This window comes from Pseudomonas sp. Xaverov 259 (assembly GCF_019352915.1).
GTDB lineage: Bacteria > Pseudomonadota > Gammaproteobacteria > Pseudomonadales > Pseudomonadaceae > Aquipseudomonas.
Map to the genome: position 1 here is coordinate 599,510 of NZ_JAAAFV010000031.1, position 54,522 is coordinate 654,031.

At 60.4% G+C, this 54,522-nt stretch carries 60 protein-coding genes and 1 tRNA gene (1 of these 61 running past the window's edge); 25 read left to right on the forward strand and 36 right to left on the reverse strand.

The window, feature by feature from the left end; translation table 11 throughout:
- Positions 1-28 precede the first annotated feature (28 nt).
- Genes K0H48_RS13150 through K0H48_RS13170 form a run of 5 tightly spaced genes read right to left on the reverse strand, consistent with a single transcriptional unit; the run spans position 29 to position 6,470 of the window.
- Complete coding sequence (locus K0H48_RS13150) at positions 29-1,285, reverse strand: FAD-binding oxidoreductase (protein WP_219267796.1); 1,257 nt, start codon at positions 1,283-1,285, stop codon at positions 29-31.
- 3 nt (positions 1,286-1,288) lie between these two features.
- Entirely contained in the window at positions 1,289-2,860 is a 1,572-nt protein-coding gene (locus K0H48_RS13155; RefSeq protein ID WP_219267797.1) for an aldehyde dehydrogenase (NADP(+)), read from the reverse strand.
- A 60-nt stretch (positions 2,861-2,920) separates the two neighbouring features.
- Positions 2,921-3,868: a dihydrodipicolinate synthase family protein gene (locus tag K0H48_RS13160; protein ID WP_219267798.1), complete on the reverse strand. Its 948-nt coding sequence runs from the start codon at positions 3,866-3,868 to the stop codon at positions 2,921-2,923.
- A 38-nt stretch (positions 3,869-3,906) separates the two neighbouring features.
- Positions 3,907-4,833, reverse strand: a complete 927-nt coding sequence (locus tag K0H48_RS13165) for a 4-hydroxyproline epimerase (protein ID WP_219267799.1) — start codon at positions 4,831-4,833, stop codon at positions 3,907-3,909.
- 11 nt (positions 4,834-4,844) lie between these two features.
- Positions 4,845-6,470 carry an APC family permease gene (locus K0H48_RS13170; RefSeq protein ID WP_219267800.1) on the reverse strand — a complete coding sequence of 542 codons (1,626 nt, stop codon included), beginning with the start codon at positions 6,468-6,470 and terminating at the stop codon, positions 4,845-4,847.
- Between the two features lie 310 nt (positions 6,471-6,780).
- Between K0H48_RS13170 and K0H48_RS13175 the strand changes: the two genes are divergently transcribed.
- From K0H48_RS13175 to K0H48_RS13185, 3 genes are all read left to right on the forward strand, one after another.
- Entirely contained in the window at positions 6,781-7,539 is a 759-nt protein-coding gene (locus K0H48_RS13175; protein WP_219267801.1) for an AraC family transcriptional regulator, read from the forward strand.
- Between the two features lie 72 nt (positions 7,540-7,611).
- Positions 7,612-9,678 carry a maltose alpha-D-glucosyltransferase gene (gene treS / locus K0H48_RS13180; RefSeq protein ID WP_219267802.1) on the forward strand — a complete coding sequence of 689 codons (2,067 nt, stop codon included), beginning with the start codon at positions 7,612-7,614 and terminating at the stop codon, positions 9,676-9,678.
- Positions 9,679-9,863: 185 nt separating this feature from the next.
- Complete coding sequence (locus tag K0H48_RS13185) at positions 9,864-10,256, forward strand: tautomerase family protein (protein WP_219267803.1); 393 nt, start codon at positions 9,864-9,866, stop codon at positions 10,254-10,256.
- 49 nt (positions 10,257-10,305) lie between these two features.
- Here K0H48_RS13185 and K0H48_RS13190 read toward each other — a convergent pair whose 3' ends face one another.
- From K0H48_RS13190 to K0H48_RS13205, 4 genes are all read right to left on the reverse strand, one after another.
- Positions 10,306-10,911, reverse strand: a complete 606-nt coding sequence (locus K0H48_RS13190; protein ID WP_219267804.1) for a cysteine hydrolase family protein — start codon at positions 10,909-10,911, stop codon at positions 10,306-10,308.
- A 190-nt stretch (positions 10,912-11,101) separates the two neighbouring features.
- A complete protein-coding gene (locus tag K0H48_RS13195) occupies positions 11,102-11,824 on the reverse strand; it encodes a 2OG-Fe(II) oxygenase (RefSeq protein ID WP_257626934.1) in 723 nt (240 codons plus the stop codon).
- Positions 11,803-12,069 carry an Ada metal-binding domain-containing protein gene (locus K0H48_RS13200; RefSeq protein WP_219267805.1) on the reverse strand — a complete coding sequence of 89 codons (267 nt, stop codon included), beginning with the start codon at positions 12,067-12,069 and terminating at the stop codon, positions 11,803-11,805. The genes K0H48_RS13195 and K0H48_RS13200 overlap by 22 nt, the downstream gene beginning before the upstream one ends.
- Positions 12,059-12,676, reverse strand: a complete 618-nt coding sequence (locus K0H48_RS13205; RefSeq protein WP_219267806.1) for a 2OG-Fe(II) oxygenase — start codon at positions 12,674-12,676, stop codon at positions 12,059-12,061. The genes K0H48_RS13200 and K0H48_RS13205 overlap by 11 nt, the downstream gene beginning before the upstream one ends.
- A gap of 212 nt (positions 12,677-12,888) precedes the next feature.
- Between K0H48_RS13205 and K0H48_RS13210 the strand changes: the two genes are divergently transcribed.
- Entirely contained in the window at positions 12,889-14,607 is a 1,719-nt protein-coding gene (locus K0H48_RS13210; protein WP_219267807.1) for a hydrogenase maturation protein, read from the forward strand.
- Positions 14,608-14,689: 82 nt separating this feature from the next.
- Positions 14,690-15,235: a GNAT family N-acetyltransferase gene (locus K0H48_RS13215; RefSeq protein WP_219267808.1), complete on the forward strand. Its 546-nt coding sequence runs from the start codon at positions 14,690-14,692 to the stop codon at positions 15,233-15,235.
- Positions 15,236-15,255: 20 nt separating this feature from the next.
- On the opposite strand, the gene K0H48_RS13220 is transcribed toward K0H48_RS13215, so the two are convergent.
- Positions 15,256-15,666 carry a VOC family protein gene (locus K0H48_RS13220; RefSeq protein WP_219267809.1) on the reverse strand — a complete coding sequence of 137 codons (411 nt, stop codon included), beginning with the start codon at positions 15,664-15,666 and terminating at the stop codon, positions 15,256-15,258.
- Positions 15,667-15,928: 262 nt separating this feature from the next.
- Between K0H48_RS13220 and K0H48_RS13225 the strand changes: the two genes are divergently transcribed.
- The 4 genes from K0H48_RS13225 to K0H48_RS13240 all read left to right on the forward strand — a co-directional run bounded on the left by K0H48_RS13225 (position 15,929) and on the right by K0H48_RS13240 (position 20,993).
- Positions 15,929-16,015 (forward strand) — tRNA-Leu (locus tag K0H48_RS13225).
- A gap of 376 nt (positions 16,016-16,391) precedes the next feature.
- Positions 16,392-19,223 carry a xanthine dehydrogenase family protein molybdopterin-binding subunit gene (locus K0H48_RS13230; protein ID WP_219267810.1) on the forward strand — a complete coding sequence of 944 codons (2,832 nt, stop codon included), beginning with the start codon at positions 16,392-16,394 and terminating at the stop codon, positions 19,221-19,223.
- Positions 19,216-19,755: a (2Fe-2S)-binding protein gene (locus K0H48_RS13235; protein WP_138817807.1), complete on the forward strand. Its 540-nt coding sequence runs from the start codon at positions 19,216-19,218 to the stop codon at positions 19,753-19,755. The genes K0H48_RS13230 and K0H48_RS13235 overlap by 8 nt, the downstream gene beginning before the upstream one ends.
- A gap of 2 nt (positions 19,756-19,757) precedes the next feature.
- Positions 19,758-20,993, forward strand: a complete 1,236-nt coding sequence (locus K0H48_RS13240) for a cytochrome c (protein ID WP_219267811.1) — start codon at positions 19,758-19,760, stop codon at positions 20,991-20,993.
- A gap of 65 nt (positions 20,994-21,058) precedes the next feature.
- Here K0H48_RS13240 and K0H48_RS13245 read toward each other — a convergent pair whose 3' ends face one another.
- Entirely contained in the window at positions 21,059-21,340 is a 282-nt protein-coding gene (locus tag K0H48_RS13245) for a hypothetical protein (RefSeq protein WP_017138846.1), read from the reverse strand.
- A gap of 184 nt (positions 21,341-21,524) precedes the next feature.
- Between K0H48_RS13245 and K0H48_RS13250 the strand changes: the two genes are divergently transcribed.
- Positions 21,525-21,998 carry a GFA family protein gene (locus K0H48_RS13250; protein ID WP_219267812.1) on the forward strand — a complete coding sequence of 158 codons (474 nt, stop codon included), beginning with the start codon at positions 21,525-21,527 and terminating at the stop codon, positions 21,996-21,998.
- On the opposite strand, the gene K0H48_RS13255 is transcribed toward K0H48_RS13250, so the two are convergent.
- Positions 21,970-22,497, reverse strand: coding sequence for a DinB family protein (locus K0H48_RS13255; protein ID WP_219267813.1), 528 nt, complete (start codon positions 22,495-22,497; stop codon positions 21,970-21,972). The two genes, K0H48_RS13250 and K0H48_RS13255, sit on opposite strands and share 29 nt — an antisense overlap.
- Positions 22,498-22,619: 122 nt before the next feature.
- Here K0H48_RS13255 and K0H48_RS13260 point away from each other — a divergent pair, with 122 nt between their 5' ends.
- Complete coding sequence (locus K0H48_RS13260; protein ID WP_219267814.1) at positions 22,620-23,321, forward strand: tellurite resistance TerB family protein; 702 nt, start codon at positions 22,620-22,622, stop codon at positions 23,319-23,321.
- Here K0H48_RS13260 and K0H48_RS13265 read toward each other — a convergent pair.
- From K0H48_RS13265 to K0H48_RS13305, 9 genes are all read right to left on the reverse strand, one after another.
- The gene (locus tag K0H48_RS13265; RefSeq protein WP_219267815.1) at positions 23,318-24,139 is read right to left on the reverse strand and encodes a hypothetical protein; all 822 of its coding nucleotides are present in this window, start codon (positions 24,137-24,139) and stop codon (positions 23,318-23,320) included. The genes K0H48_RS13260 and K0H48_RS13265 overlap by 4 nt on opposite strands.
- An 18-nt stretch (positions 24,140-24,157) precedes the next feature.
- Positions 24,158-24,505, reverse strand: coding sequence for a DUF2493 domain-containing protein (locus K0H48_RS13270; protein WP_058420367.1), 348 nt, complete (start codon positions 24,503-24,505; stop codon positions 24,158-24,160).
- A 65-nt stretch (positions 24,506-24,570) separates the two neighbouring features.
- Entirely contained in the window at positions 24,571-27,285 is a 2,715-nt protein-coding gene (gene mgtA / locus K0H48_RS13275; RefSeq protein ID WP_219267816.1) for a magnesium-translocating P-type ATPase, read from the reverse strand.
- Positions 27,286-27,520: 235 nt separating this feature from the next.
- Positions 27,521-27,829, reverse strand: coding sequence for a hypothetical protein (locus K0H48_RS13280; RefSeq protein WP_219267817.1), 309 nt, complete (start codon positions 27,827-27,829; stop codon positions 27,521-27,523).
- A 317-nt stretch (positions 27,830-28,146) separates the two neighbouring features.
- Positions 28,147-28,758, reverse strand: a complete 612-nt coding sequence (locus K0H48_RS13285) for a LysE family transporter (RefSeq protein ID WP_138817818.1) — start codon at positions 28,756-28,758, stop codon at positions 28,147-28,149.
- Positions 28,759-28,806: 48 nt separating this feature from the next.
- On the reverse strand, positions 28,807-29,493 hold the full coding sequence (arsH, locus tag K0H48_RS13290; protein WP_219267818.1) for an arsenical resistance protein ArsH: 687 nt from the start codon (positions 29,491-29,493) through the stop codon (positions 28,807-28,809).
- Between the two features lie 12 nt (positions 29,494-29,505).
- The gene (locus tag K0H48_RS13295; protein ID WP_219267819.1) at positions 29,506-29,976 is read right to left on the reverse strand and encodes an arsenate reductase ArsC; all 471 of its coding nucleotides are present in this window, start codon (positions 29,974-29,976) and stop codon (positions 29,506-29,508) included.
- A 13-nt stretch (positions 29,977-29,989) separates the two neighbouring features.
- A complete protein-coding gene (locus K0H48_RS13300; RefSeq protein ID WP_219267820.1) occupies positions 29,990-31,273 on the reverse strand; it encodes an arsenic transporter in 1,284 nt (427 codons plus the stop codon).
- Between the two features lie 19 nt (positions 31,274-31,292).
- Positions 31,293-31,649, reverse strand: a complete 357-nt coding sequence (locus tag K0H48_RS13305) for a metalloregulator ArsR/SmtB family transcription factor (RefSeq protein ID WP_219267821.1) — start codon at positions 31,647-31,649, stop codon at positions 31,293-31,295.
- 178 nt (positions 31,650-31,827) lie between these two features.
- Between K0H48_RS13305 and K0H48_RS13310 the strand changes: the two genes are divergently transcribed.
- The 4 genes from K0H48_RS13310 to K0H48_RS13325 all read left to right on the forward strand — a co-directional run bounded on the left by K0H48_RS13310 (position 31,828) and on the right by K0H48_RS13325 (position 33,786).
- Positions 31,828-32,043 (forward strand): hypothetical protein, encoded by a 216-nt coding sequence (locus K0H48_RS13310; RefSeq protein ID WP_017138831.1) that lies wholly within the window; start codon positions 31,828-31,830, stop codon positions 32,041-32,043.
- 75 nt (positions 32,044-32,118) lie between these two features.
- Complete coding sequence (locus K0H48_RS13315) at positions 32,119-32,814, forward strand: AzlC family ABC transporter permease (protein ID WP_219267822.1); 696 nt, start codon at positions 32,119-32,121, stop codon at positions 32,812-32,814.
- Positions 32,811-33,122: an AzlD domain-containing protein gene (locus tag K0H48_RS13320; protein ID WP_138817823.1), complete on the forward strand. Its 312-nt coding sequence runs from the start codon at positions 32,811-32,813 to the stop codon at positions 33,120-33,122. The genes K0H48_RS13315 and K0H48_RS13320 overlap by 4 nt, the downstream gene beginning before the upstream one ends.
- Before the next feature lie 310 nt (positions 33,123-33,432).
- Entirely contained in the window at positions 33,433-33,786 is a 354-nt protein-coding gene (locus K0H48_RS13325) for a lipoprotein (RefSeq protein WP_219267823.1), read from the forward strand.
- A 145-nt stretch (positions 33,787-33,931) separates the two neighbouring features.
- Here K0H48_RS13325 and K0H48_RS13330 read toward each other — a convergent pair whose 3' ends face one another.
- The 8 genes from K0H48_RS13330 to K0H48_RS13365 all read right to left on the reverse strand — a co-directional run bounded on the left by K0H48_RS13330 (position 33,932) and on the right by K0H48_RS13365 (position 42,311).
- Positions 33,932-34,636, reverse strand: coding sequence for a YoaK family protein (locus tag K0H48_RS13330; protein WP_219267824.1), 705 nt, complete (start codon positions 34,634-34,636; stop codon positions 33,932-33,934).
- Between the two features lie 83 nt (positions 34,637-34,719).
- On the reverse strand, positions 34,720-36,354 hold the full coding sequence (locus tag K0H48_RS13335; RefSeq protein ID WP_219267825.1) for an ABC-F family ATP-binding cassette domain-containing protein: 1,635 nt from the start codon (positions 36,352-36,354) through the stop codon (positions 34,720-34,722).
- A 124-nt stretch (positions 36,355-36,478) separates the two neighbouring features.
- A complete protein-coding gene (locus K0H48_RS13340) occupies positions 36,479-37,528 on the reverse strand; it encodes a DNA topoisomerase IB (RefSeq protein WP_219267826.1) in 1,050 nt (349 codons plus the stop codon).
- A 74-nt stretch (positions 37,529-37,602) separates the two neighbouring features.
- The gene (gene modC / locus K0H48_RS13345; RefSeq protein ID WP_219267827.1) at positions 37,603-38,682 is read right to left on the reverse strand and encodes a molybdenum ABC transporter ATP-binding protein; all 1,080 of its coding nucleotides are present in this window, start codon (positions 38,680-38,682) and stop codon (positions 37,603-37,605) included.
- A gap of 5 nt (positions 38,683-38,687) precedes the next feature.
- The gene (modB, locus tag K0H48_RS13350; protein ID WP_176727930.1) at positions 38,688-39,374 is read right to left on the reverse strand and encodes a molybdate ABC transporter permease subunit; all 687 of its coding nucleotides are present in this window, start codon (positions 39,372-39,374) and stop codon (positions 38,688-38,690) included.
- A complete protein-coding gene (modA, locus tag K0H48_RS13355) occupies positions 39,371-40,144 on the reverse strand; it encodes a molybdate ABC transporter substrate-binding protein (protein WP_219267828.1) in 774 nt (257 codons plus the stop codon). Before modA ends, modB begins: the two co-directional genes overlap by 4 nt.
- A gap of 114 nt (positions 40,145-40,258) precedes the next feature.
- On the reverse strand, positions 40,259-41,323 hold the full coding sequence (locus tag K0H48_RS13360; RefSeq protein ID WP_219267829.1) for a nitronate monooxygenase family protein: 1,065 nt from the start codon (positions 41,321-41,323) through the stop codon (positions 40,259-40,261).
- 109 nt (positions 41,324-41,432) lie between these two features.
- A complete protein-coding gene (locus K0H48_RS13365; RefSeq protein WP_219267830.1) occupies positions 41,433-42,311 on the reverse strand; it encodes an alpha/beta fold hydrolase in 879 nt (292 codons plus the stop codon).
- 179 nt (positions 42,312-42,490) lie between these two features.
- Here K0H48_RS13365 and K0H48_RS13370 point away from each other — a divergent pair, with 179 nt between their 5' ends.
- Positions 42,491-43,078 (forward strand): ABATE domain-containing protein, encoded by a 588-nt coding sequence (locus tag K0H48_RS13370; protein WP_219267965.1) that lies wholly within the window; start codon positions 42,491-42,493, stop codon positions 43,076-43,078.
- 54 nt (positions 43,079-43,132) lie between these two features.
- Here the strand turns inward: K0H48_RS13370 and ada are convergent, their stop codons facing one another.
- The 4 genes from ada to K0H48_RS13390 form a co-directional block, all read right to left on the reverse strand.
- Positions 43,133-44,185, reverse strand: coding sequence for a bifunctional DNA-binding transcriptional regulator/O6-methylguanine-DNA methyltransferase Ada (gene ada, locus K0H48_RS13375; RefSeq protein WP_219267831.1), 1,053 nt, complete (start codon positions 44,183-44,185; stop codon positions 43,133-43,135).
- Between the two features lie 75 nt (positions 44,186-44,260).
- Entirely contained in the window at positions 44,261-44,926 is a 666-nt protein-coding gene (gene alkB, locus K0H48_RS13380) for a DNA oxidative demethylase AlkB (protein WP_219267832.1), read from the reverse strand.
- Positions 44,927-44,929: 3 nt separating this feature from the next.
- Positions 44,930-45,094 (reverse strand): hypothetical protein, encoded by a 165-nt coding sequence (locus K0H48_RS13385; protein WP_219267833.1) that lies wholly within the window; start codon positions 45,092-45,094, stop codon positions 44,930-44,932.
- A 26-nt stretch (positions 45,095-45,120) separates the two neighbouring features.
- Positions 45,121-45,423 carry a DUF1883 domain-containing protein gene (locus tag K0H48_RS13390; protein WP_003173824.1) on the reverse strand — a complete coding sequence of 101 codons (303 nt, stop codon included), beginning with the start codon at positions 45,421-45,423 and terminating at the stop codon, positions 45,121-45,123.
- A gap of 213 nt (positions 45,424-45,636) precedes the next feature.
- Here K0H48_RS13390 and K0H48_RS13395 point away from each other — a divergent pair, with 213 nt between their 5' ends.
- The 4 genes from K0H48_RS13395 to K0H48_RS13410 all read left to right on the forward strand — a co-directional run bounded on the left by K0H48_RS13395 (position 45,637) and on the right by K0H48_RS13410 (position 48,046).
- A complete protein-coding gene (locus tag K0H48_RS13395) occupies positions 45,637-45,987 on the forward strand; it encodes a hypothetical protein (protein ID WP_200433939.1) in 351 nt (116 codons plus the stop codon).
- Between the two features lie 171 nt (positions 45,988-46,158).
- Positions 46,159-46,806 carry a c-type cytochrome gene (locus tag K0H48_RS13400; protein WP_219267834.1) on the forward strand — a complete coding sequence of 216 codons (648 nt, stop codon included), beginning with the start codon at positions 46,159-46,161 and terminating at the stop codon, positions 46,804-46,806.
- A complete protein-coding gene (locus tag K0H48_RS13405) occupies positions 46,803-47,726 on the forward strand; it encodes a c-type cytochrome (protein ID WP_219267835.1) in 924 nt (307 codons plus the stop codon). Before K0H48_RS13400 ends, K0H48_RS13405 begins: the two co-directional genes overlap by 4 nt.
- 89 nt (positions 47,727-47,815) lie before the next feature.
- Complete coding sequence (locus tag K0H48_RS13410; protein WP_138817751.1) at positions 47,816-48,046, forward strand: hypothetical protein; 231 nt, start codon at positions 47,816-47,818, stop codon at positions 48,044-48,046.
- A 9-nt stretch (positions 48,047-48,055) separates the two neighbouring features.
- On the opposite strand, the gene K0H48_RS13415 is transcribed toward K0H48_RS13410, so the two are convergent.
- Positions 48,056-48,340 (reverse strand): hypothetical protein, encoded by a 285-nt coding sequence (locus K0H48_RS13415; protein ID WP_017135492.1) that lies wholly within the window; start codon positions 48,338-48,340, stop codon positions 48,056-48,058.
- 145 nt (positions 48,341-48,485) lie between these two features.
- A complete protein-coding gene (locus tag K0H48_RS13420; RefSeq protein ID WP_138817750.1) occupies positions 48,486-48,674 on the reverse strand; it encodes an aromatic amino acid lyase in 189 nt (62 codons plus the stop codon).
- Between the two features lie 308 nt (positions 48,675-48,982).
- Between K0H48_RS13420 and galU the strand changes: the two genes are divergently transcribed.
- Both galU and gorA read left to right on the forward strand, forming a co-directional pair.
- On the forward strand, positions 48,983-49,822 hold the full coding sequence (galU, locus tag K0H48_RS13425) for a UTP--glucose-1-phosphate uridylyltransferase GalU (RefSeq protein ID WP_003212579.1): 840 nt from the start codon (positions 48,983-48,985) through the stop codon (positions 49,820-49,822).
- A gap of 97 nt (positions 49,823-49,919) precedes the next feature.
- The gene (gene gorA / locus K0H48_RS13430; protein WP_219267836.1) at positions 49,920-51,278 is read left to right on the forward strand and encodes a glutathione-disulfide reductase; all 1,359 of its coding nucleotides are present in this window, start codon (positions 49,920-49,922) and stop codon (positions 51,276-51,278) included.
- Here gorA and K0H48_RS13435 read toward each other — a convergent pair whose 3' ends face one another.
- Entirely contained in the window at positions 51,279-52,286 is a 1,008-nt protein-coding gene (locus K0H48_RS13435) for a DNA-binding protein (RefSeq protein WP_219267837.1), read from the reverse strand.
- 170 nt (positions 52,287-52,456) lie between these two features.
- Here K0H48_RS13435 and K0H48_RS13440 point away from each other — a divergent pair, with 170 nt between their 5' ends.
- The 3 genes from K0H48_RS13440 to ahpF form a co-directional block, all read left to right on the forward strand.
- Positions 52,457-53,389: a site-specific integrase gene (locus tag K0H48_RS13440; RefSeq protein ID WP_219267838.1), complete on the forward strand. Its 933-nt coding sequence runs from the start codon at positions 52,457-52,459 to the stop codon at positions 53,387-53,389.
- A gap of 133 nt (positions 53,390-53,522) precedes the next feature.
- Positions 53,523-54,086: an alkyl hydroperoxide reductase subunit C gene (gene ahpC, locus K0H48_RS13445; RefSeq protein WP_003173835.1), complete on the forward strand. Its 564-nt coding sequence runs from the start codon at positions 53,523-53,525 to the stop codon at positions 54,084-54,086.
- 127 nt (positions 54,087-54,213) lie between these two features.
- Positions 54,214-54,522 carry the start of an alkyl hydroperoxide reductase subunit F gene (gene ahpF / locus K0H48_RS13450; protein ID WP_219267839.1) on the forward strand. The gene runs 1,257 nt beyond the window's last position, so the window shows 309 of its 1,566 coding nt (coding positions 1-309); it begins with the start codon at positions 54,214-54,216; its stop codon lies off the right edge, out of view.

Sequence of the window (54,522 nt, forward strand, 5' to 3'; positions counted from 1 at the left end):
CCTGCTCGCCACAAAAACTCCCAAGACCTTAAAAGCGTGCCAAGCGGTAAGGGGCCAGGTTCGGCAGCGCCGTGCATTTATCAGACGCGGCCAGTTGCGCAATCATCTCCGCCGTTACCGCCGCCTGCGTCAACCCCAAATGCTGATGCCCAAACGCAAGCAATACCTTGCCATTCGCCACCCGATCAATGATCGGCAGCGAGTCCGGCAACGACGGGCGAAAGCCCATCCATGGGGTTGCGTCTTGGGCACTCAAGTCCTGGCGAAACAAGCCCTGGCTCAAGCGGTGCAACTGCCAGGCGCGTTGCATATTGGCAGGGCGCTCCAAGCCTGCGAACTCAACCGTGCCGGCCAGGCGCAAGCCATCGTGCATGGGAGTCATGATGAATTTTCGCTCGAACGAGGTCACCGCAAAGGGCAGGCGATCGTGTTCGTGGGGCAGCATCAGGTGATAGCCGCGCTCGGTGTCGAGCGGAACCTGCTTGCCGGTGAGTGCAGCGGTGAGTTTGGCCGAATGGGCGCCGCAAGCGATCACTACCTGGCGGGCGGTGAGAGTGCCTTGGTCGGTCCGCAGCGATACGCCGTCCGATTCCAGGCGCCCATCGAGCACCCGTTGCTGCAGAAACTGCACACCGCAATCTTTGGCCGCGTTCACCAGTGCGCAAACAGCGTTGTACGGATCAATAAAATGCCCGGTGCCTGGGAAGAACAGGCCACCTTGGATCGCATCGCTCAGTTGCGGTGCGGCCTTGCGTATCGCCTCGCCCGACCAGAAATCCACCGGTACATTCTGCTGCTGCATGCGTTGGCGCAACGCGTCGATGGCTTCCCCAGACGCAGCACGCTCAAATACCAGCAACGAACCCTCGGCGTGCAACAACTGCGGCTGCTCAATGGACTGCAGCAGGCGCTGCCAAGCGCCCAGGCTGGCCTCATTCAGTGCGCGAATGCCCGCCACCGTGCGCCGGTAGCTTGCCGGGCGCAGGTTGAGCAACAGGCGTACGAACCAGGGCAGGGCGCGTGGCAGGTACTTCCAGTCCAGGCGCAACGGGCCCATGGGATCCATCAGCATGGCGGGCAGGCGCTTGAGGATCGACACGTCGGCAATCGGGAACACTTGCTCGGTGGCCAGATGCCCGGCGTTGCCATAGGAGGCGCCCATGCCCGGCGCCTGTGGGTCGATGACCACCACGCGCTGGCCCTGCCGGGCCAATTGCAGGGCACAGGCGACGCCAATGATGCCGGCGCCGATCACGGCGATATCAGCACGGTTGCTGTCGCTCATGGTTCAGGCCTCTCTCTGGCCGTCGAGCAAGCGCCGCAACAGCAGCGGGTTGGCGTGTTGCAGTGCAGTGGGCAGCAAGCTGTCCGGGAAGTCCTGGTAACACACCGGGCGCAGAAAGCGCAGGATCGCCGCGGTGCCGACCGAGGTGCTGCGCGAGTCGGAAGTGGCCGGGAACGGGCCGCCGTGGACCATGGCGTCGCACACTTCCACACCGGTCGGCCAGCCGTTGACCAACAGGCGCCCGGCCTTGCGTTCCAATACCGGCAGCAGGGCTTTGGCGTGTGTCAGATCCGCGTCGTCCATGTGCAGCGTGGCGGTCAGTTGGCCTTCCAGATGCTCGGAAACCTGGCGGACTTCTTCGTCGTTGGCACACGCCACGATCAAGGAGGCGGCGCCGAAGACTTCCGCTTGCAGATGCTCATTGCGCAAAAACGCTCTGGCCTGGGTCACAAACAGCTGCGCCTGGCCTTGATTCGGGCCTTCGGCTGCCAAGCCTTTGGCCGCCACTTGTGCGTGCTGGCCCAAGGTGCCGATGCCGCTTTGATACGCCTGGAAGATGCCTGGCGTGAGCATGGTCTGGGCAGCGCATGCCGGGAGCAACTCACTCACCGTGGCGACAAAGCGCTCGAGTGCCGGGCCTGCAACCGCAATTACCAGGCCAGGGTTGGTGCAAAACTGCCCGGCGCCTTGGGTCAGTGAGGCGACAAAACCCTGGGCCAATGCCTCTGCACGTGCTTGCAACGCCGCAGCAAACAGGTACACCGGGTTGATCGAACTCATTTCCGCATACACCGGAATCGGCTCCGGTCGCGCTCGCGCCGCCTGGGTCAGGGCGATACCGCCGCTGCGTGAGCCGGTAAACCCCACGGCTTTGATACGCGGGTCGCTGACCAAGGCAATGCCGACTTCGCGACCCGAGCCATACAACAGCGAAAACACACCGTCGGGCAAACCACAGTCTTTAACCGCCTTTGCCAACGCACGGCCGACCAGTTCACTGGTGCCGGGATGCGCGCCGTGAGCCTTGACCACCACCGGACAACCGGCAGCGAGTGCTGAAGCGGTGTCGCCGCCCGCTACCGAAAATGCCAAGGGAAAATTGCTCGCACCAAATACGGCCACCGGCCCCAAAGCAATATGTCGCTGGCGCAAGTCTGCACGCGGCATTGGCTCACGCGCCGGTTGCGCGGTGTCAACGCGCACATCCAGCCATTCACCCGCGCGCACCGTGCGGGCGAATGTGCGCAATTGCGCGCAAGTGCGGCCGCGTTCGCCCTGGATACGCGGGCGTGGCAGGCCGGTTTCGGCCACGGCGCGTTCGATCAACTCATCGCCGAGGGCTTCAATGTTGTCGGCGATGGTTTCAAGAAACGTTGCGCGCGCTGCCTGCGAGGTTTCGCGATAGGTGTCAAACGCCGCCCAGGCCAAGGCACAGGCCTGTTCGACATGCTCGCCATCGCCGCCTGGGTAGGCGGGCGCCAAGGGCTGGCCGGTGGCGGGATTAATGGCCTGGATCGCTTCGCGATGGCCGCAGACTGCGTGCTGACCGATCAGCATCTTGCCCGTCAGAGTCATGGGGAGTCCTTGAAAAAAGAGGGTTGGCCGCTGTGAGATCCACAGCGGCGCGCATAGTCGTCAGGCGACGTTCTGTTCAGCCGACCAGTTGGCGTACCACTGGCGGAACAACGCGTACTGGTTTTCGGCGTAACGCTGTTGGGCGGTGCTGAGCACGTCGGTTTCGTTGAAGTGCAGGGCGTAGCCCTGGTCGCCGTTGAGCACCATCAAGTGCTTGTAATACAGCACCAGGTCGCAGCCCTCATCGAAAGACGACAGCACGCCCAGCGCGGCCTCCAGCTCACGCGCGAGGCGCCGGGCCTTGGCGTCGCCTGTGGCGGCTTTTTTGCTCAGGGCCACCAGTTGCAGCACTTCGCGCGGCAACGCGTTGCCGATACCGGTGATGGCACCGGTGGCGTTGCAGTTGACGAAGCCGTGTACCACTTGGGTGTCGACGCCGACCATCAAGGTCACGGCATCGTCCTGGGAGGTGATGTTTTCTGCTGCGTAGCGCAGGTCGGCGCCGCCGCCGAATTCCTTGAAGCCGATCAGGTTGGGGTGTTCGCGGCGCAGTTCAAAGAACAGCTCGGCGCGGGTGGCAAAGCCGTAATACGGGCTGTTGTAGATCACTGCCGGCAGGTTCGGCGCAGCCTTGAGGATCGCCGAGAAGTGCGCCTTTTGCGCGGTGGCCGAGGCGCCACGGGACAGCACGCGCGGGATCACCATCAAGCCATGGGCGCCGACCTTGGCCGCGTGGGCGGCGTGGGCCACCGCTTCACGGCTGTTGACCGCGCCGGTGCCGACGATGGTCGGCACGCCAGCGGCGACCAGGCGGGCCACGCCTTCCTGGCGTTCGGCTTCGGTCAGCAGCGGCCAGTCGCCCATGGAACCGCAATACACCACGGCGCTCATGCCGATATCAATCAGTTCACGGCCCTTGGCGACCAGGGCGTCGAAGTCCGGTGTGCGTTCAGGCGTGCACGGGGTCATCAGTGCGGGGATGCAACCGGTGAAGATGTTGTCGCTCATTGTTCTAACTCCAGCGTTCAGTTAAATAAGGCCCGGGCTCAGATGCCCCAGGCAAAAGGGTCCTGCTCGTCGATCAGCAAGGTGCTGTCGGCGGTCATGTAGGCGCGGCCGGTGATGAAGGGGCGAATGCGCTCGCCATCCCATTCATAACGGCCTTCGAATTGGCTGCCGGTGATGCTGGCTTGTACCCAGATGGCGCCGGGCGCGAGTTTGTCGTCAGCCGCCAGGCACGCGAGTTTGGCGCTGGTGCCGGTGCCGCACGGCGAGCGGTCGTAGGCTTTGCCGGGGCACATCACGAAGTTGCGGCTGTCGGCGTGGGCGTCGTCGGCGAACAGTTCGATATGGTCGATCAGTGCGCCCTCTGCACCGTGGATGCCCTGGGCTTCGAGGGCCTTGAGCATCGCCCAGGTGTAGTCGGTGAGGGTGTCGACGTTGTCCATCGCCAGCCGGTGGCCGTGCTGCGACACCAGGAAAAACCAGTTGCCGCCCCAGGCAATATCGCCATGCACCACGCCATAGCCTGGCACATCCACCGGCACCTGCTGGCGATGCCGGTAGGCGGGCACGTTGCGCAAGGTCACGGCGCCGTCGTCGTGCAAGGTGGCGGCTACCGGGCCGACCGGCGTGTCGATGGTGTGTACGCCGGGCGTTATGCGGCCCAGGTGGTGCAAGGAGGCAACCAGGCCGATGGTGCCGTGGCCGCACATGCCCAGATAGCCGGCATTGTTGAAGAAGATCACCCCGCAGGTGGCGCCGGGCGTGGCCGGCGCGCAGTACAGCGCACCGACCAGCACGTCATTGCCACGCGGCTCCAGCAGGCAGGCGCGGCGCCATTGATCGTGTTCGCTGCGCAAGGTGTGCAGCTGGTCGGCAATGGTTGCGCCGGCCAGCGCAGGGAAGCCGTCCATTATCAGACGCGTGGGTTCGCCGCCGGTGTGGGAGTCGATAACATGCAGGCGCTTCATAACAGGCTCCATCAGTGAGTGGCTGGCGACAGTGGCGCGCTGTAATGCGCGTCGCTGACCGCTTCGCTTTCGTCGTCTTCGTGTTCCAGGCGCACAAGGTGCGCGGGCACGCCGGTGGCGGCGCCCCAGTAGTAGATGCCCAGGGCGCAGAGGGCGACGACTAGCGTGTCAAACGGGTGGCTGATCACGCCGATGCCGCCGAAACTGCCGAGCTTGGACAGCAGGATGGTCACCGCGTAAAAGCCGATCAGCCAGGCCGACGAGCGCACTTGCTGCTTGATATTCAGGTGCGCGGTCGGCACCCAGCGTGCGCACAGCAGGTACACCACAAACATCAGGATTTGCAGGCCCAGCAGCCACGACACGGTGCTCCAGCCCGACCAGTACACAATCAGCGCGGCGATGATGAACGACAGCGGGCCGAGCACCCCCATGCCCTTGACCCGGAACGGCCGCACCATGTCCGGTGCATTGCGGCGCAGCGCGGCGACGGTCACCGGGGCCACGGCGTAGCTCAAGATCAGCGCCGCCGACACCACATTGATCAAAGCTTCCCAGGACGGAAACGGCAGGGTCCAGAACACCGACAAACCAAAGGTCAGCCACAGCGCCGGGCGCGGGATACCGGACTTCTCATCAATGCGCGTAAAGACCTTGAAAAACGTGCCGGTCTGCGCCCAGCCGTACACCACTCGCGGCGTGGCATTCATGTAGATATTGCCGCAGCCGCTGGGTGAGATCACGGCGTCGGCTACCACCAGATAGGCCAGCCAGCCCACGCCCAGCGCCAGGGCGATATCGCGATACGGCAGCGCCAGCTGCTTGCTGATACCCGCCCAGCCATCGGCCAGCATCTCGGTCGGCACGCCACCGAGGAAGGCGGTTTGCAGCAGCACATAAATGGCGGTCGACAGCAGCACCGAGAGGATCAAGGCAATCGGGATCGTGCGTTGCGGGTTCTTCACTTCACTGGCCACCGAAATGATCGGCGTGAGGCCCAGGTAGGCAAAAATCACGCCGCCGGCCGACACCGCCATCTCGATGCCCGACATGCCAAACGGGGCAAAGCCTTGGGTCTGGAAATTCGCCGGTTTGAAGAAAGTGAACAGCACACCAATCACCAGCAGCGGCACGATAAACTTGAACACGCTCACCAGGTTATTGGCGATGGCGAAGGTCTTCACGCTGCGGTAGTTGAGCACAAAGAACAGGCACAGCAACGCAAATTGCACCAGCCAGCCCAGGGTGGTCGGGTCGCTGGAACCGACCTTGGTCAGTTCGGGAAACCAGGCCGCGGCGTATTGGCGCGAGGCGACCACTTCGATTGCCACCAGGCTTGAGAACGCGATCAGCGTGATAAAGCCCATCAGGTAGCCCAGCAGCGGTCCATGGGAATACACCGGGTAACGCACCACGCCACCGGCGCGGGGCAGGGCGGCGCCGAGCTCGCAATACACGATGCCCAGCAGCAGCACGGCGAAACCGCCGATCAGCCAGGAAATAATCCCCGCTGGGCCGGCGATGGCGGACACATGGCTGGCTGCAAATAACCAGCCTGAACCGAAGATGGCGCCTAACCCGATAAAGGTCAGGTCCATCAGTGAAAGTTGTTTCTTGAACTTGCCTTGAGCAGACATGGCGGCGCCTTCTTGTGAGTTATTGGATAGGCATGCAGTGGCGATATCCTGAACCGATCAAGGGCGCGGCGATTGATGTTTTGCGTTGATGTGAATGACGAATTCGGCACAGTTTGAATCCGCCGATCTACGCTTTTATGTGGGAGCTGGCTTGCCTGCGATGCGGTTGACTAGGTACATCAGGCACACTGAGTGGATACCATCGCAGGCAAGCCAGCTCCCACATTTTTGACCAGGTGTGGCTTTCAAACCTTGTGTGGATACTAAGGCTGGCATAGGGCAATCTGCCTAAAAAAAACGGAGTCAGGCCATGTTGCCGAGTGCTTTCTCGAACCTTCTTCAGGCCAATCGCCCCACCAGCATCGAGCAGCTACTGGCCGGGGTCGCGCAGTTGTTGCCCTTGCTCGACGTAATCCCCAACGCCGCGATTTTCATCAAGGACATCGACGCCCGCTACGTCCTCGCCAACCACACCCTGGTACAACGCTGCGGCCTCAAACAGCTGCAGCCGCTGCTGGGCAAGACCAGCGCCGAAGTGTTCCCCGCGCAATTGGGGCCGGGCTATACCGAGCAAGACCGGCGCGTACTGCAGCAGGGTTTTGTGCTCGAAGACCAGCTTGAGCTGCACCTGTATGGCAGCCGCGAACCAGGCTGGTGCCTGACGCACAAATGGCCGCTGTACAACGACAAGGGCGCGATCATCGGCCTGGCCGGCATTTCGGTCGACCTGCAATCGGCCAGCGAAAAGCACCCGGCCTACCAGCGCCTGGCCGCCGTGGATGAACACATACGCCTGCATTTCAACCGGCGCGTCACCCTCGGTGAGCTGACCCGCATTGCCGGGATTTCCGTGGCGCAACTGGAGCGTTACTGCAAACGCGTGTTCCATCTCACGCCTCGGCAGATGATCCAGAAGGTGCGCCTGGAGCATGCGCACCGGCTGTTGCACACCGACCTGCCCATCACCGAGGTGGCGCTGCAATGCGGCTACACCGACCACAGCGCGTTTACCCGCCAGTTCAAGGCCTTGACCGGGTTTACACCCAGGCAGTACCGGCAATTGGAGTAAATGCAACGAATCACGCCGCGCACTGCTCCTATGCTTACGAATAACCTTTTCACGGCAATAGGAAACAGGCTTATGACGGCGGCGGACAACGATCATGTGAACTGGCTGGTGCAACAATCCATGCTCAATGCGGCGCGTCAGCGGGCCAGGCTCTATAGCGGGCAAGGGCGCTTGTGGCAGCAGCCGTATGCGCAGACCCGGCCGCGTGATGCCTCAGCGTTGTCGTCCGTGTGGTTCACCGCCTACCCGGCATCGATCGTGACCCGTGAAAACGGCACGGTGCTCGAAGCCCTGGGCGACGAAAGCCTGTGGCAGGCGTTGTCGAAGATCGGCATCCAGGGCATTCACAACGGCCCGTTGAAAAAGTCCGGCGGGCTAGACGGTACGCGGCATACGCCGACCATCGATGGCAATTTCGACCGCATCAGCTTCGAGATTGACCCACAGCTAGGCACCGAGGCGCAGTTGCAGGCCCTGACGCGCATGGCCGCCGCGCACAATGCGGTGATCATCGATGACGTGATCCCATCCCACACCGGCAAGGGCGCAGACTTCCGCCTGGCCGAGATGGCGTATGAGGACTATCCGGGGCTTTACCACATGGTCGAGATCCGCGAGGAAGACTGGCCCTTGCTGCCCGATGTGGCCGAAGGGCGTGATGCGCAGAACCTCAGCCCCGCGCAGGTGGATGCGCTGCGCGACAAGCATTACATCGTCGGCCAGTTGCAGCGGGTGATCTTCTTCGAACCCGGCGTCAAGGAAACCGACTGGAGCGCTACCCCAGTGGTCGTTGGCGTGGACGCCAAGCCGCGCCGCTGGGTGTACCTGCATTATTTCAAGGAAGGCCAGCCGTCGCTGAACTGGCTCGACCCCTCGTTTGCCGCGCAGCAGATGATCATCGGCGACGCCCTGCATGCCATTGATGTGATGGGCGCCAAGATCCTGCGCCTGGACGCCAATGGCTTTCTCGGCGTGGAACGCAAGCTGGACGGCACCGCCTGGTCGGAAAGCCATCCGCTGTCGATCACCGGCAACCAATTGCTGGGCGGGGCGATTCGCAAGGCGGGCGGCTTCAGTTTTCAGGAGCTGAACCTCACCGTCGACGATATCGCCGCCATGTCCCACGGCGGTGCCGACCTGTCCTACGACTTCATCACACGTCCGGCGTATCAGCATGCATTGCTGATGGGCGATACCGAGTTTTTGCGCCTGATGCTGCGCGAGATGCACAGCCAGGGCATTGACCCCGGTTCCTTGATTCACGCGCTGCAAAACCACGATGAACTGACCCTGGAGCTGGTGCACTTCTGGACCTTGCACGCCCATGACAGCTACCTCTACCAAGGCCAGACGTTCCCCGGCAACAGCCTGCGCGAGCATATCCGCGAGCAGATGTATGAGCGCCTGGCCGGCGAGCATGCGCCGTATAACCTCAAGTTCGTCACCAACGGGGTTTCCTGCACCACCGCCAGCATTATCACGGCGGCTTTGGGCATCCGTGACCTGGAGGCGATCACGCCGGCCGATATCGAGCAGATTCGCCGTATCCATGTACTGCTGGTGATGTACAACGCCATGCAGCCTGGGGTGTTTGCCTTGTCGGGTTGGGACCTGGTCGGCGCGTTGCCATTGGCGGCCGATGCGGTTGCCCACTTGATGGGCGATGGCGACACCCGCTGGATTCATCGCGGCGCCTACGACCTGGTGGATCTGAACCCGGATGCCGAACTGTCCGCCGGCCAGATGCCGCGGGCGCAGACCTTGTACGGTAGCCTTAACAGCCAGTTGCAAGACCCGGAATCGTTCGCGTCCCAGTTGCAGAAAATTCTCGCCGTGCGCAACGCCTACGGAATCGCCGCCAGCCGCCAGATCCTGGTGCCGGATGTGGAGCATCCGGGCCTGCTGATCATGGTTCACGAGTTGCCGGCCGGCAAGGGCACGCAAATCACCGCGCTCAACTTTGGCAGTACGGCGATTACCGAAACCCTGCACCTGCCCGACATTGCGCCGGGGCCGGTGGTGGACATTATCAATGAGCGGGTCGAGGGCGATCTTACTGCTGAGGGTGAGTTCACCATCACGTTGGACGCGTATGAAGGGTTGGCGCTGCGGGTGGTCAGCCTGTCGCCGATGCTTTAGGGCCGCGAGGCGCTGATCGCCGCGTCGATCAGCGCTGATTATGAATTTGCCGAGATAACGAATAACATGCAATTTACGCATTATTAAATAAAAAAATATGCGCTTGATGTATTTTGTCGTTCGGGCTAGCGTAGCGCCAATGGCCACTTTCAAGCTCCGGCCACTGACCTGCCGAGGAATTTCCCATGCCTTTAGTTCGAATCGACCTGGCCGCCGACACCTCCACTGAAACCGCCGCGGCGATTGGCGATGTGGTTTACGCCGCCATGACCAGCGTGGCCAACGTGCCTGATCACGACAAGTTCCAGATCATCAATCGTCACGCCAAGGATGAGTTGGTGTATCCGGCAGCGGGTTATCTTGGGATTACCTACACGCCGAACATCGTGTTTATCCAGGTGACCTGGAGTGCCGGGCGTAGCATCGCGGTGAAAAAGGCTTTTTATAAATTTATCGCTGAGGGCATCCACGCCAAAACCGGGCTGCGCAAAGAAGATGTGTGGATCAGCCTGGTGGATGTAAAGCGCGAAGATTGGTCGTTTGGCAACGGTGAGATGCAGTACGTGCCTGACGAGTGAGGCAGGCCTGTAAGAAGGCGGCGACTCAGTGATGAGTCGCCGCCGTTTTTTATTGGGCGTTCAACGCGTGTAGAAACTGCGTGTGTTTCAGCGTTTGCGAGAACATCGGCAGGGTGAAATTCTCGGCGGCCTGTTGTTGCTCATCACTGAAGGTGGCGGTGCAGTCGGTCAACGTCACCACGTCGTAGCCTTTCTCATAGCCCGAACGAACCGTGCCCTCGACACAGCAATTGGTCAGGAAACCTGCGACCACCAGGTTCTGGATGCCGTTGTTGCGCAGCACCAGGTCCAGCCCGGTGGTGGCAAACGCATCAAGGCCGCGTTTGCCCTCAATGAGGATGTCATCCGGCTCACGGCTCAGCGCTTCGGTGATTTCGGCACCCCAACTGCCGGCGCGGAAGGCGCTGCCGTCTGCCACACCCTTGAGAATACCGTAGGAGCGGTGTGTCAGTTCGGGGTAGCCATCGGCGAACTGGATCGGCATATGGATGATCTTCACACCGAGTTTTCGTGCTTGCTCAATGGTGGTTGCAGTGTTCGCCAGCATGTCGGTGCTGTGCATGACGCCTTTGACTGCGTCGTGAAATACCCCGCCCGGGGTGGTGAAATCGTTCTGGAATTCAATCAAGACCAATGCGGTTTTCGTCGGGTTCATGTCGATGCTCCGTCAGGTGGTTTTTCACTGCAGCAGTTATAGGCGCCAAATCCAAGGGCTGCACTCATCGTGTGGGAGCGGGCTTGCTCGCGAATGCGGTGGATCAGTCAGTATTCAGGTGTCTGACACACCGTATTCGCGAGCAAGCCCGCTCCCACATAAAAGCAGAATTCCGACTCGATGACCGTACTCATTTAGCATCGTGAAAAATGATCCCCAGCGTGTGGCGCTCTCCACGATGCAGGCGGCTCACCCCATGGCGCACGCTGAGTTTGCAAAAGCCTCGTGCGGAGCGAGCCGGGCGGCTGTTGACGGCAAATATCAGCGCTTGGCCTTGTTCAATGGGGACCACCTCAGCCCGTGCGGGCTTGCTGGAACCGGTTTGCGTGAGGACGAATTCACCCCCTTCGAAGTCCAGGCCCGGTTGGTCCAGCAGGAACACCACCTGAAACGGAAACACCTGCTCACCATACAAATCCTGATGCAGGCAGGTGTAGTCATCTTGCCGATAGCGCAGCATCAGCGGCGTGGGCCGGCATTGGCCGGCCTGGTGACATCGCGCTTTGAACTCCTCATGAGTGTCGGGGAATCGCTGATTGATCTTCAACGCCGCATGCCAGCGGTTAGCGACCGGTGCGAGATGCTCGTACAGGCGCGAGCGCAGGTTGTCGACGAGTGCCGGCAGCGGGTAGCGAAAGTATTGGTATTCACCGCGCCCGAAAGCGTAGCGCTGCATGACGATGCGGCTGCGGAAATGGCTTTCATCGGCATAGAGCGCTGCGAGTTGCTGACAGGTTTGTCGAGTCAACAGTCTTGGCAGCAGCGCGAAGCCGTCGTTCATCAGGGCCGCTTCTATCGTTGGCCAATCGAGATGTTCCAGGTGCGTGTTCATCAAGGCTGCTGACGTTTCCATTGGCGATACTCGGCCGGCATGCACACGGCGCAAGGGCGATAGCCCGCTGCGATGGCGCTGGCTTGATTGAGGAAAAACACCCGGTGCTGCACATAGCCACTACGGGCGATGGCGTGCAGCGCCGCGCGGCAATCCAGCAGGCCGTAGCGTTTGCCGCGTCGATGGCCACCCAGCGTGCCCGGTTGGGTGCTTGAGTAGGGTTGACCATCGTTGCCCAACAGCCGCCACAGGCGTTCAGCAGTCATGGGTCGTCCCAGTATCTAAGTGAAAACTGAGCAAAAAACTGCGTCGTTCGCCGCTTCGGACCCTGCTGATCGCGTGTTTCATATTCACCCGGTAGTAACCCTTGCTGCCCTGGAACGGACGGTGCGCCGTGGTGATGACCGCCAGATCGCCGCGCTGCAACGGCACCACCATCGGCCGCGATTGCATTCTGGGGCGTTGCTCGATGAGGATAAATTCACCGCCGGTGAAATCCTCGCCGGGCGCAGACAGCACGCCGGCCAGTTGAAACGGAAATATGTACTCGCCCTCGGCATCTTGCCCCAGCGCCAGGTATTCATTTTTGCGCAGGCATTTCAGCTGGGGCAGTGCTTGCTGCTGCCCGACGGCCCGGCACTGAGCGTGAAAGTCGGTGAGCTTGGGAGGGTAGCGGTAGGGCAGTTGCAGGATGTTGTTCCACTGGTTGGAAACCTGGGCCAATGGAGGGTAAAACCCGTTCATGAGGTTGCCGAACAAGCCTGGCGCCTCAAGCTCGAAGAGGCCGGGAAGCACGATAAAACCTTCGCGGTCGAGTTCCAGGCCGATGGTTTGCCAATCCAGGCGTGCCAGGGCGGTGGCAAGTGGGGTCATGAAAGCCTCGGTCACAGTGCATTTGCGCCAGTGTAGGCAGGAGCCCAGTCGCTGAAACTCCGGTTCTTGCGCTGCAATTCACCCTTGGCTGGCCGAAGATTGATCTTGATCATGTGTCCCGCCTGGCAAGCCTTTTAACCTTGTGCTTCCATCAAAGGCCAGGGACGGCTCAATGCGAGCCTGTGGCCGTGCACCTCAAGGAAGAGTCTGCCATGCGATCATTGAAGATCATCTTGTTGTCCTCAGCATTCAACGGCTTGACCCAGCGAGCCTGGCTGGACTTGCGCCAGTCGGGGTTTGATCCCAGCGTGGTGCTTTTCACCGATGAAGCCACGGTGTGCCGGCAAATCGAGGAATCCGACGCCGACCTGGTGATCTGCACCTTCCTCAAGGACCGCGTGCCGCAGCAGCTATGGAGCAACCTCGACCGCCCGGTGGTGATTATTCATCCGGGTATTGTCGGTGACCGTGGCGCCAGCGCGCTGGATTGGGCCATCACCCAGCAGGCCCGCCGATGGGGCGTCACCGCGTTGCAGGCGGTGGAGGAGATGGACGCGGGGCCGGTGTGGTCGACCTGTGAATTCGACATGCCCGCCGAGGTGCGCAAGTCCGAGTTGTATAACGGACTGGTGAGTGATGCGGCGATCATCTGTATCCGCGACGTGGTGGAAAAATTCACCCGTGGTGTGCTCCCCACGCCCCTGGATTACACGCAGCCCAACGTTATCGGGCGCTTGCAGCCGAACATGAAGCAGGTTGACCGTGCTTTCAGCTGGCACGATTGCGCACGCTTCATCAAGCGCAGCATCGACGCCGCCGACGGCCAGCCGGGGGTGTTGGCCAGCATCCACGGCGAGCAGTATTACCTGTACGACGCGCACCTGGATGCACGCCGGGGCATGCCAGGCGAGATCCTTGCGGTTCAGGATGATGCGGTATTGGTCGCGGCCGGTGATCAAAGCGTGTGGGTCGGCTCGCTTAAATGCAAGGCCCCGCCAGGCGAGGAGGCCTTCAAGTTGCCGGCCCGTCACGTGTTGGCCGGGCATCTGGCGAGTGTGCCCGTGCTGGACAGCTCAATTGCCCAGCAAGCCTTCAATGAACAGGCGTATCAACCGATTCGCTACCGTGAGTGCGGCCCTGTCGGCGAATTGACCTTTGAGTTCTATAACGGCGCCATGAGCACCGAACAGTGCCAGCGGCTGGTCGCTGCACTGCGCTGGGCCAAGGCGCGCAACACTCAGGTGCTGCTGATCAAGGGCGGGTGCGGCAGCTTTTCCAATGGCGTACACCTCAACGTCATCCAGGCCGCAGCCGTGCCGGGGCTGGAGGCTTGGGCGAATATCCAGGCGATCGATGATGTGTGCCAGGAACTGCTGACCGCCCGGCAGCTTGTGGTCAGCGGCCTGACCGGCAGTGCGGGCGCTGGCGGCGTAATGCTGGCGTTGGCGGCCGATATCGTCTTCGCCCGCGCTGGCGTAGTGCTCAACCCGCATTACAAGAGCATGGGCCTGTATGGTTCCGAATACTGGACCTACAGCCTGCCGCGTGCGGTGGGCAGCGAAATTGCCCATAAGCTCACGCAAGAGTGCCTGCCGATCAGCGCCATTCAGGCACACCAGTGGAGCATGGTTCAGGACATTGGCCCACGTTGCCCGAATGAGTTCAGTGCCTGGTTGCTGCAAGCGGCGAAAAGCGCACTGAGCGATCAGAAATACGCCGCGCAACGCGCGCGCAAAGCCAATATCGACCTTGAGAAAATGTATCGCTGCCGTCAAAACGAGTTGGCACAGATGGAACTGGACATGGTGCACAACCGCCAGCAGTTTGCCGAGAAGTGCCGCAACTTTGTGTTCAAGCGCAAAACCTGCCAGACGCCGCAACGGTTGATTGCGCCGTGGGCGTTGGCGCGTAAGGGCGAACTGGTCGACTGAGCGGTACTGCGCTGCCCATGTACTTGCGAGTGCCGTGTGCCATGCGCGATGATCTGGCACCCTCAGCGCTTGGAGCACAGTGATGCAATCGCTACCCATCCCGCCCTCTATCAAGGGCACCTTACTTGAGCTGCTCCCGCTGGAAGCCGGGCATTTCGAGGCCCTGTATAACGTCGCCTGCGACCCGTTGATCTGGGCCCAGCACCCCAGCCCCACGCGCTACCAGGAGCCGGTGTTTCGCGAGTGGTTCGAACAGGCGCTGGCATCCCCCAGCGTACTGGTGGTGATCGACCGTGAAAGCAACAGGGTGGTGGGCAGCTCTCGCTACTATGACTTCAATGAGCAGCAGCGAGAGGTGGCCATCGGCTACACGTTTTTAGCTCGTGAAAAATGGGGCGGCGGCGCCAATGGCGAGCTTAAATGCCTGATGCTCACACACGCCTTTCAGTGGGTTGATACCGTATGGTTCCACGTCGGTGCTCACAACATTCGCTCGCAACGGGCAATGAAAAAAATCGGCGGGCAGCTTTCGCATACCTCAATAAAAACGTTTGCTGGGCGTTCGCAAGAGAATCGTTTTTATAAAATTGAGCGCGCTGCATTTGAGCGGTCCGGAACAGGCAACTGAAAATAACACCTGACGCCAGCCTAAGTGGCAGGGCCCTTCAGCTCGATCCGATTATCATCCGGGTCATTGAAATAGATCGACCAGCCTGTCCCGTCTGCGCCATAGCGCTTCTGCGCCTTTTCCGCGAACACACCCGCATCAGCCAAGTGGCTGAGAATGGCCGACTCGTCAAATGGCTCAACCCTCAAACAGACGTGATCGACGTTATGCCTCTGCTTGCCCGCCGGCTCCCCACCTTCACGACCGATCGACCCGTTCACATCGACCAGGTCAATCAGGGACGTCCCGGCACTCAGGTGGATCATGCCGAGGTCGTCACGGCGCTTTTTGACCTCACATCCCAGTACCGAAGTGTAAAACGCCAGGCTGCGGGTGATGTCCTTCACGCGTAAAACAACATGATCTATATGTTGGATTGAAAAGGTGCGCATGGTGAACATTCCTATCTGATCATTGGTTTTGGTATCGCCAAAGTCTTGAACTTAGCTGATCCTGGAAAAAAGGGCTGCATTGAGCCCATGGCATCGGCCCAGTGCGGTCAGCCAACCGCCGTGGTGCAAGGCTGGGTTTGCTGCGTAGATCACTGATCTGACAAGCTTTTTCAGCTTGGAATAAGCACGATAAAGGTACGCTTCGACCTTGCATCCAGGCGCCAGGGTCTATATATTCCCAACCCTGCAACACCGCGCTACCGCCCGAATGGCGAAACTGGTAGACGCATGGGACTTAAAATCCCCCGCTCGTAAGGGCGTCCCGGTTCGATTCCGGGTTCGGGCACCATAGATATCAAGGGCTTGCATGATTTTTCATGCGAGCCCTTTTTCGTTTGTGCTCCCCAAAATTAGAAAACTCCACCGCTCGTTTTGTCGGCAAGACCAGTTTGCCGATCCTTTTGCGTGTGTAGCCATCCTGACATTCCCCTGATCCTTCGCGACCTTTGCTTTTACTCAGAGCAAAGCGGCAACGCGTTGATTCTTTGCTCGGTTTTTGTAACAGATTGTTTGCGGCAAGCGCAGAAACCTATAAAGTTAACCTTTCGGTCAGCTTTGCACTGTCAATTCAAGCCTTTTGCTTCCAGCGAAAGCGCTCCTGCAAGGATCGAGATCCCCAGTACATAACTAAAAGGGCGGACCCATAACCGCCCAGAGGATGATCCATGTCCAACCGTGATATCTCCCGGCGCTCGTTCCTTCAGGGCGGGCTGGTGGCGGGTGTGAGCGTGACGCTTACACCGCTCAGCACCCAGGCGCTGGCTGCCTTGATGGAAAACAGCGTGACCGTGCCGTCCGAGCAATGGCTCGGTAACAACGGCAAGGCACGCTCGCGTAACGACGCCTTGTCCAAAGTCTGCGGGAGCAAGGTGTTTGCCCGCGACATCCGCGCCAAGGACATGCCAGGCTGGCCGCAGCAGCAGGGCCACGCCATGTTGCTGAAAACCACCAAGGCCGATCGCATCTACGCCGGCTACGATTTGTCGTGGCTCGGCGCCGACTTGCAACCTGACCGCATCGTCACCGCCGCCGACCTCGACAAGGACGGTATCGTCTTCCCGGAAGAACACGCGCCGGATCCGCTGCTGCCGGAAGGCAAGGTGCCGATGTTCATCGGGCACCCTGTGGCGATCCTGATCTGGAACGACTTCGAGCGTTTCCGCCAGGCCAAGGCCAAACTCAAATTCAATGACAAAGCCATCCGTTACGGCGCCCAGGTGCCGTACTACGAACGTGATCCGTACGGCAGCTTCCGCTACGTACGTGTCGGCGGTGCGACCTCGGCGGACGAGGATGAATTCGCCAGCCTCAAGGATTCGATCCTGTTCCCGATGCTGAAAAACCGTCGCCCGGTATGGAATTCCCAGCCGGACCTGCACGGCAACCTGACCGAGCGCGGGCTGTTTTACGCCGACCGGATGCAGCAGCAAATCGACGCGCCGCCCGATAACTGGCTGGTGTTCGACGAGCGCTACAAAACCCCGTCAATCGAACCGGCGGCGATGGAGCCGGACAACGGCAATGGCTGGTACGACCCGGCCACCAAGACTTTGCACTTTGTGGTCGCGACCCAGTGCCCGCTGGAAGCCGCCACCGAAACCGCAAAAATGATCGCGCCATCGCGCTTCGGCCTGGCGAACCTGAACATGCACCCGGGTTACACCGTCGGTTACGGCTCCAAGGACCACAACATTTTTGTCTACTACGCAGCCCTCGCTGCGTTGTACGGCGCCGGTGTCCCGGTGCGCCTGGCCAACGACCGCTATGAGCAGTTCCAGAGCGGCATCAAGCGTCACCCGTTCGACATCCGCTACCAATTGGCGGTGGATAAAAACGATCACAGTTTCCAGATTTTTCGCGCCGAGATGAACGTCGATGGCGGCGGGCGGATCAACTACAGCCCTTCGGTGGCAGCGGTTGGCGCTACGGCAGCGCAGTCTATCTACTATGTGCCGCAGAACGATTTGCAGGTCACGGCCTACCATTCCCGCGCAGTCGAAGCGGGTTCGATGCGCGGTTACGGCACCCTGCAAAGCATGGCCTCGACCGAGATGATGGTCGACGAAATCGCCGGGCGTCTGGGCATCGATGCCATCGACCTGCGCAAGAAAAACGCCCTGCTCTCGGGCATGAAAAACACCCAGGGCGCGGTGCCGGCCGGGGCGTTGCGCTTACACGAGATTCTCGACAAAGCGGCTGCCCACGACATTTGGAGAAACCGCGACCAGTTCAAAAAGACCCGCGAAGCCGCTGACCCGGATAACTGGTATGGCGTGGGTTTTGCCATCTGCCAAAAAGACTTCGGCACCGGTTCCGAGGCGCCGATGGCCAGCATCGAGTTCACCGCCGAAGGCCACGTGACGTTGCGCCATATCGGCATTGAAATCGGCACCGGCATGTCCACCTCACAAGCCCTGGTGGTGGCGGATTTCATCGGCATCCCGGCCACGCAAGTGAAGACCGGCGAAACCGAATGGGAAGAGTTGCAACTGATCACGGGCGGCAACCCGTACACCATGAGCCAGGCCGAACAGGATGGTTTGCTGCGCAACCCGCGTTGGGTCGGCAAACTGGCGTCGGCCTCCTCGGCGACCAACTCGGCGTACTACTTCAGCCACGCCACCCGTGAAGCCTCACGGGTGCTGTTCAACCACGGCTTGTGGCCGGCGGCGTTGCAGATCTGGGGTCAAGGCCCTTACGGCGGCCAGGCCAACCCGTACGTGGTGCGCCGCGAAGACGCGCATTGGGTCGACGGCAAACTCACCGCCAACGGCATGCAGCCGCTGAGTTTTGCGCAATTGGCCAAACACGCCCACGAAAAAGGCCTGGTGACCGGCGCCACCGTGCACGGCTTCAACCGCTGGAGCTGGGCCGAGGCCGACTACAGCATCGACGGCGTGCGTGAACGCCTGCCGCTCGACGCTCTGGCTGTGAAGTACGGCGACGGCGCGCCGAAGGCGAAACTGGCCCAGATGACCAGCAACGGTTTCCACCTGCTGGATCGCCAGAACGTCCACTACCCGGACACCCAGTTGAACAACGCGGCGGTGACTTACTACAGCCCGGTCGCGACGCTGGTGGAATTGAAAGTGAACAAGGGCTCCGCCGAGGTGCAAGTGCTCAACCATCACTCGTGGGTCGAGTGTGGTCGGGTGCTGGTGGAAGAACTGGTCAAGGGCCAGCTCGAAGGCGGGATCGCCATGGGTATTGGCCATGCGTTGATGGAAGAGATGCCGCTGTACGAAGGCGGGCCGGGGGAGGGTGACTGGAATTTCAACCGTTACCGTTTGCCGATGGCTCGGCACGTCGCGGTGTGGAACCAAACGGCCGAAATTCTGCCGCCGCTGTCGCCGAGCGACCCATCCAAGGGCATCGCCGAAGTGGTGATGATCCCGATCGTCGGCGCCATCGGTAACGCCGTGGCCCACGCCATCGGCAAACGTGTCCGCGACCTGCCTATTACACCTGCGCGCATCAAGGAGGCCCTCAATGGCTAACCGTCCGTTTCAACTGACCCTCAACGGTCAATCCGTCGGCCCGGTGGACATCCCTGATGACCTGCCGATGATCGACTACCTGCACGAATACAAAAACCTCACCGGCTCGCGGCTCGGCTGCGGCCAGGGCATTTGCCACGCCTGCGTGGTGATCGTCGACAACCCGGACGGCACCAGCGAAGAAGTGCGCACCTGCATCACGGGGGCACACTATTTCGAAGGCAAAAAAGTCCGCACCATCGAAGGCCACGCGACTCGCGATGAGCAGGGCAAAGTCACTGAACTGAACCCGATCCAGCAGCGCTTCGTCGATGAATTCGCCTTCCAGTGCAGCTACTGCGCGCCCGGTTTCGTGAATGCCGCGACCGTGCTGGTGGAGAAGCTGCAGCGTCAGCCCATCGTCAAAAGCCAGCTGGAAAAAGTCATTGAAGACAGCCTCGGCCACCACATCTGCCGCTGCACCGGCTACGTGCGTTACTACAACGCGACCCGCAACGTGCTGACCGATCTCGGCCTGGTCAAGGAGGGTTGAGCATGAAGCTACTACTTTCCCGCCTTGCGCTGGCGGTTGGCCTGGCCGCGCCGGTGTTGCTGGCGCACGCGGACGATCAAGTCAAACGCGGCGAATATCTTGCCCGCGCCGCTGACTGCATGGCCTGCCACACCGCACCGGGTGGCGCGCCGTTTGCGGGCGGTTTGCCGATCGTCTCGCCGTTCGGCACCATCTATGGCACCAACATCACCCCGAGCAAAGAGCACGGCATTGGTCTGTACAACGATGACGAATTCTTCGCCGCGCTCACCGAAGGCAAACGCCGGGATGGCGCGAATCTGTACCCGGCGATGCCGTACACCTCGTACCACCTGATGCCCCGTGCAGATTCGGATGCGATCCATGCGTACCTGAAAACCGTCGAGCCCATCGAGCGTGCGGCGCCGGTTACCCGCCTGAGCTTTCCGTTCAACGTGCGCCTGGGCCTGACGGGCTGGAACATGCTCTACGGCAAGGATGTGAAACTTGCGCCGACCGAGGGCAAAAGCGCAGCCTTCCAGCGTGGCCAATACATGGTCGAAGTGCTCGGCCACTGCGGTGAATGCCACACGCCACGGGGCTTGCCCGGCGCGATGCAGCAGGATAAACGCCTGACCGGCGGCGTGCTCAACGGCTATTTGGCACCCAGCCTGTTGGCCACTGACCTGGCCGCTCGCGGCTGGAATCATCAGGACCTGAGCACGTTTCTCAAGCACGGCATGAGTGCCCAGGGCACGATGTTCAACGAGATGTTCCCGGTGTTCCACAACAGCACCCAGGGCCTTACCGATCCGGACCTGGCGGCCATGGCGACCTTCCTGTTGGGCGATCAACCGCCGGTGGCCAAAGTGCTGAGCGAGACGTCGCTGGACGCCATGAGCCCAAGTGCCCAACGCGGCCGTCAGGATTACCTGAACGTCTGCGCCGGTTGCCACGCACCGAACGGCGAGGGCAAGCCGCACATCGCGGTGGCCATGCGCGGCAACACCACGTTGCGCCTGGAAGATCCGCGCAACCTGCTACGGGTGATCGAGGACGGCATCGGCGAGCAGCAATTTACCGGGTTTGAACGCATGCAACCGATGCCGGGTTTTGCCGACAAGCTCAATCACCAACAGCTGACCGACCTGCTCAACTATCTGCGCCAGGGTTGGGGCGGTCAGTCGGGTGAGCTGGCGGTCAGCGACGTGCAGAAGCTGCAGGCCGATGCACCGCCAGCCGAGCACAAGGCGCACTGATATGCAGCATCTGCTGCAGGATGCCGATGGGGGCCGTGTGAATCTGTTTTCAAAGCCTGAATAGCTCAGACAAATGGCTGCCCGCTGAAACCCCGTGGCAGGCGCTGCAACCCTGGCAGGTCGGTGAGGCGTTGTGTCCAGGCACTGCGCCAGTCAACGGCGGTATGGGTTTTGGCCTTGCGCGCAGAGCGGCGGGCGGCATTGCGCTGGGTGCGGCGCGCTTCTTTGTAGGCGTCGGTATTGCGGCAGGTGCGGCATTTGACTCGGTTCAGCTCGGTGCTGGACGTGAGGTTGGTGCCGTGATGGCCGCAAGCCAGATGGCCGGCGACCTTGAAGTGAGTGACCATGCAAGCGTCTCCTTCTTATGGGGGTACGCGCGGCCATAAGGCAGCGGCGGCGCGTGGGCAGGGCGGGGGCAATCAACCCCGAGCCCTCAGGGTTGTGACCTCGCCGGCGGCGCGGCGTTCGGTTTTATTCCACGAGCGGTTCACGCTACCCTGTGGAGCCAACAATCATAAAAAGGAGTGAGTGATGAGCGTCGAAACCTTGCCGCTGGAAGGCAGTTGCCGTTGTAACCGGGTGCGTTTCAGTGTGAATTTGCCGCCGGTAATCACCATGGCATGCCATTGCAGCGGCTGCCAGAAGATGACTGCCAGTGCGTTTTCCCTTAGCGCATTGATTCCCGCCGCTGGCTTTACCGTGATTCAGGGTTGCCCGGTGATGGGGGGCTTGCACGGCGTGGACCGCCATTATTGCTGCCCGCACTGCATGAGCTGGTTGTTTACACGCCCCCATGGCATCGATGAGTTCGTCAATGTGCGTGCGACCTTGCTGGATAACGCCTGCGACTACGTGCCCTTCATGGAAACCTGGACCAGCGAAAAACTGCCGTGGGCCGCCACGCCGGCGGTCGAAAGCTTTGCGCAGTTGCCTGAGCCGCAGGACTTCCCGCGCTTGATGCAAGCCTACGCTGCGTTCAATCAATCAGTGCCAGCAGATCGGTAGTGCCGACGTCCACGCCCGCCTGGGTCAGCAACGTGGTTGCCTGGCCCCGGTGGTGGGTCTGGTGGTTGAAAAAATGCACCAACAGCGCAAAGAACGGCTTGTGGTTCGCCACGCCGCGCATGTTGTGGTACTGCAGGCGCTGGTCCAGGTCGGGCTCGCGCAGGCTGGCGGCCCAGTCGATGATCAATTGGTCGAGCCAGGTGCGGCGGGCCGATAGCTCGCGCAAGTTGGCGAAGGTCAGTTGCTTCAAGTCAGAGGGCATGGCAATTGAAGCCAATGGCGCCAGTGCGGCAAAGCCCGCGGGATGCTCGGCAAACCGTTTGAGCCACACCGTATCACCCAGCGTCAGGTGGTTCAGTGTGCCAAGGATCGAGCCGAAGAACGCCTGCCGATCCGCCGTCAGTTCGGCATCGGTAAGCTGGCTGGCGGCGGCATACACCTTGCGGTTCATCCACTGGTTGTAGTCAGCCAGCAACAAAATATGTTCAAGACGGTTCACGTGGTTTCTCCTTCAACGTGGTGAGGCCATCATAAGGCGTGCCCGCCCGGCGGTCTTGGTGTTCCTGCGGCGGCAAGCTATGGTTGATAAACGCCAATACTATGCTGCGGGAGAGTGACACCATGAATACCGGCAATTTACTTGAACAGCTGCTGCGTGCCAGCCAGCAAGGCGGCGGGGCCTCGGGCGGTGGCCTGGGTGGTTTGCTGGGCGGCTTGTTGAACAGCTCCGGCAGCAGCAACGGCGGCGCTTCGGCAGGTGGTGGGCTGGGTGGTTTATTAGGTGGCCTGGGCGGACTTTTGGGCGGTGCGCCGGCCAGTGGCACCCAGCAAACACGCTCCGACGGGATGAACTATGCGGCATTGGCCTCCCTGGGGATGGCCGCGTTCCAGGCATATCAGGCGTGGCAACGCCAGCAGGCCAGCGCACCGCAGCAAGCCATTCAGACGGTTGACCAGCTTGAGGGTGAGAAAGCTGAAGCCCATAGCCATGCGCTGTTACGTGCTTTGATTGCGGCAGCCAAAGCCGATGGCAGGATTGATGATAACGAGGAGCAAATGATCTCAACCGAGATGGGCCGCCATACCGATGAGCCGCAGTTGAAGCAGTGGCTCAACGACGAAGTCGCAAAGCCCCTGAATGCCGCCGATTTTGCCGAATATGCCGCTGATCCAGGGTTGGCATCCGAGATCTACCTGGCCAGCGTGATGCTGGTCGACGATCAGCAGGACGCAGAGCGCGGCTACCTGGACGAACTGGCGGCGCAGTTGCAACTCGAACCAGAGTTGCAACTGCATCTGGAGCAGCAAGCTAAAAAAGTTTAAAACCGCACGGTTGCGCCGGTGGTCAGCCATTGGTTGTGATCACCGGCGAGGCTCTGCCCAACCACCACATCCACATCCACCAGCTTGCCCACATGGAAGCGCGGCCCGGCTTGCCACGCCTGGTCACCGCCTTCCTGGCCGTAGCGCTCACCGATCAGCGTGAGCGCGTCCGCCAACTGGTACTCAAAACCGGTGCCCCAGGTGAGGCGGTGGTTTTGCTCGCCGCCGTTGTAGGCATGGGTCCAGCCGCCATTGAGGCTCAGGCGCAATGCCTGCAGCGGTTGCCAGGTCAACGGCACGTTAAAGTCCGCGCCGTCGAACGCATGCTGGCGGTCGAGGGCAAAGTGGCTGGTGGCAGACACTGCCATTTGCAGCCCCAGGCTTTCCTGTGACCACACTTGCGCCTTAACTTGCGGGCTGATCTGCGTCTCGGCATCCCCCGCATTACTGGCGCGCGACAGGGCTGCGCTCCATTCCACGGCAGGCAGCGCGCTGAAGGTACACGCCGGGTTAAGCGTCTGGTTATGAATGTTGCCTTGATGGCGGTTGGCGGTGTACCAGGCGTCAACGCTGCATTCGCCCGGATCGTTGATTCCACCGTCGTCGACTACATAGGAACCACCGGCCGCCTGGGCTTTGGAAAACAGCGCGATCAGTAAAATAAGGCCCAGTGTGGTGCCGATAAAGATCAGGTTACGTTGCAGCGCGCGGCGCTTGGCCGGTGGCAGCAGCAACAGGGTATGGCGAGCGCCCCGGTAGTGACGTTCGCGGTATTTGGCAAACCCGTCCGGACGCTGTGGGCTGTGTTTTTTGTGCATGATGCACCTCGCTTTAATTCAGCTTTCTACGGTCAGCACCGAAATGCCGCTGGCTTTGGCCTGGCAGACCAGCTCCGAGGTGTCGTCACCACCCGGCAGGGCGATGATCACGTCGGGACGGCTGTCGGCGAGCATGAAATGGTTGCGCTGGCGTTCCGCCTGCTTGCCGTGGCGTTGCCAATTGGGCGGGTAGCGCACCACGTCGATGCGCATTTCCCGCGCCCATTCCTCGATGTCGCTGCCGAGGAACTGGTTGCCGCCGTGAATCAAAACCTGCACGGGGCGCAGGCGGTGGTAGGCGTCCAGCACTTGGCGGGACTTTTTGGTGTCAGCGTAATGACGACCTGCACAGATAAGCACGCGCATAGTCAGGGTCCTTGTGATGCACGGTGGCGATCGGGCGACCGCCACCGTTTAAACGGCGGGGGTGATCAGTACCACTGCTTGAAGCGGCGGATGTAGATCGTTTTCATCAGTTGGGCCACGCAGCAGTAGGCGAGCAGGGTGCCGACCAGCCATGGGAAGTACGCCAGCGGCAGCGGCTCCAGGCCCACCAGGGTGCCCAGCGGCGAGAACGGCACATAGATCCCCAGCCCGATGACGATGGCGGTCATCATCAACACCGGCCAGGCGGCCGTGCTCTGGAAGAACGGGATCTTGCGGGTGCGCAGCATGTGCACCACCAGGGTTTGCGAGAGCAGGCCCTCGATAAACCAGCCGGACTGGAACAGCGTCTGCATTTCCACACTGTTGGCGCTGAACACGTACCACATCAGCGCAAAGGTGGTGATGTCGAAGATCGACGAGGTCGGCCCGATCCAGATCATGAAGCGGCCGATGTTTTTCGCATCCCACTTGCGCGGTTTGGCCAGGTATTCCTTGTCCATCTTGTCCCACGGCAAAGCCAGCTGGGAGATGTCGTACATCAGGTTTTGTAGCAGCAGGTGAATCGCCAGCATCGGCATGAACGGGATGAACGCACTGGCCACCAGCACCGAGAACACGTTGCCGAAGTTGGAGCTGGCGGTCATGTTCAGGTACTTCATGATGTTGCCGAAGGTTTCGCGGCCCTTGAGCACGCCTTCTTCCAGCACCATCAGGCTCTTTTCCAGCAGGATGATATCGGCTGATTCCTTGGCGATATCGGTGCCGCTGTCCACCGAGATACCCACGTCGGCATCACGCAGCGCCGGCGCATCGTTGATGCCGTCGCCGAGGAAACCCACGGTGTGGCCGTTGGCTTGCAGGGCTTTAAGTACGCGGGACTTCTGCAGTGGCGTGAGCTTGGCAAACACTGTGCGTTCTTCCACGCGGCGCAGCAGGGTGGCATCGTCCATTGCTTCGATTTCCACGCCCAGCAGCGGCTGGCCGGGTTCCAGGCCGACCTGGCGGCAGATCTTGCTGGTGACCACCGCGTTGTCGCCGGTCAACACCTTTACGGCTACGCCGATTTGTTGCAGCGCGGCAATCGCCGGGCCTGCGGTTTCCTTCGGTGGATCAAGGAAGGTCAGGAAGCCTTGGATCACCAGGTTGCGCTCATCGGCCGTGGTGTACTGCTGGCGCGCCATGGATTTAGGGATATTGCGCGTCGCCACCACCAGGACGCGGAAGCCGTCTTCGTTGTAGTCATTGGCCAATGCCAACAGTTCTTCGCGGCGCTGATCATCCAGCGGCACGGCGGTGCCACCTTCGAGCATGTGTGTGGAGATGCTCAACATCTCTTCCACGGCGCCCTTGCACACCAGCAATTGGTCGCCGGCCGTGTCGCGCACCACAATCGACAGACGCCGGCGTACGAAATCGAACGGCAGTTCATCGACCTTGCTGTAGGCCAGCGGCAACTGGAACTTGGGGTTCTGCTCCGAGAACTGCACCACGGCCTGATCCATCAGGTTTTTCATGCCGCTCTGGTGGAAGCTGTTGAGCCAGGCCAGGGACAGCACCGCGTCATCCCGTTGGCCGAAGGCGTTGACGTGATGCTCAAGGATGATCTTGTCCTGGGTCAGGGTGCCGGTCTTGTCGGTACACAGCACGTCCATCGAACCGAAGTTCTGGATCGCATTGAGGCGTTTGACCACCACTTTGCGCTTGGCCATGGCCGTGGCGCCCTTGGCCAGGTTGGCGCTGACGATCATCGGCAGCATTTCCGGGGTCAGGCCCACGGCAACCGCCAGGGCAAACAGGAACGCATCGCCCCAGTCACCTTTGGAGAAGCCGTTGAGGAAGAACACGATCGGCACCATCACCAGCATGAAGCGGATCAACAGCCAGCTGACGCTGTTCACCCCACGGTCGAAGGCGGTTTGCACGCGGGAGCCGACAATCGCCTTGGCCAGGGAGCCAAAGTAAGTGCGCGGCCCGGTGGCAACCACCACGGCCTTAGCGCGGCCGCTGACCACGTTGGTGCCCATAAAGCAGATATTCGGCAGGTCCAGCAGGTTGCCTTGGTCGGCCGCCAGCGTAGAGGCGGATTTTTGCGTGACATCGCCGAGGGTGTCGTACTTCTCCACCGGCAAGGCTTCGCCGGTCAGCACGGCCTGGCTGATAAACAGGTCGCGGGACTCGATCAGGCGGATATCGGCCGGGATCATGTCGCCGGCAGACAGCTGCACGATGTCACCGGCGACCAGCTCGCGCATCGGCACTTCGCGCAGGATCGGCTGGCTGCCGACTTGCTCGCGGCGCAATACGGTGGCGGTGGTGCGCACCATGGCTTTGAGGGCTTCGGCGGATTTGGCCGAGCGGTGTTCCTGCCAGAAACGCAGCAGACTGCTGAGCAGCACCATGGTCATGATGATGATGACCTTGGTCAAATCCACTTCTTCACCGGCCTGCAACGGCAACCAATAGTCAGTGACAAAGCTGATCCCGGCAAGGGTCAGCAGTACATAGATGAACGGGTTGTTCAGTGCCTGCAGGAACTGGACGATGGCGTGAGGCGGCTTGTCGTGGGCCACTTCGTTGTAGCCTTCGCGTTGCAGACGCGCCGAGGCGTCCAGTTCGGTCAGGCCGTCCTGGGTGGCACGCACATTGGCGAGGGTGGCCGACAGGCCGTTCTGGGCTTCACGGGCGGCACGCATCGACAGTTTGGTGTCGGGTGCGGTGCCATTTTTTTTGTGCAGAGGCGTGTTTTTTACGGCGCTCATTGTCTGTACTCCTGTCGCCAATTCTCGACAAAACATACCCGGTACTTACCTGAATACAGGCGAGCGAAAGCATGCCGAGCCGCGGACTTCGCGATCGGTTTAAATAAGGTGTTCACATAACTTCTACAGCGCCCGCCAAGTGCGCGTTAGTTAACTGGCGCGCAGCGGGCTACTACTGGATGTGTTCATAACGAACTCCAGAATAATCATCAGAAAGTTGCTGTTTCCAGCTGGTTTAAGCGGCGCGATTGCTCAGGTAAAACTCGAGCAACAGGCTGGCTTGAGCCAGGGTGGAAACCTTGGGTCTCTGCGGGTCTTGAGGGTCGGCGTGGTCCCAGTGCTGCAGCAATTGGCCGCTGGCAGGGCAGACACGCCAGTGCGCCAGCGGGGGTGCTGGGCGCAGTTGATCTTTGCTTGCTTGAGGGAAGGGTGCAGCAAAGGCTGAGCGCGTAGGTGAAAAGCCTACAGGCTCGCGGCACAGCTTGGCGCGCAGGGCTGCGGCTAGCGTACGAATATCAGGCAAAACAATCAGTTGAAAGGTCATAACACACCTCGGGACCGGACGGGCGACCGGTGAGGCAGTTACGGTGGAGCATCAAGCTCTAGCGCAGCTTACCGGACCTGGAAGGCGAGTCCTGTCATATTCTGGGTTTGGCGCCCGATGCCCGCTAATGCGGTGCTCGGACAGCGACTAGATACTGTGTCCATTGGCTTCTTTTGTGAGGTTTAAAAAAGGCCCCAGTTGTGGGCAGGGGCAATCTACTCAGCTGTATACAAAATGTCAACGCATGATTAATTAAATTATCCCGCGTTCAGAGTTCATTCAGATAAAGACCTCGGCAAGTTGCGCGATATATAACTTCATATCCCTTGGGCCGCCAGAACAGCCAGATATAACAACACTACCCCGCAGGTGCCATAACTGATGCGTTGCCATACCGGTGATGCATTCTTTCGCAGCAGATTGACCAGTGCGGCAATCAGAAAGCATGACAGTACCGACGCGAGCATGAACCCCGCAAAAAACATAAAGGTTTGCCCATGGCTCGGCGTCGCGCCGACGATGCCGGACAAGGCACTGCCCAGCGCGCCCCAATAGACAATGTTCTTTGGGTTGGCGAGAGAAATCGCGGCCCCTACCGCCAGCGCATTCTGACGGGAGCTGGCCGGTGCATTATCCGCTTCGGGCAAGTGCCAGGCATCGATCAGGCTGCGCACCCCCAGCCAGGCCAGGTACAGCGCACACACGACCGTCAGCGGAATGCGTACGGCGTCATGTTGCATCAGCAACGCGATGCCGGTAAGGCCGATCACCGCCCATACAGCGTCGCCTACCAGAGAACCGATTTGCACCAGCAGGGCCGGGGTAAAACCATGAAGCAAGCCACGGCGCAACGTCTCTGCCAGCACCGCGCCGGGTGAGAGGCAAAACACAAAACCGAATACCAGTGCATAAAAGAAGATCGCTAGCATGCCCGCGTCCTTTCGAGAAAGTGCGTGAGCATACGCCGAAGGGCTCGATCAAATCGACTGTTGGTTGACGCGCTGCGACAGTTCATCCGCGCTTTCCTTGCGCTCCGAGTAGCGGTCGACCAAGTCTGGGCGGTCGCGCAGCAACACGGTGAACTTCACCAGTTCTTCCATCACATCGACCACGCGATCGTAGAGCGCCGAAGGCTTCATGCGGTCCTGGTCATCAAACTCCATAAAGGCCTTGGGTACCGAGGACTGGTTGGGGATGGTGAACATACGCATCCAGCGTCCGAGTACGCGCAGTTGGTTAACGGTATTGAAAGATTGCGAACCGCCCGACACCTGCATCACGGCCAAGGTCTTGCCCTGGGTGGGGCGGACGGCGCCGAGGGCCAGCGGCACCCAATCGAGTTGCGCCTTGAACACCGCAGACATCGAACCGTGGCGCTCGGGTGAGCACCACACCTGGCCTTCAGACCACTGCATCAGGTCCAGCAGCTCCTGGACTTTAGGGTGATCGTTGGGTGCATCGTCGGGCAGCGGCAAACCGGACGGGTTGAAAATCCGTGTGTCGGCACCGAAGTGGCGCAGCAGGCGTGCAGCTTCTTCCACCAGCAAACGGCTGAATGAGCGCGCACGCGTGGAGCCGTAAAGCAGCAGGATGCGCGGCGGGTGGCCTGGGCCGGCAGGCAGCGGGCCTGCAAGGGCGCTGTTGAGGTTTGGCAGCGTGGTCATTGCGGTCTCCGGCTACAGTTCTGCGATGCGTGCGAGTTCATCTTTCAACTCGGCAGGGTTGAGGTGGCTGAAGGGAAGGGCGAAGAACGCCTGGCAACGCCTTTCGATGGTGCTGAGGGTGGCCTTGAACGCTGCATCCACTCGGGCCTCATCACCCTGAACATCCGACGGGTCTTCCAAGCCCCAATGCGCCTTTACCGCCGGCCCGAAATACACCGGGCAAGCTTCGCCTGCGGCCTTGTCGCACACAGTAATCACCACATCCGGCGGGCTGCCCTCAAAGGCGTCATTGCCCTTGCTGTACAAACCTGCGGTGCTGATGCCCGCTGCCTGCAACGTGCTGAGGCTGCGCGGCAGCACCTGGCCCTTGGGGAAGCTGCCGGAGCTGATCGCCTCGAAACCTGGCGGTGCCAGATGATTGAACATTGCCTCGGACAAGATGCTGCGGCAGCTGTTGGCGGTACACATGAACAGGACTTTCATTGCGGTATCTCCTTCAGAGACTCAGGCGCAAGGCGAGGGCGGCGAGGGTGATCAACAGCACCGGCAAGGTCAGTACGATGCCGACCTTGAAGTAGTAACCCCAAGTGATGGTGATGCCTTTGCGCGCCAGGATATGCAGCCACAGCAAGGTGGCCAGGCTGCCGATCGGGGTGATTTTCGGGCCCAGGTCGCTGCCGATCACGTTGGCGTAGATCATCGCGTCCTTGACCACGCCCACGGCATGGCTGGACTCGATGGACAGGGCGCCGATCAGCACCGTCGGCAGGTTGTTCATTGCCGATGACAACAGCGCCGTCAGCACGCCGGTGCCCATGGCCGCGCCCCACACGCCGTAAGTGGCAAAGGTATCGAGCCAGGTGGCGAGGTAAGTGGTGAGGCCGGCGTTGCGCAGGCCGTAGACCACCAGGTACATGCCCAGAGAAAACACCACGATCTGCCACGGCGCTTCTTTCAACACCTTGCAGGTGGAAATCTTGTGGCCTTTGGCGGCAATCACCAGCAGCAACACGGCGCACACGGCGGAAATTGCACTGATGGGAATGCCCAGCGGCTCTAACGCGAAACAGCCGACCAGCAAAATACCCAACACCCACCAGCCAGCGCGAAAGGTCGCACGATCATGGATGGCGCTGGTGGGGTCTTCGAGGTCGGCCGGGTCGTAGGCCTGGGGAATATCGCGGCGAAAGAACCACAGCAGTACCGCAAGGGTGGCGGCGACACTGACGAAGTTCACCGGCACCATCACCGCCGCGTATTCGTTGAAGCCGATCTTGAAGTAATCCGCCGAGACGATGTTCACCAGGTTCGACACCACCAGCGGCAGGCTCGCGGTATCTGCGATAAACCCAGCGCCCATGACAAACGCCAGGGTCGCCGCCGGGGAAAAACGCAAGGCCAGCAGCATCGACATGACGATGGGCGTGAGGATCAACGCCGCGCCGTCGTTGGCAAACAGCGCCGAGACCAGCGCACCGAGCAGCACCATATAGGCAAACAGCCGCCGGCCACGCCCACGGCCCCAGCGTGCCACGTGCAGGGCGGTCCAGGCAAAGAAGCCGGCTTCGTCGAGCAGCAGGCTGATGATGATCAGCGCAACAAAGGTGCCGGTGGCGTTCCAGATGATGTGCCACACCACCGGAATATCCGCCAGGCTGATCACCCCGCAGGCCAGGGCCAGAATGGCGCCCATGCTTGCACTCCAGCCGACCCCGAGGCCTTTGGGCTGCCAGATGACCAGAACGATGGTGAAGATAAAAATGCCAAATGCGACAAGCATGAATTAACGCTCCGATGGCTCAGCAGCAGGTGCTGGCCCGTTGTGGTCGGTCGCCCATGGCATCAAGACGCTGCGCGTCGTGGTGCAACCAGGGTTGGTTGGCTTGCAAGGTGGTGTCCAGCACTTGATTGACCCAGGCGGGCAGTGCCGGGTTGATGCGGTAGTAGATCCATTGGCCCTGACGACGATCCAGCAACAACCCGCAACTGCGCAGTTGCGCCAGGTGACGGGAGATCTTTGGCTGGCTGTCGTCCAGAGCATGGATCAGTTCGCACACGCAAAGTTCGCCTTCGCGCAGGATCAATAACGTCAGGCGCGCGCGGGTGGCGTCGGCCAGGCATTTGAATAGGGTGGGCGGGGAGATGGGATCCGACATGATCAAGGTCTTTTAATATATGGTTATCCGAATATACGAATATCCATATATGTAGGTCAATTCCTGAATTCGTTTGATGTGGATCAAATGCCCTCTAATCAACCACAAGTGACTGAAATTAAAATGAAACACGAATGTCCTAAAGTGCCTGCCCATTGCTGATGAAGGATGAACCCGCGTGACCCGTGCCACTCGCAACCTGCGCAAGACCCTCGATTCCGTCGCGGACAATAACGAAACTGCGGCGTTTGACCTGATGCGCGCCGTCGAAAAACTCGGCGATGAAGTGCTGCGCCAACGCCTGCTCAATACCATTCACCGGCTCAATCAGGACGCCCATGAACTGCGTGAAGCGCGCGACTCGGTGGAGCAGGTGTCGGTCAAGCTCGCCTGAGTGCGCAAGATCGTTCAAGACAACCTGCTTTAAACGCTGGCATGCTTGTCGACTGTCTGTCGATGAGCCGTCTCCATGCCCACTGCCTTAGCGCATTACGCCTTCGCCCGCGGCGCCATCGCCGTTATTCCGTTATCCCTGGCCTGTGCGCCGTGGGGGCTGCTCGCCGGGTCCATGGCCATTGACGCGCAATTTACCCCGCTGCAGGCCCAGGGGTTGTCCGCCATCGTGTTTGCCGGTGCTGCGCAGTTGGTGGCCATCGGCATGGTCAAGAGCGGCGCCAGCCTGATCTCGATCGTGCTGACCACGCTGCTGCTGACTTCCCAGCATTTGCTGTATGGCATGCACATGCGCCCGACACTCTCGTCACTCAACGCCCGCTGGCGCATGAGCCTGGGCTTTCTGCTCACTGATGAGTTCTTCGCGCTGGTCAACCACTATGACCGCGAGACGTTCAATCGTTGGTATGCGTTGGGGGTGGGGCTGACGTTTTACATCGCCTGGAATCTCTTTACCCTGGCCGGCATTGTGCTCGGCAAAAGCATTCCTGGGCTTGACCAGTTGGGGTTGGAGTTTTCGATTGCCGCCACTTTCATTGCGTTGATTACGCCCGTGGTGCGCGATGTGCCGACAGTGGTGTGTGTGGCGGTGTCGTTGCTGTTTTCGGTGTGGTTGAGCTTTTTGCACTGGGAATCGGCGGTGGTGGTATCCGGGGTGTTGGGCATGACGGCAGGGTTTGCCTGCAAGCGGCTGGGGGTAGGGCAGAAGTGATCTACATCATGATTGTGGCCATGGGCCTGGTAGTTTTCCTTAACCGTTACCTGTTTATCGAGCCGCGTTTGCCGGTGCGGCTTAACCGTGGGGCGCGGGAGTTTCTGGGGTTTGCAGTGCCGGGGATGCTGACGGCGATTTGCGGGCCGATTATTTTTCTTGCTGATCACAAGCTGAATTTGAGCCCAGCGAATCCTTACCTGCTGGCGGGTGTTTGTGCAGTGGCCTTGATGTTTTGGACGCGTAGCGTGTTGATTACGGTGCTGTTGAGCATGGGGTTGTTTTATTTGTTTCGGTGGTGGTTTTGAGGGGCACGCCTTGGTGTTGCTTTTACTGTGGGAGCCGGGGTTGCCTGCGATGGCATTACCTCGATGTATTCAGAAACACCGTGGTGATGCCATCGCAGGCAAGCCAGCTCCCACAGGTTGACCGCATCTCGCCCTGAAATCGCAGGCAAAAAAAAGCCCGCGGGAGAGCGGGCAGAAGGGAGACTTCTTAAAAATGAGCCTGCCGACTATAGGTGCCAGGCGCACCCTTCACAGTGAAACAAAGTTCATGCACGCATCAGACAATCACCGGAGAGTGGTAAAGTCGCATTTTTTCCAAGGAAGCAATGGCATGCGAAAGCTGGTAATTGGCGCATTGGCAGTGGCCGCACTGTCCGGCTGTGCAGGCTCGAAGATGAAAGACGCGCGCAGCGGTCAGCCCTACAAGACCCTGGCGTCGGACAAAGCCACGTTGGTGGTTGCCCAGTGCATCCAGTTCGGCTGGCAGGACGAGGCGGTGTTCGGCGTTGATGCCGGTGGTTTCAAGGAACCGCTCGAAGCCGGCGGTTTCACCGTCTACACCACAGGCGGCGACTACTTCGCCGATGTGCGCGTAGCCGGTGCCGGCTCCAGCGTCAAATACTATGCAGCCCAGGACACGATGCCGGCCAAGCGTCGTTTGGCCGCACTGGCAACCTGTCTGTAGGCTGTCTCCTTAGCATTTTTCGGAAATGCCCGGCGGGACAGTCGCCGGGCATTGGCTTATCATTCCTCCCGCTCGCTCGACGTGATGGCTCTTTACCAGTACACGGACGTCGAGGCCTGAACGTCGAGCGGGCCTCGTTTCCTTCCTATCGCGGCATGTAGCCTAAATGCCAGCGCCGGGGAATCTTCAGCGACACCAGCCCCAGCACGGCGGCGAATGCGCCACTGACCAGCAGCGCCTTGAGCCCGAGGTGATGCTCCAGCACCGCACCAAGCACTGCGCCCACAAACATACCGGCCCACGGCACCAGTTGCACCCGCCAACCATTACGCCGTTCCCCCAGTATCCAGCGCCCCAGCCCGCGCCCAAAACGTGAGAGCGCGCCGGTCACATAGGTGAGGCCCACCGGCAAACCGTTGACCTCTTCCACGGCGGCATTGAGCATGCCCATGGCCAGGATCGCCGCCAGCAGCGCCGCTAAAGTATCGTCGAAAGGCCACAACGCCGCGCCGCACAGCAAGGCGGCGATGCACAGCAGCAAAGGCAGCGCATGCCGGCGGCTGAAGCGGCTGACCACCACGCCCAAGGCGTTGCCCAGCACAAACACCGCCACCAGCAACACCAGGCGCCCGGTCAGGCCCAGGTCACCGGCGCTGATCGCCACCGCCAGGCGCGTGGTGTTGCCGCTCATGAATGAAACAAAATCACCACTGGCCATAAAGCCAATCGCATCGGTCATGCCTGCCAGCACCGACAGGCTGGCCACCAGCATCAAACCGACCCGCCCGCGCCAGCGTTGGCGATGGGCAAGCGCGGCATTGGCGTAAGGCCTGTGGGACGAAGGCAACATGGGACCGGGCTCCGCGTTGAGATTATTCGGCCACTACCGTAGGACGCTTCGGCCGCGCGTGCAATGACCTCAGACACTTTCCATCAGACACTTTCCAGTCGCCAGCCGGTGGGCTGCCAGAGCAAGTGGTGTGTCGGCCGGATCGCTTGAATGAACGCCTCGTCATGGGACACCGCGACAAGGGCCCCGGTAAACCCGCGCAGCGCTTGCTCAAAGGCCAGTACCGATTCCAGGTCCAGGTGGTTGGTGGGTTCGTCCAGCAATAGCAGTTGCGCCGGGGAATCGCGCCACAGGGCAATCGCCATCGCGGCTTTCAAGCGTTCGCCGCCGCTCAGTTGGCCGGTGGGCTGGGTGACGCGCAGGGCGTCCAGTTGCAACAAGGCCAGGCGCGTGCGCAGCTCGGCTTCGGCCAGGGGCGTGTCGAGCAGGTTGAGCTGTTCGACGATGGAGCGCTCATCCGTCAGCAGCGCCAGGTGCTGATCGATATACGCGGCCGCTACCGACACCGCGCAGTCGCCACTGACAGCTTGCCATTGGCCCGCCAGCAGCTTGAGCAGCGTGGACTTGCCGCAACCGTTCGGCCCGCGCACGGCCACGCGTACCGGGCCGATCAGGTTGAGCGTGAGGTAAGTTGCAGGCTGGTGCGGGTCGAGCCACGGTAGTTGGGCATGCTCCAGGGTGAGTACGTGTCGGCCGTTGGGCAAGGCCGAGCCGGGCAGGGCGAGCAACGTTGGGGTTTCATCGACGACACGCGCATAAGCCTGGCGCACTTGCCCATCCAGCTCGTGCTTATAGGCGTGATGAGCGCTGCGCACTGTGCTGACGATTTCCTTGGCGGCGCCTTTCCAGCGGGCTTTGGTAAAGCGATCAACGTTGGCGGTTTCGGCATGCTTGCGTGAGCGGGCGGCATTGCGTTGCAGGCTGTCGTGATCTTTTTGCAGGCGTTTGCGTTCGCGGCTGCGTTGCAGGCGAGCATGCTCAAGCGCAAGGGCGGCGGCATGCTGTTCGGTATCGCGCTGCTGGCGATAGGCATCGTAGTTGCCGCCATACACACGCATGCCAAGGGGCGACAGTTCGACGATGCGTGACAGTGTATTGAGCAACTGTCGATCATGGCTGACCACCACCAAACCGCCACGCCACTCGCTCAGAACCCGCAACAGCCACTCGCGCCCATGGCTGTCGAGGTGGTTGGTGGGTTCATCCAGCACCAGCAAATCCGGCGCCGCCAACAATGCGCCGATCACGGCCACCCTGGCCAGTTGGCCGCCACTGAGTTGATTGGCCGGGGCTTCAAAACCGAGTGCGTGCAGGCCAGCGTCATCCAGTGCCGTGCGCAAGCGCTCGGCAAGGTCCCAGCGATCGTCAATCAGTTCGAGGTCACCGGGCTGGGCCTCGCCTCGGGCCATGCGCTCAAGTGCGCCCAATGCCTGGGCGGTGCCTGTCACGTGCGCAAGGCTTTGTCCAGCTTGCAGCGCCACGCTCTGGGCGACGTAGGCCACGCGGGCCTGGCCTTCCAGCCTACCGGTAGAGGGCGCAAGCACCCCGGCAAGCAGCTTCGCCAGGATACTTTTGCCGCGACCATTACGGCCGACAATCCCGGTGGGTGTGTAATCAATGGACAAGGTGAGGTCGTCCAGCAAGGTTTCGCCATTGGCGAACTGGAAGCACACGTGTTGCAGGGAAACCAATACGGGCAGGCGTTTGACGTCAGTCATCAGCACCTCCAAAAAAATGTCGAACAGGCCAACAAGCGCGCCAGGCGGCTTGTTGCAGATACATTTTGGAAGGCTTAGTTGTTCACGTCGGCGCTCATCCCGTGAGTCAGAAAGGACCCGCAGGCTAACCCAGCTTGGCGCGCTTGGGCAAGTCGGCAGTCAATTGCTCCAGGAACATCGCCAGCGCGACTTCTTCGGCTTTAAGGCCTTTGCGCACCCGTGGCTTGGGCAGTTTGGACAGCTCGCCCAGGCTGAAATGCTCCAGCACGGCGGGGTGGATATAGCACTTGCGGCACACGGCCGGCGTATTGCCCAGCTGCTTGGCGACGTCCTTGACCATCGCCACCACGTGCCGCTTGGCATCGGATTCGGGCTGCCACTCCAATTCGCGCAACACCGCCAGCGCCATCGCGGTGCCGGCCCAGGTGCGGTAATCCTTGGCGGTGAAATCGGCGCCGGTGAGGCTGTGCAAATAGGCATTCACGTCGTGGGAACTGACGGTGTGGCGCTCGCCGTCTTCGTCCGGGTACTGAAACAGATTCTGCCCCGGCAACTCCAGGCAGCGCTTGACCACCGTGGCCAGGCGCCGGTCCTTGACGCTGACCTGGTGCTCGACGCCACTCTTGCCGCGAAACTGGAACTGGATCTCGCTGCCCTTGATGTCCACATGGCGGTTGCGCAGGGTGGTCAACCCGTAGGATTTGTTGTCGCGGGCGTACTGGGTGTTGCCGACGCGAATCAGCGTGGCGTCCAACAGCATCACCACGGTGGCCAGGACTTTTTCGCGGGTGAACCCAGGCGCGGCGATTTGCGCTTCCAATTGCTTGCGCAGTTTGGGCAAGGCATTGCCGAACTCTTGCAGGCGCGAGTACTTGTCGGTGTCGCGCACTTCGCGCCAGCGCGCGTGGTAGCGATACTGCTTGCGGCCGCGCGCATCACGGCCGGTGGCTTGCAGGTGGCCGCGCGGGTCGGCGCAGATCCATACGTCGGTGTAGGCCGGTGGCACGGCCAGCGCATTCAGGCGCTTGATTTCATCGGCATCGGTGATGCGCTGGCCTTTGGGGTCGAGATACTCAAACTTGCCGCGTAGTTTTTTACGGCGGATGCCGGGTTGGCTGTCGTCCACATAATGCAGGTCGCGGGGCAGGTCGGCAGGCAGCGCAGAGTCGGGCATGGTGCAAGTTCCTTGGCAATAGATCAGGCCGGTATACCTGATTGACCGCAGGGTTTTGCGCGCGTGCCAAATACTTACGCCAGCACCGCCACCGCCTTGATTTGCGCCCACAACGCCTGGCCCGGATGCAGTTGCAGTTGATCGCGGGAGAAGCGTGTAATCCTCGCCAGCAGCGGCGTACCGCCAGCGTCCAGGCGCACCAGTACATGGGCGCTGTTGTCCGCCGCTATTTCCTGGGTGACCGTTACCGGCAAGCGGTTGAGGATGCTGCTGGCTTCTTCGGCCTGCAGGCTGAGGCTGACGTCGCGCGCCTGCACCTTGACCCGCGAATGTTTACCCAACGCCAGCGGCGCATGGGCTACACGGATCTGCAAAGGGCTGTCGGGCAACTGCAAGGTGAGCAATTGGTAGTGCGCGTCAAAGGCAACCACCGTGCCGTTGATGACCACACCGGCGTCATCGCCCAGCGCCATCGGCAAGTCCAGGCGTGCCAGGGTTTCGCCGATGGGGCCGCTGGCCAGTGCCTTGCCGTCGCTTAATAGCACGATGTGATCGGCCAGGCGCGCCACTTCGTCCTGGGCATGGCTGACGTACAGCACGGGGATATCCAACTCATCGTGCAGACGTTCGAGGTAGGGCAGAATCTCGCTCTTGCGTTTGCTGTCCAGGGCTGCCAGCGGCTCATCCATCAACAACAACTGCGGGCTGGTGAGCAGGGCGCGGGCGATGCCGACGCGCTGGCGTTCACCGCCGGACAAGTGCTGCGGGTGGCGTTCAAGCAAGTGGCCGATGCCCAGCAGTTCGGCAGCCTGGGCCATGTCCACACGGCGAAGCGCGCGGGCAATACGCTTGAGGCCAAACTCCAGATTGGCGCGCACCGACAGGTGCGCAAACAGGCTGGCCTCCTGGAACACATAGCCCAATGCGCGCTTATGCGGCGGCACAAACACGCCGTTTCGGCTGTCTTGCCAGACCTCTTCGTTAACCTGGATAAAGCCGTCTTCAGCCCGCTCAAGCCCGGCAATACAGCGCAGGCAGGTGGTCTTGCCAGACCCGGAATGCCCGTACAGCGCGGTCACGCCACGGCCGGGCAGGTGCAGGTCCACGTCGAGGGCGAAGCCTGGGTACTTCAGGTTCAGGCGTACATCAATCATGGCGGTCAGCTCCAGCCCATCTTGGTTTTACGGCTGGAATAGAGCGCCAGCAATACGAGAAACGCGAACACCACCATGGAACCGGCCAGCCAATGGGCCTGGGCATATTCCATGGCTTCGACGTGGTCGTAGATCTGCACCGAGACCACACGGGTCTTGTCGGGGATATTGCCGCCGATCATCAGCACCACGCCAAACTCACCGACGGTGTGGGCAAAGCCCAGAATCGAGGCGGTGATAAACCCCGGGCGGGCCAGGGGCAGGATCACCGTGAAAAACGTGTCCCAAGGGTTGGCGCGCAGCGTCGCTGCCACTTCCAATGGGCGCGTGCCAATGGCGGAGAAGGCGTTTTGCAACGGCTGCACCACAAACGGCATGGAATAGATCACCGAGCCGATCACCAGCCCGGCGAAACTGAAGGTCAGGGTGCCCAGGCCCAGCCATTGGGTGAACTGGCCGAAGTAGCCGTTGGGCCCCATGGTCAACAACAGGTAAAAGCCGATGACCGTTGGTGGCAACACCAACGGCAACGCAACAATCGCGCCTATGGGACCGCGCCACCAGGAGCGGGTGCGCGACAGCCACAGGGCAATCGGAGTGCCGATGATCAGCAGGATCACAGTGGTCAGTGACGCCAGTTTGAGGGTCAACCAGATGGCGGAAAAATCGGCACTCGACAACGGCATATTCAGTTGGCCAATTCGTAACCGTAGGACTTGATCACCGCAGCGGCTTTTGGCCCCTTGAGGTATTCAACCAGGGCTTTGGCCGCCGCGCTGTCCTTGCCTTTATTGAGGATCACCGCGTCTTGCTTGATCGGGTCATGCATGGCCGCCGGGACGATCCACGCCGAACCGCTGGTGACCTTGCCGTCCTTGTAGATCTGCGACAGCGCGACAAAACCCAGCTCGGCGTTACCGGTGGACACGAACTGGTAGGCCTGGGTGATGTTCTGGCCTTCGACCAGCTTGTCCTTGACCTTCTCGGTCAAGCCTTCTTTAGCCAGCACTTGAGTGGCCGCAAGGCCATAAGGTGCCGCTTTCGGGTTGGCGATGGACAGGTGCTTGAAGTCGTTTTTCTTCAGTACGTCGCCCTTGGCATCCACATAACCTTCTTTTGCCGACCACAGCGCCAGGGTGCCGACCGCGTAAGTGAAGCGTGAACCTTTGACCGTGTCGCCTTCGGTTTCAAGCTTTTGCGGGGTGGTGTCATCGGCGCTCAGGAATACTTCGAACGGCGCCCCGTTCTTGATCTGGGTATAGAACTGGCCTGTAGCGCCGTAGGCAGCGACCAGTTTGTGGCCGGTGTCTTTTTCGAAATCGGCGGCAATCGCCTGGATCGGCGCGGTGAAGTTGGCGGCGACCGCCACCTGGACTTCATCGGCGTGGGCCGAGCCAAAAGCAAAAGCGGCAATCAGGCTGGCCAGGGCAGTGGGGGCCAGGCGTGAAGCACGGATCATCATGAAGCAGCTCCTTGGGGGGTTGTACGGCGTGTTATAGGTAGAAGGCTTTACCGCTATGTATGGGAATATATAGCGGTTGGCCATTGCCGGTACAGTGCAAAGTTGCCCCAGGTGTCAGTTGCGGGTGAGCTTGGCCAGCGCCTGTTCGGCCAACTGACGGGTCAGGTCATAGCTGGAAATATCTTTACCCAGACGCAGCGCCTGGCCGGCCCAGAGGTTGCTGAAGCCGGCTTCATCCTTGGCCTTGAGCGGCATCAGGGCGCCGCCAGAGGTGGGGAATGCCGGTGCCGCCGGGTTGATCGCACCGAGCTCACGCATCACTCGATTGACGATGCCACGCGCCGGGCGGCCGGTGAACAGGTTGGTCAGCGCGGTTTCGCTGGCCTGGGCGTGGCGCAGTGCGTGGTGGTGGGAGGCGCTGACGGTGGCTTCAGGGGTAAACAGGTACGCGGTGCCGATTTGCACCGCAGAAGCACCCAGGGCGAATGCCGCAACGATGCCGCGTGCATCGCCAATGCCGCCTGCGGCGATCACCGGCACCTTTACCGCGTCGACGATTTGCGGCACCAGCGCCATCAAGCCTATTTGCGTGTTGAGGTCGTCGCTGAGGAAAATCCCTCGGTGCCCGCCGGCTTCAATGCCCATCGCAATGATTGCATCGCAGCCTTGCTGTTCGAGCCAAACGGCTTCTTCAACGGTGGTGGCCGAGGACAGCACCTTGGCGCCGGTGGCTTTTACCCGATTGAGCAAGGCTTTTTCCGGCAGACCAAAGTGAAAGCTCACCACCTCGGGGCGGAACTCTTCGACGACTGTGCAAGCCGCTTCGTTGAACGGCGCGCGGTTGGACACCGGAGTCGGTGCATCAAAATCGGCCCCAAGCTCGCGGTAGTAGGGCTCCAGCAACGCCTTCCAGCGCTGGTCACGCGCTTGATCAACTGCTGGCGGTTTATGGCAAAAAAAATTGACGTTGATCGGGCCTTTGCTGGCTTGGCGAATGGTACTCAAGGCTTCGCGCAGTTGCTCGATGCTCAGCGCGGCGGCGGGCATTGAGCCCAAGGCGCCGGCCTGATTAGCGGCGATGACCATCGCAGGGGTGGTGGCGCCGGCCATCGGCGCCTGGATGATAGGCACGTCGATGCCCAGCAGGTCGAGAATGCGGGTGTCTGGCCAGGTGCTCATGGGATGCGTCTCCAGCGTGAGTAAGACTTTGCGCTGTTTTAGCAGGGCCATTGGCACCCGGCCAGTCTGTTTTATTCACTGGACTAAGCGGCAGTTTCGTGCGCTCAGGTCAGTCAATGGCGTGCCCCAGTACCGCGTGAATGCGCTCGGCAATATGCGCGGCGTGGGTTTCGAGGGCGAAGTGGCCGGTGTCCAGCAATTCGACCACGGCATTCGCATTGTCGCCTGCGTAGGCGTGGGCGCCAGGCGGAATGAAAAACGGGTCGTTCTGGCCCCAGATCACCAGCGTCGGCACCTGCGTGGCCTTGAAAAACGCCTGGAACGCCGGGTACAGCGTGAGGTTATTGCGGTAATCAAGGAACAGGTCCAGTTGGATCTCATCGTTGCCTGGGCGCTGCATCAACAGCACATCGAGCATGTAGGACTCCGGCGCGATCACCTCCGGTGTACTCACGCCGTGCAGGTACTGGTAGCGCGTGCCTTCCAGGCTGATCACCGCGTTGCGGATCACCTCGCGATTGGCCTGGCTGGGCTCGGCCCAATAGGCACGAATCGGTGCCCAGGCATCGCCCAGGCCTTCCAGGTAGGCGTTGCCATTTTGCGAGACCAACGCGCTGACCCGTTGCGGATGGGCCACCGCCAGCCGCAGGCCAACAGGTGCGCCGTAATCGAAGACGTACAGGGCGTAGCGTGTCAGGTTCAGCGCGTCGACGAAATGCCCCACGGTGGTTGCCAGGTTATCGAAGCTGTAATGGTAGTCACGTTCGGCAGGCACTTCGGTGAAGCCGAAACCTGGCAAGTCCGGCGCAATCACCCGAAAACGCGTAGCCAGCAGCGGGATCAGGTCACGGTACATGTGCGAAGAACTCGGGAAGCCGTGCAGCAGCAAAATGACCGGGGCCGCGGGGTCGCCGGCTTCACGGTAGAACATGCGCACACCGTCGGCATCGACGTGGTGGTAGCGAACGGCAGGGGCTTGGATAGACATGATAAGGGCGCCTTTTGTAACTTGATTGGTTGGTTATACGGGTTACTGCTTAAAAAGCTGCGCCAAAATATGTAACCTGTCAAATTAATTAAACAGGTTAGCTTTCGGATCGCTGTAACTATCCAACTGTAAAAATAGCGGTTACGATTGCGCGGTGATCAAGAGGACTCGTCATGGCCATTTCAACGCCCACAACCGCACCGCCCGAACCCTATGTCCTGGCCGATGAACCGGTACTGGACATGCTCAATACCCTGGCAAATATCGACGGCGTGCCGTGGGATTTCTGGCAGGCAGACGCCGACGTACAACGCTGGCTGCTGCGCTTGCAGTGGGTCGAGGAGGGCGGCATGCCGGTATTCGCAGACGGCGAGTTGCTGGGTGCCGCGCGGGAGCTGCGTGAGGTGATTCGTGAATTGGTCGCCGCCCGCAAGCAGGGCCAGGCGGCCAACCCGGCGGCCCTCAACGGCTTTTTGCGCAAGGCGGTGAGCCATCCGCAACTGGTTTGGCCGGCATCCGGAGCGCCACAATTGGAGCGCCAACGCAAACTGCAGACCGCCGAGCAATTTTTATCGCCGATTGCCGAAGCAGCGGCTAACTTATTGGTGGCCGGCGACTTCAACTTGATTCGCCGCTGCGAGCACCCGGAATGCATCCTGTGGTTCTATGATCGAACCAAGGCCCACAAGCGTCGCTGGTGCAGCATGGCGTTGTGTGGCAACCGGCATAAGGTGGCCGAATTCCGTAAACGAAAACTGGCGCTGTAAACGAGAGGGCGCTGCAAGCAATCAAATAACGACCGGTGTGTATATCGGTATCCGCTAGGGTTTCACCGACTGTTCGCGCTCCAGCAGTTGCCGCTTGCGCTCTACACCCCAGCGGTAGCCTGACAGCTCGCCATCACTGCGCACCACGCGGTGGCAGGGAATCGCTACCGCCAGGCTGTTGGCGCCACAGGCTTGGGCCACCGCGCGAAACGACTTGGGCGCGCCGATCTGCGCAGCAATCTGCGCGTAGCTGGCGGTGCTGCCCACCGGGATATCGCGCAGTGCCTGCCACACGCGCTCCTGAAACGCGGTGCCGCGCAAATCCAGGGGTAAATTCAAACCCAGGGCAGGGGCTTCGATAAAACCCACGACCTGGGCGATTAACTGTTCGAACGCATGGTCTGCACCGACCAGTTCGGCTTTGGGGAACTGGTCTTGCAGGTCGCGCAGCAGGGTGTCCGGGTCATCGCCCAATAAAATCGCGCACACGCCGCGTTGGCTTTGCGCTACGAGAATCGCCCCCAGCGAGCATTGGCCCAGCGCAAAAAGAATCCTGCTGTTAGTGCCACCAGCCTTGTAGTCGCTGGGTTTCATGCCGAGCAGTTGATCGGCGGATTCATAAAAGCGACTGTTGGAATTAAAGCCTGCGTCATACAGCGCGTCGGTCACCGAGTGCTCGCCCTTGAGGCCATGGCGAACTTTGCGTGAACGCAGGGCGCTGGCGTAACCCTTGGGTGTCAGGCCGGTGACGGCTTTGAATACGCGATGAAAATGGAATGCGCTTAGCCCAGCGCCATGGGCGAGTGCTTCCAGGCTGGGCGGGGTTTCGGCCAGCTCGATCTGTCGGCACGCCTCGGCCACCAGTTGGGCATGGTGGGCGGCCAATTGAGTCTGGTCGCCGGCCGCGCGCTTGCTGGGGCGATAACCCGCTGCTTCGGCTTGCGCCGCAGTGTCGAAGAACTCGATGTTTTCCGGGCGCGGCAAACGCGAGGCGCTGCTGGGGCGGCAATACACGCCAGTGGTTTTCACACCATAGACAAATAGGGCGTCGGCCTTGGCATCACGGGCGACGATAGCGGCCCAGCGTGGGTCTTGTTCGGTGGTCATGGCCTGCACTCTTGACGGATCACGGCCAGATTAACCGCGTTGCTGATGGCCGGCACTCTGAAGCTTGCGGTCAAATTAGCCGGCGGTGCGAAAGGTCAGGTTGATGCGTTGCGGGCCCATGATCGGATGCACGCCTTGCTTGATCGGCATCACCCCATGAAAGCGCAAGCGATCGACACCGCCCCAGACCACTACGTCGCCGTGGAACAGCGAGACTTTCTGGGTTTTGTCGCTGCGCTCGTGGCCGCCAAACAGGAATACAGCCGGCAAACCCAGGGAGATTGAAACGACTGGGGCGCTGTAGACACGTTCGTTTTTGTCTTGATGCAGGGACATCTTGGCGCCCGGCACATAGCGGTTGATCAAGCAGGCGTCCGGCGCAAACGCGCTGAAGCTAGCTTCGGCTGCGGCAAGCGCGGCCAGTTCACGCAAGGTTTCGGGCATAGCTGGCCACGGCTGTTGATTGCGTGGGTCAATCGGGCTGTAGCGGTAGCCGGCACTGTCGGTGGTCCAGCCCAGCGCGCCGCAGCTGCTCAGTGCTGCCGACATGGTGAAACCGCCGGGCGTGACCATTTGCCGGAACGGCGATTGGGCCAGTATCAGTCGTAGCTCAGGCAGCAGGCGGTCAATCCAGGGCAAGGCGAAGCCCCTTAGCACGTAGGACTCTTCGCCAATCTGCTCGCGCCTGGCCGGTTGCTGCAAGGCATCCTCAGCGAACAGATCAGCCGTCGGGCCTGGCATGGGTTACAGCGCCTTGCTCACAGTGATTTCGGTGATTACATCGCTGGCATCGTGGATTTTTGCCAGGGCTTCCTTGGCTTCTTCAACACTGTTGGTATTCAGTTGGGCGAACTCAAAGCGACGTTCGCCATTGAGCTTGTACTTGATAACGTATTTGGTCGTGGTCACAGCGGTTTTCCTGTCGAGGGTTCGGCTCAGCTCAGCTTGGTGCTGGTACGGCGAACGATACGGATCTTGTGGGACAATGCCGGTTTACGGGTCACGCTAATGGCGCGACGCGTGACCACATCCAGCGTGATGTTCCAGAACCCGGTGCTGGGGGCGGTGATTTTCGCCGGGAATTTGTCAAACGCGCCGCCGTGGTAAGTGTGGCGGCCACCGTTCTTGAAACTGCGGAAATTGGCATCGCTCATCAGGCGAATATTGCAGGTCTGCGAGCATTCGATGACAACGATGTCGCCCTCGTTGAGGTGCTCGCGCTGGTGGATGAATTTCATGGGGGTGTCTCCAGAAGGGCTTTTTCTGAAAAATCAGAATGATACGTAGGTTAAGATAGAGTTTATCAGCCCTGACGCGATTATTATCGGGTCGTCGTCGACGACTTCGACAATTTAAAACAGTTATTTCCCGAGTTTTCAGAGATAAATCCTATATCGGCGGGAGAAATTTCCTCTCTACGCTGTCGTAGGGTCTTTATCGGAGGTTTAAGTATGAAGTGGAGTGTGTTGGTTCTGGCCTTGGCGTTAGGTGGATGTGCTTCGGTTGCAGATATCAAGCAGACCCCGCCAACCCTGGTGGTTATTTCAGGCAAAAAACCGCCTGAATATGCCGCGTGCGTGGTCCGTAAACTGGAAGCGACCCGCCGGCCGTCGCAGATTGAGCCGCACAAGGATGGCGTACAGGTGATTGTGCCGCAGAAATTCTCGGCCGACCCTTCGGCGATCTTCGAGATTGAAGATCGCTCCAGCGGCAGCAGTATCAAGCTCTATGAGAGCATGTCAAATGTGCCGATCCGCCCAGGCGATATCAAGAAAGCCGCGGAGGATTGCATCTCCGGCTAAGCCTTTGGTTTATCCGCTTACTGATCCCGATAGAAAAGCCCGACCCTGCCTTGGCAGGGTCGGGCTTTTTTTTGCGTTTATTTGAGTGTTGTCGCCTGAGGATCATTGCCCTACTATTTGTAGGCTTATGCGTTTGCAGTCTAAGCATATAACTATAAGGAAGGAGCCGTGATGATGTCTCTGAAACGACTGTTGATAGGCAGCGCGTTGCTGTTGCTATTGGGCAATGCCCACGCGCTGGACGGAAAAAAGCTGTTTACCGAAGGCGGATCGCAACCGGGCGCCATGCCTTGTGTGGCTTGCCACGGTGCCGATGGATTGGGCCTGGCGGCCGCCGGTTTCCCCAGGCTCGCAGGGTTGCCGGCCGCGTATGTGCGCAAACAATTGGCTGACTTCAGCAGCGGGGCGCGCAGCAATCCGGTAATGCAGCCGTTGGCCAAGGCGCTGACTGAAGAGGAAGTGACGGCGCTCAGCGAAGCGGTGGCAGCGATGCCGTTTCCGGCCGTCGCAACGGCGTACCGCAGCGACATGCCAGTGGGCGCCGCGCAAAAACTGGCGTTGCAAGGTGCCTGGGAGCGTCAGATTCCCGCGTGCGTCAGTTGCCACGGGCCTGCCGGTGCTGGCGTGGGCGACGCATTCCCTCCGCTGGCGGGCCAGCCTGCCGCTTACCTGGCGGCGCAATTGATGGCGTGGCAGAACGGTAGCCGTCACAACGACCCGAATGACTTGATGGGCCATATCGCCAAGTCCCTGACGGCAGAAGAAGTACAGGGCGTTGCCCAGCATTTTGCGGCGTTGAAGCCGGAGGCCAAGCCATGAAGCCATTCACCTTAGCGTCGGTACTCGGCTTGCTGGCCGCACTGCCTGCCCATGCGGCGCCAATTGCCATGGAAGACCAATCCCAGTTGCAGCCGCTGGCCAAGCCCGCAGTTGCCGATCAATTTCAGCCGCCGCAGGAAAGCGAGCTGCCCGACAATGCCTACGGCAAGCTGGTGCGCCAGGGCTACGCCTTGTTCGTTGACACCAAGCGCCTGGCGCCGCAGTTTGTCGGCAACGGGCTCAACTGCAGCAATTGCCACCTGGATCAAGGCCGCTTGGCCAACTCGGCGCCTCTGTGGGGCGCGTACCCGATGTACCCGGCGTACCGAAAGAAGAACGACAAGGTCAACACCTTTGCCGAACGCTTGCAGGGCTGTTTCCAGTTCAGCATGAATGGCGGCACGCCTCCAGCCGCCGACAGCCCGGAGATTACCGCGCTGTCAGTCTATTCCTATTGGTTGGCCAGCAAAGCGCCGTTGGGTGTGGAGCTTGCGGGGCGCGGCTACCCGGACGTGGCGCAACCGGCCAAGGGTTACAACCTGGCCCAGGGCGCCGAGGTGTACAAGGGCCAATGCGCGGTGTGCCACGGCGGTGAAGGGCAGGGGCAAAAGGTCGGTGACAGCTATGTGATGCCGCCACTGTGGGGCAAGGACTCCTACAACTGGGGCGCCGGCATGCATCGAATCAACACGGCTGCGTCCTTCATCAAGCACAACATGCCACTGGGCAAGGGTGGCAGCCTGAGCGATCAGCAGGCGTGGGATGTGGCGGCCTACGTCAACAGCCATGAGCGGCCGCAGGATCCGCGCCTGGTTGAGGGCTCGATAGAGAAAACCCGGGTCAAGTTTCACGCCAATGACGGGGTCAATCTTTATGGCCAGACACTAGAGGGCGTGCTGATCGGGCAGGGCATCCGTTAAACTGTCGGCCATTCAATGCGCCATTCAATGCAAACATGCCGCTCAAACCCTGGGTTTGCGCGGCATTTGTCCTTCCTGGAAAGCCCGTCATGAAAAGAGAACACGTCAAAGCCCGACATGCAGAAGGCCAAATATCGGCCACCCATGTCATTCAGAACCCCGCCGACCTGGGCGAGTGGATCGTATTTTTCAAGAAGAGCGGCGGTCGCAGTTACTTCCTGGTAGACGATCAGGACGAGGTTGAGTCATTCCCGCGCCTGGATGACCTGATCGAGACCTTGCGCGGCCTGGGGATCAAGTTCGCCGAAGTTCATCTGTAACGCGCAGGGTTACTTGCACACCACCACGACGCTGCGGCTCTTGAAGTTGCCCACGTCTTTTCCCAGGGTCTTGTCGCTTTCTTTGAGTGCCGGCGTGCCTTCGGTGCCGACGATGCGGTAACCGGTGCCTGCACATGAAGCGTCGGCTTTTTCATAGCAACTGGCCCACGAATTGGCTTCGCCCGAGCAGTCGATGGTCAGGCCTTGCTCGCCGTTTTTAAGGTAGGTGTCGGACGTGGTGGTGCAGCCGGTCATCAGCGCCAGGGCCGCAGTCAGTGCCAGAATCTTGTTCATGAGTTGGGTCGTCGTCGAGGGTGTAGGAGGGGCGCAGACACTGTCGTGGGGCGTTATCAGCAAGATTATAGCGAACGGCCATCAAGGTACAGACAAACACAAAAAAGCCCCGTCGACCGGGGCTTTGTGCGCAACGCAATAGCGCTTACTTTTTGTCCTTGGGGCGCTTGCTCGATGCGTGGCCGGCTTCGTCCACAAACACTTCAGCCACCGCAATGGCCATGCTTTCGCTCGCGAATACCCCAGCGACGCTGTCGCCGTGGAAGTTGATCAGGTGCCAGCCGTCCGCTCGCTGGGTGATCAGGTAGCCGTTTACGCCTTTTGGTTCTGACATCTATCAATCTCGTGGTGTGGTTCAAGCGCGTAATGATAGCGCCAATTGGCCCTGGGGCGCGCAAGTTGTTGCAGGTCAGTGCCCTGCATCGAAAAGCATGCTAAAACCATTAAGGCCCTTTTAAGTAAAGGAGCAAAGGCTGGTTTTGTCGCGCCATGAGTGAATGCTCTTCGTAGGATCAGCGGAACTTACGCGCGGATTTTTTCTCTATGTTGACATCGCAACGCCAGCAGGACCCATTGTAAGGTGACTGCGGCCTGATTAGACTGCGCCGAATTCCGTACGCACAGCCCTTTGTAAGGACTTATATGATCAAGAAATGCTTGTTCCCAGCAGCCGGTTACGGCACTCGCTTCTTGCCAGCGACCAAAGCCATGCCCAAAGAGATGCTGCCGGTGGTGAACAAGCCACTGATTCAGTACGGCGTCGAAGAGGCACTGGATGCCGGTCTGAACGAAATCTCCATCGTTACCGGCCGCGGTAAGCGCGCTTTGGAAGACCACTTCGACATCAGCTACGAGCTGGAAAACCAGATCAAGGGCACCGACAAGGAAAAGTACCTGGTCGGCATCCGTAAACTGCTCGACGAGTGCTCGTTCTCCTACACCCGTCAAACCCAGATGAAAGGCCTTGGCCACGCCATCCTCACCGGCCGCCCGTTGATCGGTGACGAACCGTTCGCCGTGGTCCTGGCTGACGACCTGTGCGTTAACCTGGAAGGCGACGGCGTACTGACCCAGATGGTCAAGCTGTACCAGAAATACCGTTGCACCATCGTTGCGGTTCAAGAGGTCGACCCTCAGGAAACCAACAAGTACGGCGTGATCGCTGGCGACGACATCGGCGATGGCCTGATTCGCGTGCGTGACATGGTTGAAAAACCAGCGCCTGAAGATGCACCTTCGAACCTGGCGATTATCGGTCGTTACATCCTGACGCCGGACATCTTCAAGCTGATCGAAGAAACCGAGCCAGGCAAAGGCGGCGAGATTCAAATCACCGACGCCCTGTTGAAGCAAGCCAAAGATGGCTGCGTGATTGCCTACAAATTCAAAGGCCGTCGCTTCGACTGCGGTGGCGCTGAAGGCTACATCGAGGCCACCAACTTCTGCTACGAGCACTTCTACAAGACCGGTAAGGCTTACTGATTCACAGCAGCCCGCCTAAAAAGCCACCTTCGGGTGGCTTTTTCGTTTTTCAGCCCCATGTAAGTCGGTATGCTGATGAGCTGCCGAGGAGAGTGAAATGGCCTACGATTTTGATCTGTATGTAATTGGCGCCGGTTCCGGCGGTGTGCGCGCAGCGCGTTTTGCTGCGGGTTTTGGCGCCAAAGTGGCGGTGGCCGAAAGCCGTTACCTGGGAGGTACGTGCGTTAACGTTGGCTGCGTGCCGAAAAAACTGCTGGTGTACGGCGCGCATTTCGCCGAAGACTTTGAACAGGCGAGCGGTTTCGGCTGGTCGCTGGGTGAAGCGAACTTTGACTGGGCGACCCTGATCGCCAACAAAGACCGTGAAATCAACCGCCTCAATGGCATCTACCGCAACTTGCTGGTGAACAGCGGCGTGACTTTGCACGAAGGGCACGCACGTTTGGTTGATCCGCACCAGGTGGAGATCAATGGCGAGCGCTTTACGGCCAAGCATATCTTGATCGCCACAGGCGGCTGGCCGCAGATCCCGGAAATCCCGGGGCGCGAGCACGCCATAGGCTCCAACGAGGCATTCTTCCTCAAAGAACTGCCCAAGCGCGTGCTGGTAGTCGGCGGTGGCTACATCGCCGTTGAGTTTGCAGGCATCTTCCATGGCTTGGGCGCACAGACAACCTTGCTGTATCGCGGCGACCTGTTCCTGCGCGGCTTTGACGGCGCGGTGCGCACGCACCTGAAGGAAGAGCTGACCAAGCGCGGCCTCGACCTGCAATTCAATGCCGATATCGAGCGCATCGACAAGCAGGCCGACGGCAGCCTCAAGGCCACCCTCAAAGACGGCCGCGCGCTGGAAGCCGATTGCGTGTTCTACGCCACCGGCCGCCGCCCGATGCTGGACAACCTGGGGCTGGAAAATACCGGCGTCAAGTTGAATGAGCGCGGCTTTGTCGAAGTCGACGACCTGTACCAGACTGCCGAAGCGTCGATCCTGGCCATTGGCGATGTGATCGGGCGGGTGCAATTGACGCCCGTCGCGCTGGCCGAAGGTATGGCAGTTGCTCGTCGGCTGTTCAAGCCGGAACAATACCGCCCGGTGGATTACGCGATGATTCCGACCGCGGTGTTCAGCCTGCCGAATATCGGCACGGTGGGCCTGAGCGAAGAAGACGCGAAGAAAAACGGCCATAAGGTGCAGATCTTCGAAAGCCGCTTCCGGCCGATGAAGCTGACGTTGACCGACTGCCAGGAAAAAACCTTGATGAAGTTGGTGGTCGACGCCGACACCGACAAAGTCCTGGGTTGTCACATGGTCGGGCCGGACGCCGGCGAGATCGTCCAGGGCCTGGCGATCGCGCTCAAGGCCGGCGCGACCAAGCAGCATTTCGATGAAACCATTGGCGTGCACCCTACGGCGGCGGAAGAGTTCGTCACCATGCGCACGCCTGTGTCGGGCTGATCAGGCGTCGGCGGTTGCCTCTGGTGGCGTTGCAACGACGGCCGCCAGGCGCAATGCCTCGATACTGGCCTGGGCCTTGATCAGGTCCAGTTCCAGGGTTTTGCTCACCTGCTGTTGCTCACTCAGCGCCGCCTGGCGCGCGTGACTTTCCTCTACAGCGACCCGCAAGCGCTCCTGCAGCAGGGTGCGTTCGCTTTCCATCCGGCCAAGCTGCTCGCTGAGAGTTTGCTGCTGCGCCTGTTCCTTGCGTGATTGCTCCTGCAGGGCGGTCAATTCCTTGCTGGTCACGCGGTGCTCGATAAGCAGCCGCTCATTGTCGCGATGCAATTGGGTGATCTCATCCTGGCGCACCATGGCGCTTTGTTGCGCTTGGCGCAATTCAGCCTGCACCTGCTGCAACTGGCCTTCATGGCGCCGCTGTTCCTGCTCGCGCTGTTCCTTGACCGCATTGCGGTAGTGCTCAAGCGCGTCGCGGGCGTGCAGGTGTTTGTCTTCGAGCGAGCGAATCTGCTCGTCCTTGTCATTCATGCGCAGCTCGTAATCGCTGCACGCCTGGCTGAGTCCTGCGTTGCGGGTTTGTTCGGTTTGCAGGCTGGTGCTGGCGGTTTGCAGTGCAGCACTTTCTTCCGCCAGGGCTGCTGCCTGTATATCAAATTGCTGCTTGAGCTGGTTGTGAGTCTCTTCCAGCGCTTCAACCTGAGCGAGTAGGGCGGCTTTTTGTTGTTCGAACTGCGCCAGCGCCAAGTCGATAGGCTCCTGCGCCTTCTCTTTAAGGCGTTGGGCCAGACGCGCGACCAATTCACCTAGCTCGTCGTCAATCGGGGCTTCAGTAATGGTTAGCCGCGTTTCGCTGTCATCCAATTCCTTCAAATAACGATGAATCGTGGTTTTCGAGCCGGTATTGCCCATCTCGATACGCACCGCGTCGATGCTGGGGTTTTCGCCGCGGGCCAGGATCGCCAAGCGTGCCGTTTGAACCACTGCTTTGTTTATGCCGCCGCGCGCCATGGGGTCTCCGTCGATTTAGTACTGTGGTACGTAGTATGTAGATACATACTCTATCACGAATAAAAACTCGTTTAAATTCATGATTTAACAGATGGGATATTGGCGTATTATCCCGTGTCATAAGCGTTTTACCCGCTAATACATCCGTCAGCAGTACGAGTAGGCCTTTCATGAGCGACTTGGACCGATACCTCAACGCCGCCACCCGCGATAACACGCGGCGCAGCTATTGCGCGGCCATCGAGCATTTTGAAGTGAGTTGGGGTGGGTTCCTGCCGGCCACCAGCGACAGCGTTGCGCGCTACCTGGTGGCCCATGCCGGGGTGCTGGCAGTCAACACGTTGAAGCTGCGGCTCTCGGCGCTGGCGCAGTGGCATACCAGCCAGGGTTTTCCGGACCCGACCAAGGCGCCCGTGGTACGCAAGGTGCTCAAGGGCATTCGGGCGGTGCATCCGGCGCAGGAGAAACAGGCCGAGCCTTTGCAGCTCAAGCACCTTGAGCAGGTGGTGGCCTCACTGGAGGTTGAAGCCAGGCAAGCGCGTGAGGCGCAGGATCAGCCGCGATTGCTGCGCGCCAAGCGCGACACCGCACTGATCCTGCTGGGCTTCTGGCGCGGCTTTCGCAGCGACGAGTTGTGCCGCCTGAGCATCGAACACGTGCAAGCAGTGCCCGGTGCCGGCATCAGCCTGTACCTGCCGCGCAGCAAAAGTGACCGCGACAATCTCGGCAAGACCTACCAGACCCCGGCACTGCTGCGGCTATGCCCCGTGCAGGCCTACAGCGAATGGCTGAGCGTTTCGGCCTTGGTGCGCGGCCCGGTGTTCCGTGGAGTAGATCGTTGGGGCAACCTGGGCGAGGAGGGCTTGCACCCCAACAGTGTGATTCCGCTGCTGCGCCAGGCTTTGGAGCGCGCGGGGATCGCGGCCGATCAATACACCAGCCACTCACTGCGCCGTGGCTTTGCCACTTGGGCTCATCGCAGCGGCTGGGATTTGAAGTCGCTGATGAGTTACGTCGGTTGGAGCGACATGAAATCTGCCATGCGCTATGTTGAAGCAACCCCCTTTCTGGGCATGACCTTGGCGACTCAGCCGCTGCTTTGAGATTTCTTCTATTAATACAGGCACCTGATAGGGAAAACCAATCGTCAGCATCAGGTTTGCCAATGAGCCATCGACGGAAAGAGTGGGTAGGATTCACCTCATCAACTTTTCAACCACTGACGGAGAGTCACCGATGCCTATCATCAACAGCCAAGTAAAACCGTTCAAAGCGACCGCCTACAAAAACGGCAACTTCGTAGATGTGACTGACGCTGACCTGAAAGGCAAATGGTCGGTAGTTTTCTTCTACCCAGCCGACTTCACCTTCGTTTGCCCAACCGAACTGGAAGATCTGGCTGACAACTACGCCGAATTCCAGAAACTGGGCGTCGAGATCTACAGCGTTTCCACCGACACCCACTTTGCTCACGCTGCCTGGCACAACACTTCGCCAGCCATTGGCAAAATCCAGTACACCATGATCGGCGACCCAACCCTGACCATCTCGCGCAACTTCGACGTACTGATCGAAGAAGCTGGCCTGGCAGACCGCGGTACTTTCGTGATCAACCCGGAAGGTCAGATCAAGATCGTTGAACTGAACGACGGCGGTGTTGGCCGTGACGCTTCCGAGCTGCTGCGCAAAATCAAGGCCGCTCAGTACGTCGCTGCTCACCCAGGCGAAGTGTGCCCAGCCAAGTGGAAAGAAGGCGAGGCGACTCTGGCTCCGTCCCTGGACCTGGTCGGCAAGATCTAAGTCTGTGAAACATCAAGGGCGGATTGCCGCACCTTAAGTAAGCTGCACCGCCCTCAAAACGCCCGGGCGAGATTCGCTCGGGCGTTTTTTTGTCTGCAATAAACCGAATTAATAGGAAATCGCCCGTATGTTGGACGCCAATCTTAAAGCTCAGTTGAAGTCATACCTGGAACGGGTCACCCAGCCGATCGAGATCGTCGCCTCCCTCGACGACGGTGCGAAATCCCAGGAAATGCTTGCCCTTTTGCAGGACGTGACCAGCCTCACCACGCTGATTACCCTCAACACCGATGGCGATGATGCGCGCAAGCCATCGTTCTCCATCAACCGCCCGGGGGCCGATATCAGCCTGCGTTTTGCCGGCATCCCAATGGGCCATGAATTCACTTCGCTGGTGCTGGCCCTGCTGCAAGTCGGTGGCCACCCGTCGAAGGCC

Excerpts from the sequence above, each read along its gene's own strand:
- K0H48_RS13220 (WP_219267809.1), bottom strand. The coding sequence starts at position 15,666 with ATGCGCACCTTTTCAATCCAACATATAGATCATGTTGTTTTACGCGTG.
- K0H48_RS13170 (WP_219267800.1), bottom strand. The coding sequence starts at position 6,470 with ATGTCTGCTCAAGGCAAGTTCAAGAAACAACTTTCACTGATGGACCTG.
- K0H48_RS13265 (WP_219267815.1), bottom strand. The coding sequence starts at position 24,139 with ATGCACAAAAAACACAGCCCACAGCGTCCGGACGGGTTTGCCAAATAC.
- K0H48_RS13415 (WP_017135492.1), bottom strand. The coding sequence starts at position 48,340 with ATGAACAAGATTCTGGCACTGACTGCGGCCCTGGCGCTGATGACCGGC.
- K0H48_RS13210 (WP_219267807.1), top strand. The coding sequence starts at position 12,889 with ATGCGATCATTGAAGATCATCTTGTTGTCCTCAGCATTCAACGGCTTG.
- K0H48_RS13240 (WP_219267811.1), top strand. The coding sequence starts at position 19,758 with ATGAAGCTACTACTTTCCCGCCTTGCGCTGGCGGTTGGCCTGGCCGCG.
- K0H48_RS13365 (WP_219267830.1), bottom strand. The coding sequence starts at position 42,311 with ATGTCTATCCAAGCCCCTGCCGTTCGCTACCACCACGTCGATGCCGAC.
- gorA (WP_219267836.1), top strand. The coding sequence starts at position 49,920 with ATGGCCTACGATTTTGATCTGTATGTAATTGGCGCCGGTTCCGGCGGT.
- ahpC (WP_003173835.1), top strand. The coding sequence starts at position 53,523 with ATGCCTATCATCAACAGCCAAGTAAAACCGTTCAAAGCGACCGCCTAC.
- K0H48_RS13390 (WP_003173824.1), bottom strand. The coding sequence starts at position 45,423 with ATGAAATTCATCCACCAGCGCGAGCACCTCAACGAGGGCGACATCGTT.
- K0H48_RS13440 (WP_219267838.1), top strand. The coding sequence starts at position 52,457 with ATGAGCGACTTGGACCGATACCTCAACGCCGCCACCCGCGATAACACG.
- K0H48_RS13420 (WP_138817750.1), bottom strand. The coding sequence starts at position 48,674 with ATGTCAGAACCAAAAGGCGTAAACGGCTACCTGATCACCCAGCGAGCG.
- K0H48_RS13360 (WP_219267829.1), bottom strand. The coding sequence starts at position 41,323 with ATGAGCACCTGGCCAGACACCCGCATTCTCGACCTGCTGGGCATCGAC.
- K0H48_RS13200 (WP_219267805.1), bottom strand. The coding sequence starts at position 12,069 with ATGACTGCTGAACGCCTGTGGCGGCTGTTGGGCAACGATGGTCAACCC.
- K0H48_RS13235 (WP_138817807.1), top strand. The coding sequence starts at position 19,216 with ATGGCTAACCGTCCGTTTCAACTGACCCTCAACGGTCAATCCGTCGGC.
- K0H48_RS13215 (WP_219267808.1), top strand. The coding sequence starts at position 14,690 with ATGCAATCGCTACCCATCCCGCCCTCTATCAAGGGCACCTTACTTGAG.
- K0H48_RS13410 (WP_138817751.1), top strand. The coding sequence starts at position 47,816 with ATGAAAAGAGAACACGTCAAAGCCCGACATGCAGAAGGCCAAATATCG.
- K0H48_RS13315 (WP_219267822.1), top strand. The coding sequence starts at position 32,119 with ATGCCCACTGCCTTAGCGCATTACGCCTTCGCCCGCGGCGCCATCGCC.
- K0H48_RS13175 (WP_219267801.1), top strand. The coding sequence starts at position 6,781 with ATGTTGCCGAGTGCTTTCTCGAACCTTCTTCAGGCCAATCGCCCCACC.
- K0H48_RS13185 (WP_219267803.1), top strand. The coding sequence starts at position 9,864 with ATGCCTTTAGTTCGAATCGACCTGGCCGCCGACACCTCCACTGAAACC.
- K0H48_RS13300 (WP_219267820.1), bottom strand. The coding sequence starts at position 31,273 with ATGCTTGTCGCATTTGGCATTTTTATCTTCACCATCGTTCTGGTCATC.
- alkB (WP_219267832.1), bottom strand. The coding sequence starts at position 44,926 with ATGCCAGGCCCGACGGCTGATCTGTTCGCTGAGGATGCCTTGCAGCAA.
- treS (WP_219267802.1), top strand. The coding sequence starts at position 7,612 with ATGACGGCGGCGGACAACGATCATGTGAACTGGCTGGTGCAACAATCC.
- galU (WP_003212579.1), top strand. The coding sequence starts at position 48,983 with ATGATCAAGAAATGCTTGTTCCCAGCAGCCGGTTACGGCACTCGCTTC.
- K0H48_RS13340 (WP_219267826.1), bottom strand. The coding sequence starts at position 37,528 with ATGCCCGACTCTGCGCTGCCTGCCGACCTGCCCCGCGACCTGCATTAT.
- K0H48_RS13250 (WP_219267812.1), top strand. The coding sequence starts at position 21,525 with ATGAGCGTCGAAACCTTGCCGCTGGAAGGCAGTTGCCGTTGTAACCGG.
- K0H48_RS13335 (WP_219267825.1), bottom strand. The coding sequence starts at position 36,354 with ATGACTGACGTCAAACGCCTGCCCGTATTGGTTTCCCTGCAACACGTG.
- K0H48_RS13295 (WP_219267819.1), bottom strand. The coding sequence starts at position 29,976 with ATGAAAGTCCTGTTCATGTGTACCGCCAACAGCTGCCGCAGCATCTTG.
- modC (WP_219267827.1), bottom strand. The coding sequence starts at position 38,682 with ATGATTGATGTACGCCTGAACCTGAAGTACCCAGGCTTCGCCCTCGAC.
- ada (WP_219267831.1), bottom strand. The coding sequence starts at position 44,185 with ATGACCACCGAACAAGACCCACGCTGGGCCGCTATCGTCGCCCGTGAT.
- K0H48_RS13330 (WP_219267824.1), bottom strand. The coding sequence starts at position 34,636 with ATGTTGCCTTCGTCCCACAGGCCTTACGCCAATGCCGCGCTTGCCCAT.
- K0H48_RS13435 (WP_219267837.1), bottom strand. The coding sequence starts at position 52,286 with ATGGCGCGCGGCGGCATAAACAAAGCAGTGGTTCAAACGGCACGCTTG.
- K0H48_RS13325 (WP_219267823.1), top strand. The coding sequence starts at position 33,433 with ATGCGAAAGCTGGTAATTGGCGCATTGGCAGTGGCCGCACTGTCCGGC.
- K0H48_RS13155 (WP_219267797.1), bottom strand. The coding sequence starts at position 2,860 with ATGACTCTGACGGGCAAGATGCTGATCGGTCAGCACGCAGTCTGCGGC.
- K0H48_RS13305 (WP_219267821.1), bottom strand. The coding sequence starts at position 31,649 with ATGTCGGATCCCATCTCCCCGCCCACCCTATTCAAATGCCTGGCCGAC.
- K0H48_RS13205 (WP_219267806.1), bottom strand. The coding sequence starts at position 12,676 with ATGACCCCACTTGCCACCGCCCTGGCACGCCTGGATTGGCAAACCATC.
- arsH (WP_219267818.1), bottom strand. The coding sequence starts at position 29,493 with ATGACCACGCTGCCAAACCTCAACAGCGCCCTTGCAGGCCCGCTGCCT.
- K0H48_RS13160 (WP_219267798.1), bottom strand. The coding sequence starts at position 3,868 with ATGAGCGACAACATCTTCACCGGTTGCATCCCCGCACTGATGACCCCG.
- K0H48_RS13150 (WP_219267796.1), bottom strand. The coding sequence starts at position 1,285 with ATGAGCGACAGCAACCGTGCTGATATCGCCGTGATCGGCGCCGGCATC.
- K0H48_RS13400 (WP_219267834.1), top strand. The coding sequence starts at position 46,159 with ATGATGTCTCTGAAACGACTGTTGATAGGCAGCGCGTTGCTGTTGCTA.
- K0H48_RS13270 (WP_058420367.1), bottom strand. The coding sequence starts at position 24,505 with ATGCGCGTGCTTATCTGTGCAGGTCGTCATTACGCTGACACCAAAAAG.
- modA (WP_219267828.1), bottom strand. The coding sequence starts at position 40,144 with ATGATGATCCGTGCTTCACGCCTGGCCCCCACTGCCCTGGCCAGCCTG.
- K0H48_RS13245 (WP_017138846.1), bottom strand. The coding sequence starts at position 21,340 with ATGGTCACTCACTTCAAGGTCGCCGGCCATCTGGCTTGCGGCCATCAC.
- K0H48_RS13260 (WP_219267814.1), top strand. The coding sequence starts at position 22,620 with ATGAATACCGGCAATTTACTTGAACAGCTGCTGCGTGCCAGCCAGCAA.
- K0H48_RS13230 (WP_219267810.1), top strand. The coding sequence starts at position 16,392 with ATGTCCAACCGTGATATCTCCCGGCGCTCGTTCCTTCAGGGCGGGCTG.
- K0H48_RS13190 (WP_219267804.1), bottom strand. The coding sequence starts at position 10,911 with ATGAACCCGACGAAAACCGCATTGGTCTTGATTGAATTCCAGAACGAT.
- K0H48_RS13165 (WP_219267799.1), bottom strand. The coding sequence starts at position 4,833 with ATGAAGCGCCTGCATGTTATCGACTCCCACACCGGCGGCGAACCCACG.
- K0H48_RS13405 (WP_219267835.1), top strand. The coding sequence starts at position 46,803 with ATGAAGCCATTCACCTTAGCGTCGGTACTCGGCTTGCTGGCCGCACTG.
- K0H48_RS13195 (WP_257626934.1), bottom strand. The coding sequence starts at position 11,824 with ATGGAAACGTCAGCAGCCTTGATGAACACGCACCTGGAACATCTCGAT.
- K0H48_RS13285 (WP_138817818.1), bottom strand. The coding sequence starts at position 28,758 with ATGCTAGCGATCTTCTTTTATGCACTGGTATTCGGTTTTGTGTTTTGC.
- K0H48_RS13395 (WP_200433939.1), top strand. The coding sequence starts at position 45,637 with ATGAAGTGGAGTGTGTTGGTTCTGGCCTTGGCGTTAGGTGGATGTGCT.
- mgtA (WP_219267816.1), bottom strand. The coding sequence starts at position 27,285 with ATGAGCGCCGTAAAAAACACGCCTCTGCACAAAAAAAATGGCACCGCA.
- K0H48_RS13280 (WP_219267817.1), bottom strand. The coding sequence starts at position 27,829 with ATGACCTTTCAACTGATTGTTTTGCCTGATATTCGTACGCTAGCCGCA.